Origin of the sequence: Shewanella indica, assembly GCF_033842865.1 — a bacterium.
In the GTDB taxonomy this organism is placed as follows: Bacteria; Pseudomonadota; Gammaproteobacteria; order Enterobacterales; family Shewanellaceae; genus Shewanella; species Shewanella indica.
Window position 1 is genome coordinate 746,599 of the sequence record NZ_JAWXXR010000001.1, and the last position, 55,881, is coordinate 802,479.

Annotated in this window: 61 protein-coding genes (2 of these 61 cut by a window edge); 20 read left to right on the forward strand and 41 right to left on the reverse strand. The window is 53.5% G+C overall.

The window, feature by feature from the left end; all coding sequences use genetic code 11:
- A protein-coding gene (locus SIL79_RS03450) for a DUF1249 domain-containing protein (RefSeq protein WP_039034488.1) crosses the window boundary here: on the reverse strand, positions 1-217 show its start. It extends 218 nt beyond the left edge of the window; the window shows 217 of its 435 coding nt (coding positions 1-217); it begins with the start codon at positions 215-217; its stop codon lies beyond the left edge, outside the window.
- A complete protein-coding gene (gene nudF, locus SIL79_RS03455) occupies positions 198-824 on the reverse strand; it encodes an ADP-ribose diphosphatase (RefSeq protein WP_039034487.1) in 627 nt (208 codons plus the stop codon). The genes SIL79_RS03450 and nudF overlap by 20 nt, the downstream gene beginning before the upstream one ends.
- Positions 825-1,060: 236 nt before the next feature.
- Here nudF and tolC point away from each other — a divergent pair, with 236 nt between their 5' ends.
- Positions 1,061-2,377, forward strand: a complete 1,317-nt coding sequence (gene tolC / locus SIL79_RS03460; protein WP_039034486.1) for an outer membrane channel protein TolC — start codon at positions 1,061-1,063, stop codon at positions 2,375-2,377.
- Between the two features lie 70 nt (positions 2,378-2,447).
- On the opposite strand, the gene SIL79_RS03465 is transcribed toward tolC, so the two are convergent.
- From SIL79_RS03465 to SIL79_RS03475, 3 genes are read right to left on the reverse strand one after another with little or no spacing between them, the layout of a single operon-like run.
- A complete protein-coding gene (locus tag SIL79_RS03465; RefSeq protein WP_039034485.1) occupies positions 2,448-3,185 on the reverse strand; it encodes a TIGR04219 family outer membrane beta-barrel protein in 738 nt (245 codons plus the stop codon).
- 3 nt (positions 3,186-3,188) lie between these two features.
- Positions 3,189-4,160, reverse strand: coding sequence for a DUF2333 family protein (locus SIL79_RS03470; protein ID WP_319618973.1), 972 nt, complete (start codon positions 4,158-4,160; stop codon positions 3,189-3,191).
- 12 nt (positions 4,161-4,172) lie between these two features.
- Entirely contained in the window at positions 4,173-4,637 is a 465-nt protein-coding gene (locus SIL79_RS03475; RefSeq protein WP_071476828.1) for a copper chaperone PCu(A)C, read from the reverse strand.
- 52 nt (positions 4,638-4,689) lie between these two features.
- On the opposite strand from SIL79_RS03475, the gene SIL79_RS03480 reads away from it, so the two are divergent.
- Positions 4,690-5,430 carry an enoyl-CoA hydratase gene (locus tag SIL79_RS03480; RefSeq protein WP_039034482.1) on the forward strand — a complete coding sequence of 247 codons (741 nt, stop codon included), beginning with the start codon at positions 4,690-4,692 and terminating at the stop codon, positions 5,428-5,430.
- Between the two features lie 62 nt (positions 5,431-5,492).
- Here SIL79_RS03480 and SIL79_RS03485 read toward each other — a convergent pair whose 3' ends face one another.
- The 6 genes from SIL79_RS03485 to SIL79_RS03510 all read right to left on the reverse strand — a co-directional run bounded on the left by SIL79_RS03485 (position 5,493) and on the right by SIL79_RS03510 (position 10,326).
- Positions 5,493-5,822, reverse strand: a complete 330-nt coding sequence (locus SIL79_RS03485; protein WP_025886876.1) for a hypothetical protein — start codon at positions 5,820-5,822, stop codon at positions 5,493-5,495.
- 41 nt (positions 5,823-5,863) lie between these two features.
- Positions 5,864-6,058 carry a PspC domain-containing protein gene (locus SIL79_RS03490; protein ID WP_025009353.1) on the reverse strand — a complete coding sequence of 65 codons (195 nt, stop codon included), beginning with the start codon at positions 6,056-6,058 and terminating at the stop codon, positions 5,864-5,866.
- 127 nt (positions 6,059-6,185) lie between these two features.
- A complete protein-coding gene (locus SIL79_RS03495; RefSeq protein ID WP_039034481.1) occupies positions 6,186-6,485 on the reverse strand; it encodes a hypothetical protein in 300 nt (99 codons plus the stop codon).
- A 242-nt stretch (positions 6,486-6,727) separates the two neighbouring features.
- On the reverse strand, positions 6,728-7,711 hold the full coding sequence (gene dusA / locus SIL79_RS03500; RefSeq protein ID WP_162206921.1) for a tRNA dihydrouridine(20/20a) synthase DusA: 984 nt from the start codon (positions 7,709-7,711) through the stop codon (positions 6,728-6,730).
- Between the two features lie 132 nt (positions 7,712-7,843).
- A complete protein-coding gene (locus tag SIL79_RS03505) occupies positions 7,844-8,488 on the reverse strand; it encodes a response regulator transcription factor (RefSeq protein WP_052248120.1) in 645 nt (214 codons plus the stop codon).
- A 26-nt stretch (positions 8,489-8,514) separates the two neighbouring features.
- Positions 8,515-10,326, reverse strand: coding sequence for a sensor histidine kinase (locus SIL79_RS03510; RefSeq protein WP_162206922.1), 1,812 nt, complete (start codon positions 10,324-10,326; stop codon positions 8,515-8,517).
- A 214-nt stretch (positions 10,327-10,540) separates the two neighbouring features.
- Here SIL79_RS03510 and dsrO point away from each other — a divergent pair, with 214 nt between their 5' ends.
- The 4 genes from dsrO to SIL79_RS03530 all read left to right on the forward strand — a co-directional run bounded on the left by dsrO (position 10,541) and on the right by SIL79_RS03530 (position 16,104).
- A complete protein-coding gene (gene dsrO / locus SIL79_RS03515; protein WP_025009348.1) occupies positions 10,541-11,284 on the forward strand; it encodes a sulfate reduction electron transfer complex DsrMKJOP subunit DsrO in 744 nt (247 codons plus the stop codon).
- Positions 11,274-12,347: an NrfD/PsrC family molybdoenzyme membrane anchor subunit gene (gene nrfD / locus SIL79_RS03520; RefSeq protein WP_162206923.1), complete on the forward strand. Its 1,074-nt coding sequence runs from the start codon at positions 11,274-11,276 to the stop codon at positions 12,345-12,347. The genes dsrO and nrfD overlap by 11 nt, the downstream gene beginning before the upstream one ends.
- Positions 12,347-15,457, forward strand: coding sequence for a tetrathionate reductase subunit A (locus SIL79_RS03525; protein ID WP_144361040.1), 3,111 nt, complete (start codon positions 12,347-12,349; stop codon positions 15,455-15,457). Before nrfD ends, SIL79_RS03525 begins: the two co-directional genes overlap by 1 nt.
- A 179-nt stretch (positions 15,458-15,636) precedes the next feature.
- The gene (locus SIL79_RS03530) at positions 15,637-16,104 is read left to right on the forward strand and encodes a chemotaxis protein CheX (RefSeq protein ID WP_144220566.1); all 468 of its coding nucleotides are present in this window, start codon (positions 15,637-15,639) and stop codon (positions 16,102-16,104) included.
- Between the two features lie 58 nt (positions 16,105-16,162).
- Here the strand turns inward: SIL79_RS03530 and alr are convergent, their stop codons facing one another.
- Both alr and dnaB read right to left on the reverse strand, forming a co-directional pair.
- Positions 16,163-17,239, reverse strand: a complete 1,077-nt coding sequence (gene alr, locus SIL79_RS03535) for an alanine racemase (protein ID WP_215773480.1) — start codon at positions 17,237-17,239, stop codon at positions 16,163-16,165.
- 68 nt (positions 17,240-17,307) lie between these two features.
- Complete coding sequence (gene dnaB, locus SIL79_RS03540) at positions 17,308-18,714, reverse strand: replicative DNA helicase (protein WP_039034474.1); 1,407 nt, start codon at positions 18,712-18,714, stop codon at positions 17,308-17,310.
- A 130-nt stretch (positions 18,715-18,844) separates the two neighbouring features.
- Here dnaB and SIL79_RS03545 point away from each other — a divergent pair, with 130 nt between their 5' ends.
- Positions 18,845-21,046 (forward strand): S46 family peptidase, encoded by a 2,202-nt coding sequence (locus SIL79_RS03545; RefSeq protein ID WP_319618974.1) that lies wholly within the window; start codon positions 18,845-18,847, stop codon positions 21,044-21,046.
- 296 nt (positions 21,047-21,342) lie between these two features.
- Here SIL79_RS03545 and rplI read toward each other — a convergent pair whose 3' ends face one another.
- The 4 genes from rplI to rpsF are packed head-to-tail and all read right to left on the reverse strand — an operon-like array spanning position 21,343 to position 22,780.
- Entirely contained in the window at positions 21,343-21,795 is a 453-nt protein-coding gene (rplI, locus tag SIL79_RS03550; RefSeq protein ID WP_025009345.1) for a 50S ribosomal protein L9, read from the reverse strand.
- A 30-nt stretch (positions 21,796-21,825) separates the two neighbouring features.
- Positions 21,826-22,053, reverse strand: coding sequence for a 30S ribosomal protein S18 (gene rpsR / locus SIL79_RS03555; RefSeq protein WP_025009344.1), 228 nt, complete (start codon positions 22,051-22,053; stop codon positions 21,826-21,828).
- A gap of 11 nt (positions 22,054-22,064) precedes the next feature.
- Complete coding sequence (gene priB, locus SIL79_RS03560) at positions 22,065-22,370, reverse strand: primosomal replication protein N (RefSeq protein WP_028779665.1); 306 nt, start codon at positions 22,368-22,370, stop codon at positions 22,065-22,067.
- Positions 22,371-22,378: 8 nt separating this feature from the next.
- Complete coding sequence (gene rpsF, locus SIL79_RS03565) at positions 22,379-22,780, reverse strand: 30S ribosomal protein S6 (RefSeq protein ID WP_025009342.1); 402 nt, start codon at positions 22,778-22,780, stop codon at positions 22,379-22,381.
- Positions 22,781-22,985: 205 nt separating this feature from the next.
- Here rpsF and SIL79_RS03570 point away from each other — a divergent pair, with 205 nt between their 5' ends.
- A complete protein-coding gene (locus SIL79_RS03570; RefSeq protein ID WP_039034472.1) occupies positions 22,986-23,729 on the forward strand; it encodes a DUF481 domain-containing protein in 744 nt (247 codons plus the stop codon).
- 26 nt (positions 23,730-23,755) lie between these two features.
- Here SIL79_RS03570 and SIL79_RS03575 read toward each other — a convergent pair whose 3' ends face one another.
- From SIL79_RS03575 to zapE, 9 genes are all read right to left on the reverse strand, one after another.
- On the reverse strand, positions 23,756-24,322 hold the full coding sequence (locus SIL79_RS03575) for a hypothetical protein (protein WP_319618976.1): 567 nt from the start codon (positions 24,320-24,322) through the stop codon (positions 23,756-23,758).
- Positions 24,323-24,331: 9 nt separating this feature from the next.
- Complete coding sequence (gene rlmB / locus SIL79_RS03580) at positions 24,332-25,069, reverse strand: 23S rRNA (guanosine(2251)-2'-O)-methyltransferase RlmB (protein WP_071476838.1); 738 nt, start codon at positions 25,067-25,069, stop codon at positions 24,332-24,334.
- Positions 25,070-27,484 carry a ribonuclease R gene (gene rnr, locus SIL79_RS03585; RefSeq protein ID WP_039034470.1) on the reverse strand — a complete coding sequence of 805 codons (2,415 nt, stop codon included), beginning with the start codon at positions 27,482-27,484 and terminating at the stop codon, positions 25,070-25,072.
- A 45-nt stretch (positions 27,485-27,529) separates the two neighbouring features.
- On the reverse strand, positions 27,530-28,150 hold the full coding sequence (locus tag SIL79_RS03590; protein WP_039034469.1) for a tetratricopeptide repeat protein: 621 nt from the start codon (positions 28,148-28,150) through the stop codon (positions 27,530-27,532).
- 113 nt (positions 28,151-28,263) lie between these two features.
- Complete coding sequence (locus SIL79_RS03595) at positions 28,264-29,559, reverse strand: adenylosuccinate synthase (RefSeq protein WP_319618977.1); 1,296 nt, start codon at positions 29,557-29,559, stop codon at positions 28,264-28,266.
- 65 nt (positions 29,560-29,624) lie between these two features.
- The gene (locus SIL79_RS03600; protein ID WP_039034467.1) at positions 29,625-29,813 is read right to left on the reverse strand and encodes a DUF2065 domain-containing protein; all 189 of its coding nucleotides are present in this window, start codon (positions 29,811-29,813) and stop codon (positions 29,625-29,627) included.
- Between the two features lie 112 nt (positions 29,814-29,925).
- Positions 29,926-30,318, reverse strand: coding sequence for a 30S ribosomal protein S9 (gene rpsI / locus SIL79_RS03605; protein ID WP_025009335.1), 393 nt, complete (start codon positions 30,316-30,318; stop codon positions 29,926-29,928).
- 14 nt (positions 30,319-30,332) lie between these two features.
- Entirely contained in the window at positions 30,333-30,761 is a 429-nt protein-coding gene (gene rplM / locus SIL79_RS03610) for a 50S ribosomal protein L13 (protein WP_025009334.1), read from the reverse strand.
- A gap of 298 nt (positions 30,762-31,059) precedes the next feature.
- The gene (gene zapE / locus SIL79_RS03615; RefSeq protein ID WP_101095635.1) at positions 31,060-32,154 is read right to left on the reverse strand and encodes a cell division protein ZapE; all 1,095 of its coding nucleotides are present in this window, start codon (positions 32,152-32,154) and stop codon (positions 31,060-31,062) included.
- Positions 32,155-32,369: 215 nt separating this feature from the next.
- Between zapE and SIL79_RS03620 the strand changes: the two genes are divergently transcribed.
- The 3 genes from SIL79_RS03620 to degS all read left to right on the forward strand — a co-directional run bounded on the left by SIL79_RS03620 (position 32,370) and on the right by degS (position 35,455).
- Positions 32,370-32,723 (forward strand): ZapG family protein, encoded by a 354-nt coding sequence (locus tag SIL79_RS03620; RefSeq protein ID WP_052248117.1) that lies wholly within the window; start codon positions 32,370-32,372, stop codon positions 32,721-32,723.
- Between the two features lie 144 nt (positions 32,724-32,867).
- Positions 32,868-34,223, forward strand: coding sequence for a Do family serine endopeptidase DegQ (gene degQ, locus SIL79_RS03625; protein WP_039034465.1), 1,356 nt, complete (start codon positions 32,868-32,870; stop codon positions 34,221-34,223).
- Positions 34,224-34,372: 149 nt separating this feature from the next.
- Positions 34,373-35,455: an outer membrane-stress sensor serine endopeptidase DegS gene (gene degS, locus SIL79_RS03630; protein WP_039034464.1), complete on the forward strand. Its 1,083-nt coding sequence runs from the start codon at positions 34,373-34,375 to the stop codon at positions 35,453-35,455.
- Between the two features lie 76 nt (positions 35,456-35,531).
- Here the strand turns inward: degS and rraB are convergent, their stop codons facing one another.
- The 6 genes from rraB to SIL79_RS03660 form a co-directional block, all read right to left on the reverse strand.
- Positions 35,532-35,921, reverse strand: a complete 390-nt coding sequence (rraB, locus tag SIL79_RS03635) for a ribonuclease E inhibitor RraB (protein WP_144361043.1) — start codon at positions 35,919-35,921, stop codon at positions 35,532-35,534.
- Positions 35,922-35,951: 30 nt separating this feature from the next.
- Entirely contained in the window at positions 35,952-36,695 is a 744-nt protein-coding gene (locus SIL79_RS03640; protein ID WP_039034463.1) for a 1-acylglycerol-3-phosphate O-acyltransferase, read from the reverse strand.
- A gap of 149 nt (positions 36,696-36,844) precedes the next feature.
- Positions 36,845-37,606: a metal ABC transporter permease gene (locus SIL79_RS03645; RefSeq protein ID WP_152608431.1), complete on the reverse strand. Its 762-nt coding sequence runs from the start codon at positions 37,604-37,606 to the stop codon at positions 36,845-36,847.
- A 2-nt stretch (positions 37,607-37,608) separates the two neighbouring features.
- On the reverse strand, positions 37,609-38,517 hold the full coding sequence (locus SIL79_RS03650) for a metal ABC transporter solute-binding protein, Zn/Mn family (RefSeq protein WP_039034462.1): 909 nt from the start codon (positions 38,515-38,517) through the stop codon (positions 37,609-37,611).
- Positions 38,501-39,700 (reverse strand): hypothetical protein, encoded by a 1,200-nt coding sequence (locus tag SIL79_RS03655; protein WP_039034461.1) that lies wholly within the window; start codon positions 39,698-39,700, stop codon positions 38,501-38,503. The genes SIL79_RS03650 and SIL79_RS03655 overlap by 17 nt, the downstream gene beginning before the upstream one ends.
- A gap of 81 nt (positions 39,701-39,781) precedes the next feature.
- Positions 39,782-40,072: a DUF2946 domain-containing protein gene (locus SIL79_RS03660; protein WP_226684205.1), complete on the reverse strand. Its 291-nt coding sequence runs from the start codon at positions 40,070-40,072 to the stop codon at positions 39,782-39,784.
- A gap of 245 nt (positions 40,073-40,317) precedes the next feature.
- Here SIL79_RS03660 and SIL79_RS03665 point away from each other — a divergent pair, with 245 nt between their 5' ends.
- Positions 40,318-40,443: a hypothetical protein gene (locus tag SIL79_RS03665; protein WP_039034459.1), complete on the forward strand. Its 126-nt coding sequence runs from the start codon at positions 40,318-40,320 to the stop codon at positions 40,441-40,443.
- A gap of 4 nt (positions 40,444-40,447) precedes the next feature.
- Here the strand turns inward: SIL79_RS03665 and SIL79_RS03670 are convergent, their stop codons facing one another.
- Positions 40,448-40,783, reverse strand: a complete 336-nt coding sequence (locus tag SIL79_RS03670; protein WP_039034458.1) for a hypothetical protein — start codon at positions 40,781-40,783, stop codon at positions 40,448-40,450.
- A 181-nt stretch (positions 40,784-40,964) separates the two neighbouring features.
- Between SIL79_RS03670 and SIL79_RS03675 the strand changes: the two genes are divergently transcribed.
- Positions 40,965-42,584: a mechanosensitive ion channel family protein gene (locus SIL79_RS03675; protein WP_039034457.1), complete on the forward strand. Its 1,620-nt coding sequence runs from the start codon at positions 40,965-40,967 to the stop codon at positions 42,582-42,584.
- 57 nt (positions 42,585-42,641) lie between these two features.
- Here the strand turns inward: SIL79_RS03675 and SIL79_RS03680 are convergent, their stop codons facing one another.
- Both SIL79_RS03680 and SIL79_RS03685 read right to left on the reverse strand, forming a co-directional pair.
- Positions 42,642-44,348 carry a formate--tetrahydrofolate ligase gene (locus tag SIL79_RS03680; protein WP_039034456.1) on the reverse strand — a complete coding sequence of 569 codons (1,707 nt, stop codon included), beginning with the start codon at positions 44,346-44,348 and terminating at the stop codon, positions 42,642-42,644.
- Between the two features lie 233 nt (positions 44,349-44,581).
- Positions 44,582-45,415: a MaoC/PaaZ C-terminal domain-containing protein gene (locus SIL79_RS03685; RefSeq protein ID WP_071476860.1), complete on the reverse strand. Its 834-nt coding sequence runs from the start codon at positions 45,413-45,415 to the stop codon at positions 44,582-44,584.
- 198 nt (positions 45,416-45,613) lie between these two features.
- Here SIL79_RS03685 and SIL79_RS03690 point away from each other — a divergent pair, with 198 nt between their 5' ends.
- On the forward strand, positions 45,614-46,408 hold the full coding sequence (locus tag SIL79_RS03690) for a methyltransferase (protein ID WP_234500920.1): 795 nt from the start codon (positions 45,614-45,616) through the stop codon (positions 46,406-46,408).
- On the opposite strand, the gene SIL79_RS03695 is transcribed toward SIL79_RS03690, so the two are convergent.
- Both SIL79_RS03695 and SIL79_RS03700 read right to left on the reverse strand, forming a co-directional pair.
- Entirely contained in the window at positions 46,369-47,004 is a 636-nt protein-coding gene (locus SIL79_RS03695) for a chemotaxis protein CheD (protein WP_101095642.1), read from the reverse strand. The genes SIL79_RS03690 and SIL79_RS03695 overlap by 40 nt on opposite strands.
- 45 nt (positions 47,005-47,049) lie before the next feature.
- Entirely contained in the window at positions 47,050-47,937 is an 888-nt protein-coding gene (locus tag SIL79_RS03700) for a TraB/GumN family protein (RefSeq protein WP_162206928.1), read from the reverse strand.
- A gap of 47 nt (positions 47,938-47,984) precedes the next feature.
- Between SIL79_RS03700 and SIL79_RS03705 the strand changes: the two genes are divergently transcribed.
- On the forward strand, positions 47,985-48,296 hold the full coding sequence (locus SIL79_RS03705; RefSeq protein ID WP_039034453.1) for a hypothetical protein: 312 nt from the start codon (positions 47,985-47,987) through the stop codon (positions 48,294-48,296).
- 118 nt (positions 48,297-48,414) lie between these two features.
- Positions 48,415-50,148, forward strand: coding sequence for a GGDEF domain-containing protein (locus SIL79_RS03710; protein WP_405130412.1), 1,734 nt, complete (start codon positions 48,415-48,417; stop codon positions 50,146-50,148).
- Here the strand turns inward: SIL79_RS03710 and SIL79_RS03715 are convergent.
- The gene (locus SIL79_RS03715; RefSeq protein WP_039034451.1) at positions 50,145-50,669 is read right to left on the reverse strand and encodes a DUF3016 domain-containing protein; all 525 of its coding nucleotides are present in this window, start codon (positions 50,667-50,669) and stop codon (positions 50,145-50,147) included. The genes SIL79_RS03710 and SIL79_RS03715 overlap by 4 nt on opposite strands.
- A 278-nt stretch (positions 50,670-50,947) precedes the next feature.
- On the opposite strand from SIL79_RS03715, the gene SIL79_RS03720 reads away from it, so the two are divergent.
- Positions 50,948-51,253 (forward strand): hypothetical protein, encoded by a 306-nt coding sequence (locus SIL79_RS03720; RefSeq protein WP_039034450.1) that lies wholly within the window; start codon positions 50,948-50,950, stop codon positions 51,251-51,253.
- 6 nt (positions 51,254-51,259) lie between these two features.
- Here the strand turns inward: SIL79_RS03720 and SIL79_RS03725 are convergent, their stop codons facing one another.
- Positions 51,260-51,769, reverse strand: coding sequence for a DUF4240 domain-containing protein (locus tag SIL79_RS03725; protein ID WP_039034449.1), 510 nt, complete (start codon positions 51,767-51,769; stop codon positions 51,260-51,262).
- Between the two features lie 119 nt (positions 51,770-51,888).
- Here SIL79_RS03725 and SIL79_RS03730 point away from each other — a divergent pair, with 119 nt between their 5' ends.
- From SIL79_RS03730 to SIL79_RS03740, 3 genes are all read left to right on the forward strand, one after another.
- A complete protein-coding gene (locus tag SIL79_RS03730) occupies positions 51,889-52,284 on the forward strand; it encodes a hypothetical protein (protein ID WP_039034448.1) in 396 nt (131 codons plus the stop codon).
- A 173-nt stretch (positions 52,285-52,457) separates the two neighbouring features.
- A complete protein-coding gene (locus SIL79_RS03735) occupies positions 52,458-52,730 on the forward strand; it encodes an HU family DNA-binding protein (RefSeq protein WP_039034447.1) in 273 nt (90 codons plus the stop codon).
- Positions 52,731-52,996: 266 nt separating this feature from the next.
- Positions 52,997-53,689, forward strand: a complete 693-nt coding sequence (locus SIL79_RS03740) for a TorF family putative porin (protein WP_162206930.1) — start codon at positions 52,997-52,999, stop codon at positions 53,687-53,689.
- 41 nt (positions 53,690-53,730) lie between these two features.
- On the opposite strand, the gene rimK is transcribed toward SIL79_RS03740, so the two are convergent.
- Positions 53,731-54,636 carry a 30S ribosomal protein S6--L-glutamate ligase gene (gene rimK / locus SIL79_RS03745; RefSeq protein ID WP_039034445.1) on the reverse strand — a complete coding sequence of 302 codons (906 nt, stop codon included), beginning with the start codon at positions 54,634-54,636 and terminating at the stop codon, positions 53,731-53,733.
- Between the two features lie 84 nt (positions 54,637-54,720).
- On the reverse strand, positions 54,721-55,881 hold the 3' portion of the coding sequence (locus SIL79_RS03750; protein ID WP_039034502.1) for a putative bifunctional diguanylate cyclase/phosphodiesterase. The gene runs 567 nt beyond the window's last position; 1,161 of the gene's 1,728 nt are visible here — the last part of the coding sequence; its start codon lies off the right edge, out of view — the gene reads right to left on this strand; its stop codon occupies positions 54,721-54,723.

Consider the following 55,881-nt stretch of genomic DNA (forward strand, 5'->3'; position numbering starts at 1 on the left):
TCCCCACATGACGGGAAATACTCACCAGCTGGGTATAGCGGGTATTTTCCAGCAGCTCGACATCCAGACAACCGAAATCCCCTTCTACCTGCCAGCTTTCGCCCACTTCCCCCTCATCCGGTAACCAGCGCTGAATATGGCCGTAGTTGCGACCACACAAGGCTAAAAAGCGGCTGACATCCGGCTGGTATTTCTTGTCACTGTCTCTCTTGTTCATTGGCCTGCAGTAAATTTTGATAATTGAGCTGCAACCATTGCAGCCCGAGTACAGTCGAAGCATTGTCGATTTCGCCACTCAGCACCTTGGCATAAGCATCAGTGCGGGAAAGCACATGCAGCCTAATGTCTTCATGCTCTTCGGCCAAGCCGTGCAGCCCGTTTGCGTTGGATGAGTCCACCTCAGCCCAATAGAAGTAGAAACGCTCACTACAACCTCCGGGGCTGGAAAGATAACTGCTTACGGCCGAAATTGCACTGGAGTTGAGTCCGGTTTCTTCCAAAAGTTCCCGTTTGGCGACCTCCTCGGCCACTTCGCCGGGGGCAATCATACCCGCCACCAACTCCAGCAACCAAGGAGATTCACTGGTTTCCAGCGCAGGAAACCGCACCTGCTCAATCAACACCACTTTGTCTTCTCGCGGATCATAGGGCAAAACCACTACAGCGTGACCGCGCTCAAATACCTCGCGAGTCACTTCATCGCTCCAGCCCCCGGCAAACAGCCGATGACGGAAACGGTATTCCTCCATCCGGAAAAATCCCCGGTATAACGTGCGCTGCCCCAGCACCTGAACATCCTCTTTGGTGAATTTTTCTACTGCCATTTTCACTCCGCTTTAGCTATAAAAGGTGCAATTTCAAACCACCCGGCACCATTTACCAATAAAATCTGTTACACTTCCGAATTGACTTGAAAACGGTTGATTTTTTAGTATCAAAACCATTAAGTTTTGCTGTATCGGGAAGCGTCGGGAAGCGCAAACCGCCTTTATCAAAGGCATTAACAGTCTAACGAAGTTGAAACCGCCCGTCACAGGGTGTTTGTCTATAAGGACAGCCAATGAAATTCAAGATCCGCACTTTATGCGCGGCGTTAACGCTCGCAGTTTCTGCCCCGGCCGTTCAAGCCGACGATTTACTTCAGATATATCAGCAGGCATTAACCAATGATCCAGTGGTGCTCCAGGCCAAGGCCAAAAGAGACCAGTTGTATGAAAAAATTGAAGAAAGTCGTGCACCTCTGCTGCCGACTATCAGTGCCAATGTCGGTTATGACAAAGCCTGGAACGATCCCTCTGATGACACCAGTGGCCTGACAGGTGCAATCAAGCTTAACCAGGTCATCTATAATCATTCTGCCTGGGTCGGTTTAAGCCTGGCGGAGAAAGCCGCATCACAGGCCGACGCCGTCTATGCCTCAGCCCTGCAAACGCTGATCACCCGGGTAACAACCGCTTACTTTGACGTGTTGGCCGCCAAGGACAATTACGAGTTCAAAGGCGCCGAGAAGCGTGCCATTGAGCGGCAATTGGAGCAAACCAAACAGCGCTTTGCTGTTGGTCTGACAGCCATTACCGATGTCCATGAAGCACAGGCTCAGTATGACCTGGCGACCGCAGCCGAAATCCTGGCCGAGAACGAGTTGATCAACAGCTATGAAGCCCTGCGTGAAATCACCGGCATAGATCACAAGAGCATCGACATTCTGGATACAGACCGTTTCTCTGCGGCCAGCCCAACTCCAGCCATGCCAAACGATTGGCTTAAAATGGCCGAGACCAACAGTGTCGACCTGCTGACCCAGCGTATCGGTAAAGATATCGCTCAGGAAACCATCAGCCTCTATAAGGCCGGCCATATGCCGTCTCTGAGCCTGAATGCCGGTTATACCAAGGGCCTGGAGCAGGAAATCGGCAGTCAGAACCAACCTGATTTCGATAACGGTACCGTAGGCGTTAACCTCAGTGTACCTATCTTTGAAGGTTTCAAGGTCAGCTCTCAGGTGAAACAAGCGCAATATGCCTATGTTGAAGCCAGTCAGAGATTGGAGCAGACCTACCGCCAGGTAGTCAAAAATGTTCGCAACAACTTCAACAATGTTGGTGCTTCTATCAGCTCCATCAAGGCCTATGAGCAGTCAGTGCTCTCTTCCGAAAGTGCATTGAAAGCCACTCAAGCCGGTTTTGAAGTAGGTACCCGTACCATAGTTGACGTGCTGAACCGTACCCGGGATCTGTATGATTCCAAACGCCAGCTGTCCAACGCCCGTTACGGCTATATCAAGTCGATATTGGCACTGAAGCAGGCCACAGGCACCCTGAATGAAGATGATGTCATCTCAATCAACAACGGCCTGACAACTCCTGCACAGCAATAAGCTGGAGCTCAGCCAATAAAAAACCGCCAGCTGGCGGTTTTTTATTGTCATTTATCAACGGATAACGGAATTAGAACACCAGTTCCACACCGGCAAAGAAGCCGTCAAACTGCATATTACTGCTCATGCCATTGAAGCCGTTTACGTCAAATTTAAAGTCGCGATAGCCGGCACGCACCCGAGTATCCAGCGCTACACCATCAAACTCCCAGCCCAGGCCTACTTGATAGTCATAAACACTGGACTCATTGATACCGGCCAACACATCGGCAAAGGCGTACAGGCCAAAGAAAGGCAGGCCCACCTCGGCATTGGCATAACCCATGACAACACCGCTGTCGATATCACGCTCTTCCGGATGCCCCTTGTCAGCCACCCGGAAAGAACCATCCATCAACTTATAGGCACCACCCACATCCAGAGCAACCAGGTCATTGTCCAATAACTCATAGTAGAGGATAAAGTCTGTGTTGCTCAGGTCGGCCGTAGCGTACACATCACCGCTGAAGGTGTGGCCGTTGAAACTGAAGTTAGCATTGCTCATCGCGCCATCTTCTTTCAGGCGGTTTTCGCGGATCTTCAGGTTGGGCAGCAGTGGCACAGGGTGCTCAACGCTGAACCAAAGGCTGTACTGGGCGGAAGAGTCATAGTTGAACTCCTGCTGCGGCTGGCCTTTCTCGGCAAAAGTACCGCTGGCATCTCCTTTCCAGTAATCGGCGCCTACCTTAAAGCCTACGACTGTTGCTGCCTGGGCGGAGGTCGCCATCAAAGAAGCCAGCAAGGCTGTCGCCAATAAAGTCTTTTTCATAAATTAACCCTGTGAAAGCAAGTTGGTTAAATCAATCACCGCGGCATTGGCGCGGGACACATAGTTGGCCATCACCAAGGAATGGTTGGCCACCAAACCGAATCCGGAACCGTTGAGGATCATTGGGCTCCAGACTGTTTGCTGAGTCGCTTCCAGTTCACGGATGATCTGTTTGAGACTCACTTCGGCATTCTTTTTCTTCAGTACGTCGGCAAAATCGACCTCTACCGCCTTCATGAAATTCAGCAAGGCCCAGGCAGAGCCTCTGGATTCATAGAAAACATCGTCTATTTGCCACCAGCTGGTCTTAATCTGCTGGCTCTCCAGGTTGGGGGTCGACTGACGCGCGGCACTGTCGCCGGCAAGATCGGTATTCAACCTCTCCTGACCCACACTGGCTGCCAGACGCTGCGACATGCTGCCCAAACGCTTCTGCACCTCTTTCAACCATTCATTGAGGTTATCGGCGCGAGCATAAAACTGAGCATCCGGGTTATTGGGATCCATCATCCGCGCCCGGTAAACCTTCAATAGCTTGATGGCATCACGATATTCGCTCTCGGCACTGGGCACCAGCCAACTGGTATGCTCGATATTCAGCTTGGAATGTGCTTCCAGCAGATCTTTATCGGCAGTGGACTGTGACTGAGAACGGCTGAATTCTTTACGCATGATCAAGGCAAGATCCCGCACCTGCTCAAGGGCGCCGAATTCAAACGCCGGCATGTTGTCCATCATCACAGAAGGCGGCATCATGTCGTTGGACAACCAACCTCCTTGCTTATCCAGCAAGGTCTCCATGGTATTTATCAGCGCGCTGGTGGTGGCATAACCTGTTATCTTTTCGCCTTTTTCCGATGTCATCACCTCAGGGGTCAATACATCGGGTTCAATACTCCACCAAACACTGATGCCGTATGCGATAACGAACACTATGGCCGCAGCACCGACACCTTTTTTCCATGTCATTTGCATCCCGGGTTCTCCTTAATGATGGTGATGATGCTCTTGCGCTGCAGGAGCATCATGGGGGGATTTTACTTCGAGTTCGATATTGAGGGTTTCACCATTGGCAAAACTCAGTGTCATAGGCACTTTTTGCCCCAACTGCAACGGCGCCTTGAGGCCCATGATCATAATGTGATCGCCGCTGCTTTGTAGCGTCAACTGGCCATGCTCAGGCAGCGGGAAAGCCGCCACATGGCGCATTTTAACCAAGCCGTCCTCTTCAATCAGGGTATGCAGCATGGTTTCACGGGCCACAGGGGTGCTGGCAGAAACCAGCTCAGTCGCCGCGCCATGGTTGCTGAGTGTCAGATACGCCGCCGTATTGGGAACAGAAGCGGGCATGGCCCGGATATATCCTTGTTCGAGCATTATGTTCGAGGCGAAGGCGCTGGCACTGATACCGGCCAGCAAGATAACTTTAAACAGTTGTTTGAATATCGCCATCTATGTCTTAAACTCCATGTAAAACCCATTTCGTCAGTAAAGGAAACAACGAATGAGCACGATTCAGGTTCAGGATGAGCAGGGTGTACGTATCATACGTTTTAACCGCCCGGATAAACGTAACGCCCTCGATCTCGATATGTATAAGCAGCTTACAGAATACCTGATCCAGGGGGAAGCGGACAACGAGATCCGCGCCTTTCTGCTGACAGGCAGTGAAAACTGCTTTACTTCAGGCAATGATGTGGCTGATTTTCTCAAGCAGCCGGATCTGGGGCCCAACCACCCTGCAGTGCGATTTCTCTTTTGCCTGCTGGAGCTGAAAAAGCCCTTGGTCGCCGCTGTCAGCGGAGCCGCTGTCGGAATCGGCACCACGCTATTGCTGCATTGTGACCTGGTCTATGCCGATAATACAGCCCAGTTCCGCTTGCCCTTTATCGACCTGGCACTGGTGCCTGAAGCCGGCTCCAGCCTGCTACTGCCTGAATTGGTCGGCTATCAAAAGGCCTCTGAGCTGCTGTTGCTGGGCGAGAGTTTCGATGCCGAAACGGCGCTGGATCTCAAACTCATCAACCGCATGTTGAGTCCGGCAGAGCTCTTCCCTTATGCGCTGGAAAAGGCCAAAGCCTTGGCTTCCAAGCCACCTCAGGCGCTGCAACTCACCAGACAACTTATGCGGCCACACAAGAGCCGGGTACAACACCAGATGCATCAGGAGTTGGAACTCTTCGGCCAGCGTCTGCAGAGCGATGAAGCCAAAGCGGTTTTCCGCCAGTTTCTCAACAAAGGTTAAATCATCGAAGCTGAATCCAATGTTGCTGCGGCTGGGCTGACACCAAGCCAGTCGCAGCAACACTACTCCTGCCATTGACTGGACTTGCCTATTCCCCATACTGCCAATGCCAAAACCAGCACCGGCCAAATCATTGCAAAGCCGCTGATAAACATCAGTAATGCCGCAGCAACACAAAGTACGCACACCACTGCCAACACACTGAAAGTCATTGCGGCCCACACCAATGCCAGCATCGCGGTTATCAGGGTCAACACCCAGCTCCAATTTTCGGCATCCAGCCATAAAAACGGGCTACCCCAGATCCCCACTGACATAAACTCGCGGCTGAGCAGAGAGACCATAAGGATCAGCGCGCCGACTATGCTCCACACCAGTAACTGAGACAGCAACCTATATCTTCTGTGCTTGTTTCGACTCCTGTTATACATACTCATTTCACCCACTTGGGCCACAGCAGTGCCAGGGCAAAGTAAGCCGTCAATCCAAGCAATGGGTGCATCAGAGTGATGACTGCGGCAACAATTCGGGTCCAGAATACCGACCAGCCAAAACGCTCGGCCATATCGCGGCATAGGCCACAGACGATGGAAGAATTTCCCTTGAGTGTACGTTCCAAATCAAACATAACTGACTCCGATTATCTCGTTAACTGTATCTGCCGGGCACCGCAGGCTAACAACGCCATCAGGGTGTAACCAAGCAACGGCAGAAACATCAGTAGTGCCAAAGTGCTATTTATCCACATAGGCACCTCAATCCTTGGCTTGGGTCAGAACACTGGTCTCCACGGGTAACTCGGTGATCTGACTCAGGGTTTCTTGAGTCATCTCGTCGCTCAGTTGGGCCACGCTACGCTCCAGTTCCTGTTGCAGAGAGGCCAGCATTTCGCGCTTGGCACTGAGCAACATGGTCTGAGCCTGCTGACTCAGGTTCTGTTCAACAGCACTGAAGATAGGTTGGGTAGGCAGTACATCGGCCTGGGCTGAAACACTGGCTGAAGCCATAACAACGCCAAGAAACAGAGATTGAATAGTCAGGTTGGAAGTTTTCATGCTTGTCATCCCTTTCTGGTTAAGCTGAACGGGTCAGCGGTCAAGATGACTAATTCAAAGGGCGTGCCAACTGGGAAAAGTTTCGATTAAGGATATGATATTAAATGAAATAAAAATAAAAATGGCCAATCATTAACACAGAATGACTGACCGTGACAGCACAAAAATACAGCAATTTCCTATCTGTTGGTAAAAAGCACTATCACCATAGCGATTTTCACCACTCGGGTATTACAGCAAAGTCAAACTCCGCTGTGCATCATTTCACGAGCCTTAAGCAGCACTTCTATGCCGGCACCCGGCTTGTGGGCATTCTCGCTCAGATGACGGCGCCAACTGCGAGAGCCGGGGATCCCCTGATACAGGCCTGTCATGTGTCTGCTGATATGATTCAAGCGGCCACCCGACTGCAAATGAGCTTCCACATAGGGCAACATGGCATCCACCACCTGATCGCGACTCATAACCTGGCTATCGAGGCCAAAGATCTTCTGATCCACCTCGGCCAACAGATAGGGATTTTGGTAGGCTTCTCGCCCCACCATCACCCCATCCAGCTGGGCCAGATGGGCATGCATCTCTTCAAAGCTCTTGATACCACCATTGATGCTGATATGCAGGCCGGGAAAATCCTGCTTCAATTGATACACCCTGGGATAATCCAATGGCGGGATCTCACGGTTTTCCTTGGGACTGAGCCCCTGCAACCAGGCCTTGCGGGCATGAATGATGAAAGTATCGCAGCCGGCGGCACTCACCTTGGTAATGAAGTCACAAAGAAATTCGTAGGAATCTTTGTCGTCTATGCCGATGCGGGTCTTGACCGTCACCGGAATATCCACCTTCTGGCGCATGGCATCGACGCAATGGGCCACCAGTTCTGGCTCTTCCATCAAACAAGCGCCAAAGCGGCCGTTCTGAACTCTATCCGAAGGGCACCCCACATTGAGGTTTACTTCGTCATACCCCCTTTGCTGGGCGATTTCGGCGCAGCGGGCCAGATCCTCAACATTGGAGCCGCCCAATTGCAATGCCAGCGGGTGCTCTTCCTGGTTATAAGCCAGATAATCGCCCTTGCCATGTAGTATCGCGCCTGTGGTCACCATCTCAGTGTAGAGCAGCGTCTGACTCGACATCAGCCGGGCAAAGTAACGATAATGGCGATCCGTCCAATCCAGCATGGGGGCAATGGAAAAACGGCGGTTGGCATCGATAGAGCTTGGCATTCACAGATCCGGTACGCAAAAATGGGCCGCTATTTTACCCTCTGTGGCCATAAAACGACAGCCGCAGATAAATCCCGCTCATAAACCCGAATCAAAGGTCATTCTTTTGCCGCCGAAGACTTTTGACCCGAGTTACTCAAACTCTGTCTCTATCCCGGCATAAATCAACAACATTTCAGCCAGCGAGCTCACCTGCATGCCCTTCATCAGGTTGGATCTGTGGATCTCCACTGTGCGCATGGCGATGCAGAGTTCGTCGGCTATCTGCTGGTTCTTATAGCCCTTGGCGATGAGATGCAATATCTCTTTCTCCCTCGGAGTCAGCGCCTGGTAGATGCCTTGCAGCTTTCGGCGCTTGGCGATTTCGGCAGAGTGACTCAGCGCCTTGGTGACCGCCTCGGCCAGGCGAGCACCATCGGCGGGTTTTTGAAAAAAGTCCACCGCGCCGGATTTAAGTGCATCCACCGCCAGCGGCACGTCGCCATGGCCGGTGAGAAAGATCACCGCCAGCGGGCTATTACGCTCGTTGAGCAGTTGCTGCAGCTGCGCCCCACTGAGCCCTGGCATACGCATATCGAGGATCAGGCAGCCGGGCAGATCCAACAGCTGCGCCTTGAGAAAATGCTCGGCATCTTCAAAGGCCTGCACCTCAAAACCATAGCCTTCCAGCATAAACCCCAACGAGCGCCGCACCGAATCATCGTCATCCACCAGATAGACTGACTGACGCTTGTCATCGGTCGGTGAACTGTTTTGAGCAGCAAATTGTCCCGGCATTTTTCTTTCTCCTTGGCAAAACGGGTTTAAGCCAGCAACACTGTGACCAGACAACCGCCCTCAGGCGGCTGCAGCAGGCTGATGCTGCCGCCATGGCTCTCGGCGATTTCCCGGCAGATCACCAACCCCAGCCCCAGGCCATCTGTCTTGGTACTGGTAAAGGCCTGCATCAGGCTCTTGCCATCCTGTTTAAGTCCAGGGCCATTGTCCTGCACTTCCAGCAAGAGCTTGCCGGGCTGAGATTGATAATCCAGCCGCAGCGCAATAAGGCGCTCGGCCTTAGGCTCTTCAGCCAAGGCTTCGATGGCATTTTTAAGCAGATTCAACAAGAGTTGCTGCATGGCGACCGTATCCAGTTGCATGGGTCTTTCTTCGCCGACAATCTGCCAATCGACGCGGATCGCTTGTTTCTCCAATTCATGCCCCAGCAGAATAAGCGTCTCGCTCAGCAAGGGGCTGAACGGCTGCAACTGTTTTTGCGGCGGGCGCTTTTTCAAAAGCCCCCTGAGCCTTTGAATGATACCGTGGGCGCGGCCCACTTCCGACTGTATCTGTTCCAGTGCCAGCGGCAACTTGTCAAGTTGCCCCTGTTGCAGCCTGACACTGGCGCCATGGCAATAGTTGCCTATGGCCGCCAAAGGTTGGTTCAACTCATGGGCCAGACTGGCCCCCAGTTCACCGGCCACCGCCGCCCGCTGGGCATGTTCCAGCAAACTGAGGTTTTCACTCAGTTGCCGCTGGGCCTTGGCCAGTTCCCGGCCGCGGCGGCTGAAACTGTATTCGAGCCAGAAGTGATAACCGTTGAGCAGCACCAGCAGCGCCAGCAAGCTCCAGCCCCAATGACTGTGAGCCTTGAGCCACTGCAGCGCCCTTTGCCACCAAGGCGCCTGCAATGGGTGCAGGTCCAGATCCTTGAGCAGCTTATCAATGGCCAGTTGACTGACCGCCGTGGTCCACCCCAGCGAGCCGGACATTTTGGCCGCCTCACTGTCTTCCGGCAGTGCCAATAGGGCCTGGGTCAACTGCTTGGCCAGCCCTTGACTGGCACGACTGGTCTTGGCCATAGACCAGTTGGGATAGAGGCGGGTCGACACCTCGCAGGCAAACCCTGCCGGTGCCTGATTGTCCAGCACCCGATAGTGCCCGGCATCGATAAGCCCCTCCGCCGCCATCTGCTCCAACTGGCAGACTGGCACCACGGCGGCGTCTATGCTGCCATCGCGCAGGCGATAGAGCAGATTATCCAGCGGGAATCCCAAAGATTGGATCTCGGCCACATAGCTTGGCAGGTCTATCTGCTTGAGCCGCGCTTCATACACCAAGGTCAGGTAGCCGCCGAAGGCCTGGGTCGAGACTATCCCCAGGCGCTTGTTCCTGAGATCTTGCAGATGTTGCAGGCTGGACTCGCTTCTTACCACCAGCGCCGAACCCACCTGCATCGGCTCACCGGCATTGAGGCGGCTCTTGAGGGTTGCCAGCCAGCTTAAGGAATACTGCCGCGCCAACAGCACAGATTGGCCCGGATTGGTGATCACAAAGTCCAGCTCCTGAGCGGCCACCGCCTGCGACAGCTGCTCCAGCGTCAAGGGGTGCAGGCGAAAGTAATATCCCGGGATCTGCTGCTCGAGCCAATTCATGGTGGGTTGCCAACGGTTAATGCTGTCGCTGTAGCCCCGGGTAGCCAACACACCTATATCCACCACGGCCTTATCGGTCAGCGCTCCGCTTGTCATAGCTGGGCCTGATACCGGCAAAGGCTCAGTCGCTGCCGCAGCTGACGACCAATGGCCGAGCAGTACAGCCGCAAACAGATAACACAGCAGATACAGGATTCTCATCTCTTGGTTTTAGCTCCGGTTAGGAAATGTTGCGGCCACAAGCGGCAGGGGCAACATCAGTCTGCCCGCCATTCTAGCCTCAATTTCTTGCGCTGGATCAATAGCAGCCCCGATATGTGGAAAACCACTATAGAGACCAGGGGCGCCAGTTGCCGAGAATACAGGCAACAGGAGCCCGGTGGGTTTCCAATCACCGCAAGACTCAGGAGTCTGTATGGACAAGAGTAAACGTCAACTACTGGGGCAAATCGCCGCCATCAGCGCCGGAGCTGCGTTTTTGCCCGTCGCCCAGGCATCGACTTCCAAGCCCCAGGCAACCAGTGGCAAACGCTATGGCATGCTGATCGATCTGCGCCGCTGCGTCGGTTGCCAGGCTTGTACTGTCGCCTGCACCATAGAAAATCAACCCCCACTGGGGCAGTTTCGTACCACAGTCAACCAGTATGAAGTGACCCAAGGGCAGGAAAGCGCCTTTATGATGCTGCCCAGGCTCTGCAATCACTGCGAAAACCCACCCTGCATCCCGGTTTGCCCCACAGGCGCCACATTCCAGCGCCAGGACGGCATAGTGGTAGTCGACAGCCACTGGTGTGTCGGCTGCGGTTACTGTGTCCAGGCCTGTCCCTACGATGCGCGCTTTATCAACCATGACACCAACACCGCCGACAAGTGCACCTTCTGCGCCCATCGGCTGGAAGCGGGCTTGCTACCGGCCTGCGTCGAAACCTGTGTCGGTGAGGCCAGGATCATCGGCGATCTCAACGATCCCGGCAGCCAAATCAGTCGCATGCTGGCCGAGCACAGAGACGAGATCAAGGTACTCAAGCCCTCGGCCGAAACCTCGCCCTGCGTATTCTATCTGGGGATGACAGCCGCATTTGAAGAAAGGATCCGCGGCGAAGCGCCGGTTCGCAGCCTGATGACCGCCACTGGAGAGGAGTTGCACCATGGACATTAAAGAGATCTTGACCCCGGATATCGCCATCACCTGGTTACCCTGGGCGGTGCAATACTTCTTTATGATGGGACTGGCCTATTCCGCAGTGTGGATTGCGGCGCTGACCATTATCCGCCCCGGCGCCAAGGATAAGCGCCTGCTGACACTCTGTGGCAGCCTGATCCTCAGCACAGCCATAGTGGCACCTGTGGCACTCTTGGCCGATCTGCACCAACCCGCCCGCGCCTGGCACTTCTATATGCAGCTCAGGCTGGATTCCTGGATGTGGTATGGCGCCTGGTTACTGCCGCTATTTATGGCAGCGGCGCTGGCCTTTGCCTACCTCTTGCTGCGCCCTTCCCTTCCGACTCAGCCCAAAGATGGCTGGAGCCGCCTGGGATACTGGTTACGCCTGGGGAACTGGCAAGGCGAGCCCTGGCTCAAGCCTCTAGCCTGGGTTGCCCTGCTCAGCGGCCTGAGTATCGCCCTCTACACCGGCATGGAAACCATGGCCATCAAGGCCAGACCGCTGTGGCACAGCTACTGGCTGCCGCCTCTGTTTGCCGCCAGCGCCCTGGCCGCCGGCAGCGGCATGCTAATTTGGCTCAACCGCCTGTTCAATGGTCATAAGCAGGAGACAGACAAACAGCTGCTGCTCTGGCTGCGTGGCTCCTTCGCCCTGTTTGCCCTGTTGCTTATCGGCTGGGCTATCAGTGGCGGCAACAGCGCCAATGAAGCCAGATTGCTGCTCGGCGACAGCCCCAGTTGGCAGCTGGCCGCTATCTGGGTGCTGGCAACCCTGGCCTTGTTGGCGCTGCTGCTGGCCTTCAGACATCTGCCCCGCTGGGCCTTGCTGTTTGGCAGCTTTGCCGCCATCCACCTGGCTTGGGGCTTTCGCTGGCTGGTGCTTATCCAGGCGCAGACGGATCCCAAGTATGGCGCCGGCACCTACTTCTATGAACTGCCCTGGGGCCCACAGGGGCTGCTGGGGATCCTGGGTACCTTTGGCCTATGGCTGGCCCTGATCACCCTGATTTCCGAACTGATACGTCAGTCTGCCACCGAACTGAAAGGAGCCGCATAATGGACAAGAGTAAACGCCGTTTTATCAAAGGGGCTGCCATCACAGGTGGTACCGGACTATTTGTTGCAGGCTACAGCCACACCCTAACCCAGCTGGGCAAGGGCCTGGTCAATGGCAGCTCGGGCAAAAATACCCAAGAAGCGATTCATGGCAACTCGCTGGCACCTGAACTCAAGGTCGACCTGAATAGCGGCCAACTGAGCGCCAATGACAACCAGCGTCTGGCCAATACCATGTGTTTCGGCTGCTGGACCAAATGCGGGGTGCGGGCCCGTATCGATAATGAAACCGACAGCATTATCCGTATCAACGGTAATCCTTATCATCCGCTGTCGGCCCGTGAACACCTGGACTTTGACACCCCGGTGCGCGATGCCCTGGTGGCCACCAGCGCCTGGCAAGAACAGGGGCTTGCCGGGCGTTCCACCGCCTGCGCCCGCGGCAACGCCATGCTGGAGTTATTGGACAGCCCCTATCGGGTAACACGCTGCCTGAAACGGGTCGGCCCCAGAGGTTCGGGCCAGTGGCAGAGCATAGCATTCGAGCAGTTGCTCAAGGAGGTTGTCGAAGGTGGCGATCTGTTTGGTGAAGGCCATGTGGATGGACTCAGGGCGATTCGCGATCTCAACACGCCTTTGGATCCCGCCAACCCTGAATATGGCCCCAAGGCCAATCAGCTATTGGTCAGCAACGCCTCGGATGAGGGGCGGGACACGCTGATAAAACGCTTTACCTTCAACAGCTTCGGCACCCGTAACTTTGCCAACCACGGCTCTTACTGTGGCTTCAGCTATCGGGCCGGTGCCGGCGCCTTGCTGGACGATCTGAAAAAGTACGCCCACTTGAAACCGGACTGGGATCATGCCGAGTTCTTGTTGTTCATCGGCACTTCACCGCAGCAATCCGGCAACCCCTTCAAGCGCCAAGCGCGGCAAATGGCCAATGCCAGGGTCAACAACCGCAACTTCAGCTATGTTGTGGTTTCGCCCATGCTGCCCAACACCTCCAATCTGGCGTCGGCGCCGGACAATGTCTGGTTGCCAATCCGCCCGGCCACAGACGCCTCGCTGGCGATGGCTATGCTGCGCTGGATCATCGACAATCAGCGCTACAGCGCCGAGTTTCTCAGCGCTCCCAATGTCAAGGCCGCCAAAGCCGCCGGTTTCCGCGGTTTCAGTAATGCCGGTTTCCTGGTGCATTCAGACCAGGCGCATCCGAGATACGGCCAGTATCTGCACGCCAGCGAATTGGGGTTGGCCTTCAGCGGCAAACCCTTCGGCGATGAAGACCCCTTGCTGGTGCTGGACGCCGTCAGCGGTGAACCCATGGCCGCCGAGGCCTGCACTAAGGCGCAGCTCGAAGTGGACCACAGACTCACAGGCCCAAATGGCCAGAGCCTGGCCTGCAAGAGCAGTTTCAGCCTGCTGGCCGAATCGGCCCGGCTCAAGACATTGGCGCAATACAGCGCCGAATGCGATGTGCCGGTCGATGAGATTGAAGCCCTGGCCAACAAATTCACCAGCCATGGCAGCAAGGCGGCGGTGATCAGCCACGGCGGCACCATGAGCAGTGATGGCTTCTATACCGCCTGGGCCATCATGATGCTCAACGCCATGATAGGCAATATCAACCAAAAGGGCGGCGCGCTGGCCAAGGGCGGTACTTTCCCCCCCTTCGGCAAAGGCCCACGCTACAACCTGGCCGAGTTTGACGGCATGGTGCAGCCCAAGGGAGTATTCCTGTCGCGCTCCCGTTTCCCCTATGAAAAAAGCTCGGAATACAAGCGCAAGCAGCAGGCCGGCGAGTCGCCCTACCCGGCAAAGGAGCCATGGTTCCCGATCTCGGCGCCCATGTTGAGCGAGCATCTAACTGCGGCGGTCAACGGTTACCCTTATTCGCTCAAGGCCTGGATCAACCATATGGGCAACCCTGTCTATGGTCAGGCCGGGCTCGGCGCCGCCATAGGCGATAAACTCAAAGATCCCAAGGTGCTGCCGCTGTTTATCAGTATCGATAGCTTTATCAACGAAACCACGGCGTTATCCGACTATATAGTGCCGGACACCCTCACCTATGAGTCCTGGGGCTGGACCTCGGCCTGGCAGGGCACCATGACCAAGATTGCCACCGGCCGCTGGCCGATAGTCAAACCCAGGGTGGAGCACACAGTGGATGGTGATCCCGTGTGCATGGAAAGCTTTCTTACCCGGATTGCCATGGCGCTGGCCTTGCCCGGCTTCGGTGAAAATGCGGTGCTGGCCCATGATGGCACACGCCACCCGCTGACTCGCGCCGCCGACTTTTCTCTCTACGGCGCCGCCAACGTCGCCTGGTTGGGAGAAAAAGTCCCCGCCATAGGCAAGGAAGATCTCTATTGGTCCGGGGTTGCCAGGATCATTCCCGAACTCAAGGCTCGTCTCGGTGAAGAGGAAGCATCAAGAGTGGCTTATCTCTATGCCCGCGGTGGCCGTTTCGAATCGATGAACAAGGCCAGGGACGCTGAGGGCAACCCCACCAAGGTCTGGCCCAAGCCTATGATGTTGTGGAACCCTCAGGTGGGTAGTCGCCGTCACTCCCAGAGCGGCGAGTTTCTCAGTGGCTGTCCGCGCAGTTATGGTCAACGCCTGGCCGATGGCACAGACCTCAGGCAAGCCTTCGACCGCCAGTCCTGGCCCATGTTGCTGTCGAGTTACAAGTCACACACCATGAGCTCTATGAGTATCGGCTCTGACAGGCTCAGACAGGTGCACCCCAATAATCCGGTGCGGATCAATAAAGACACGGCCCAAAGATTGGGGATAGCCACGGGGGATACCGTGAAAATCAGCACCCCCAACGGCAGTGTGCTGGCACTGGTGGAATGCGTCGCCGGCGTGCATCCCGAGTGTATCGCCATCGAACACGGCTTTGGTCACAAGGAGCTCGGCGCGCGGGCATTCAGCATAGATGACAAGCAGGTTGCCGCCAACCCGCTGATCCGTGCCGGGGTTAACCTCAACGATCTCGCCGTACTGGATCCCAGCCGCTCGGGTTCATACCCTCTGGTGGATTGGGCCAGCGGCGCCTCGGCCCGCCAAGGGCTGCCGGCCAAAATCGAAAAAGTCTCCTGAAGCTCGTTCTGTGCCCGGTTTTTATGCCGGGCACTGTTTTTCCGGGCAAGAAATCGCCACAGAGCCCAAGCCATTGTTCTAAGCTAATAAGAGTGTGATCCAGTGGGCGGGAGTCAAATCGCTTATGGATTAGCCTTACACTATTCGCATCCCTTGGCAGCAAGAGGAACAAATCCGGCATGAATGTCACTTTTATCAATCCCTTTCTTCAGTCACTCCTCAACGTAGTTTCCACCATGGCCAACATGCAGTTGACTCCGGGCAAGCCCAGACTCAAGACAGACAACCTGGCCAAGGGCGATGTGTCCGGGCTTATCGGTATGGTGGGCCCGCAGACTAAAGGATCACTGTCGATCACCTTTGAGCAAGGGCTGATCCTGGAGATAATGCAAAATATGCTGGGAGAAAACCCCGGCAATATCAATGAAGAAGTGACAGACCTGGTGGGGGAAATCACCAATATGGTGACCGGCGGCGCCAAGAACCTGCTGTCGGACAAGGGCTATGAGTTTGAAATGGCCACCCCTGTGGTGGTTTCCGGCATAGGTCACAAGATTTCCCATCAGGCTCAGGGCAAGAAGATCATCATGCCTTTTGTCGCTCCCAAGGGCTCGGCCTACATAGAGATCTGTTTCGAAGGACAGTAATAATAAAGGGCGCCGAGGCGCCCTTTATTATTTGCCAACTCAATGGCATGATTCAGACTCAATCGAGGCAGACAGCCACTCTGGGAGTCAACTTGGTCACCAGTTCATAGGCCACGGTTTCGATATGAGCCGCCACCTCTTCCACCGGTAACGCCGGCCCCCACAAGAGGGCATCATCACCAACTACATCCCGGGCATCCGGCCCCAGATCCACAGTTAGCATATCCATCGACACCCTGCCAACCACAGGCACCCGGCGACCATTAATCAGCACAGGCGTGCCCTCGGGGGCATTGCGGGGATAACCATCACCATAACCTATAGCCACCACCCCGAGGCGGGTATCCCTTGATGAACGCCAAAAGCTTCCATAGCCCACGCTCTCTCCGGCCTTGTGCTCGCGCACGGCTATCAACTGTGACACCAGACTCATAGCCGGTTGCAGGTCGTGATTGGCGCCTCTGTCACCGACCACAGGCGACACCCCATAGAGGGCGATACCCGGGCGGATCCAGTTTTGTTGGCTGCTGGGCCAATAGAGGGCACCGGCCGAGTTGGCCAGACTACGGTCGCCATCCAACCCGGCGGTGAGCTGGTTGAAATGCTCCAACTGCTCGCGGGTATAATCATTGTCCGGCTCATCGGCGCAGGCGAAATGGGTCATCAGATTGATGGGCTTGGCCACTTGTGGGCAATCCAGCAGCCGCTGATACACCTCGCTAAACTCGTCGCTGCGAAAACCCAATCTGTGCATGCCGCTGTCGACCTTGAGCCACACAGTTACCGGCTTATCCAGCTTGGCCTGCTCCAGCATCTGCAACTGCGACTCATGATGCACCACTGTGTCTATGTCATGCTTAACCAGTAGAGGCAACTCAGTACTGCGAAAAAAACCTTCGAGCAACAACAGCTTGGCCGTTACACCACCGGCCCTGAGCTCCAACGCTTCTTCGAGCCGCGCCAGACCGAAGCCGTCGGCACTACTCAGGCTCTTGGCCACGTTCAGTGAGCCGTGGCCATAGCCGTTGGCCTTGACGACAGCAATAACTTTGCTGGCGGGCGCGATCTCACGCAGCCTGGCCAGATTATGTTGCAGCGCCCGGCTGCTAATCTCTGCTCTGGGAAAGGGTTTCAAAGCTTACCTTCAATCTTGGATTGGATGGCGCGCTCTCTGGCCGCGCCGGGAAAACCGTCCGCAGAGGTTTAGTCCTCTTCAAATTGCGGACCGGCGTAATTGTCAAAGCGGGAGAACATCCCCTGGAAAGTCAGCCTGACCCGGCCTATGGGGCCGTTACGTTGCTTACCTATGATGATCTCTGCCGTGCCTTTATCGGGCGAATCGTCGTTATACACCTCGTCACGATAAATAAACATGATAAGGTCCGCATCCTGCTCGATAGAGCCGGATTCACGCAAGTCAGAGTTCACCGGGCGTTTATCGGCCCTTTGCTCCAATGAGCGGTTCAGCTGCGACAGGGCGATCACCGGGATCTCCAGCTCCTTGGCCAGGGCCTTGAGCGAGCGGGAGATTTCAGCAATTTCCAGGGTCCGGTTATCGGCCAATGCCGGCACCTGCATCAGCTGCAGGTAGTCGACCATGATCATGGACAGACCACCGTATTCCCGGGCGATACGCCTGGCCCTGCTGCGCACTTCGGTCGGTGTCAGGCCCGAGCTGTCATCGATATACATCTTGCCCTGCTCGAGCATGATCCCCATGGTGGATGACACCCGCGCCCAATCATCATCATCCAGCTGGCCGGTACGTATCTTGGTCTGGTCCACCCGGCCAAGCGACGCCAACATACGCATCATGATCTGTTCCGAGGGCATCTCGAGACTGAAGATAAGAACTGGCTTGTCTTCATTGAGCGCCGCATATTCACAAAGGTTCATCGCAAAGGTGGTCTTACCCATGGAAGGACGGGCCGCGACAATAACCAGGTCACCGGACTGGAAACCTGCGGTCATCTTATCCAGATCGGAGAAGCCGCTGGATACCCCGGTCACACCGTTGTGCGGGTTGTTGTAGAGCTGCTCAATCTTGTCGACCGTTTTTTCGAGGATGCTCTTAATCCCCTCCGGGCCCTCGTTGGCGTTGGCACGCTGCTCGGCTATCTTGAACACCTTGGTTTCGGCCAAGTCCAGCAAAGCACCTGAGTCCCGCCCCTCAGGATTATAACCTGCGTCGGCAATCTCATGTGCTACCCGGATCATCTCCCGCACCACAGCACGCTCGCGCACGATTTCGGCGTAGGAGAGAATGTTACCGGCGCTGGGGGTATTCTTGGCGATTTCCCCCAGATAGGTAAAACCACCGGCATCTTCCAGCTCGTCAGTCAGCTCCAGTTGTTCTGAAACCGTAATCAAATCTATGGGTTGGCCGTTTTCAACCAGCTTTTGCATGGCACTGAAAATCAGCCTGTGGGAACGGGAGTAAAAGTCTTCTCTGACCACGGCCTCGGACACCTTGTCCCAGGCCTCTGCATCCAGCATTAGTCCCCCGAGCACGGATTGCTCCGCCTCAATGGAGTGGGGGGGCAGCTTGAGCGCGTCAACCTGGACGTCTCTTCGCTTATCTTTGGCCTTAAAGGCACCTTGCTGTTGCATAAATCTCCAACTCTCCAACAATCAGGCAAAATGTGATATAAAACCCGGTTCAATCAGAACAGGAATTTTACACCTACAATCACCTGTTTTTCATATCCAAACGGACACTAACAATAAATAAGGAATGAACATGCGCAATGCATTGGCTGCAGCCTTGGCGCTGACCTCCGGCCTCGCCATAGCCGATGAAGGGCAGTGGCAACCTTACCAAATGCCCTCTATTGCCGACAAGCTCAGTGAGCGCGGCATCGCCATCCCGGCAGAGCAACTGGCCGATCTAGGAAAGTACCCCATGAACGCCGTGGTGGGCCTCGGCTATTGTACCGCCAGTTTCGTCTCACCCCAAGGATTGGTTGTCACCAACCATCACTGTGCCTATCGGGGTATCCAATACAACAGCACCAAAGAACACAACTATCTGGCCGACGGCTTTTTGGCCAAAGAACAACGCCTGGAGCCTTTGGCCGGTCCCAACGAGCGCCTCTATGTCACCGAGGCGGTCACAGATGTCACAGATAAGATAACGGCCAACCTGCCGAGCGAGCCACTGGCGCGTTATGAAGCCATCCAGGCCAACAGCAAGGCGCTGGTCAAAGAGTGTGAAGCCGACGACAACTACCGCTGCTCAGTACGTAGTTTCCACAATGGACTTGAATACTACCTGATCAAACAGCTGATTATTCGCGATGTGCGCCTGGTTTATGCGCCACCCGAGAGTGTTGGCGGTTTCGGTGGCGACATAGATAACTATGAATACCCTCGTCACAGCGGCGACTTTACCTTCCTCAGGGCTTATGTCGGCAAGGATGGCAAACCGGCAGCCTATGCCGAGGATAACGTGCCTTATCAGCCCAAGAGCTTCCTCAAGGTCAATGCCGATGGCGTTAAGGCCGGTGATGGCGTGTTTGTGGCCGGTTACCCGGGTTCAACCAGCCGCTACCGCCTGACCTCAGAGCTGAGATTCGCCAGCGACTGGCTCTATCCGACCCAAGCCGCCCGCTATCAGGCCAAAATCGACACCATTGAGGGCATGGGCGCTTCCGACAAGGATATCGCCATCAAGTATGCCGGGACTCTGGCCGGCATGGCCAACCGGATGAAAAAACTCAACGGCTTATTGGATGGCTTCCACGCCACTGACATCGCCGCCATCAAGCAGGTCGAGGAAAATGCCTTCCGCGACTGGCTGGCCAAAGATAAAGACGCACAGCCGCTGATGGCGCAACTAAGTGAGCTCGAACAACTGCTGGCCGAGCAACAGCACAAGTATCAGCAGAGCTACTATTTTGACAACGCTCAATCCAGTGCCTTGCTCAGCGCCGCCAAGCAGCTTTATCGCCTGGCCAAAGAAAACCAAAAACCCGATGCCGAGCGCGAAGCGGGTTATCAAGAGCGTGACATGAAGATGTTCGCCGCCCGTCTCAAGCGACTTGACTCCAGCTTCGATATCAGCGTCGACAAGACACTGTGGCAGATGGATATCGACGCCTACCTGGCGCAGGATAACCGGGTCGCCGTGATGGATCAGTTGCTGACACCCGAGCAAGGTATCAGCCTGGGCGACAAGCTCGAAGGCATGTATGCCCTGACCGAGCTGACCGACCCAGAAAAACGCCTCGACTGGATGCTGGCCAAGCCGGAAGCCTTCGAGAGCAGCAGCGATCCCTTCATTCGCATGGCAGTAGCCCTGTACGACACCAATATGGCGCAGGAAAAAGCCGACAAGGAACTGGCCGGTAAGCTGTCCATCGCCCGCCCCGCCTACATGAAGGCGATCATTGCCTATAACAAGGCCATGGGTAAGCCTGTCTATCCGGATGCCAACGGCACCTTAAGGATCAGCTATGGTATGGTCGATGGCTATCAGTCCCGTGATGCGCTCTACAAGCAACCCTTTACCAAGCTGGAAGGGATAGTCGCCAAGCACACAGGTGTCGAGCCCTACAATGCACCGCAGAAGCTGCTGGATGCCATCAAGCAGGGACGACTGGGCGAGCATAAGGTGCAGCACTTGTATCAGGATCCTCGCAGCTGGTTGTGCCGCCTGTTCTCCTGCCTGGATAACCCCGCCGAGTTCAACTCTGTACCGGTTAACTTTCTCTCCAGCGTAGATACCACAGGAGGCAATTCAGGCTCCCCCGTGTTTAACGGCAAGGGCGAGCTGGTTGGCCTCAACTTTGACTCCACCTATGAAGCCATCACCAAAGATTGGTACTTCAACCCCACCATCACCCGCGCCGTGCACGTGGATATCCGCTACATTCTGTGGATGATGGATGAAGTGGATCATGCCGACAACCTGCTCAAAGAGCTGGAACTGGTGCGCAACTGATAGCCACTAATCTGCAATACCCCTGAAAACACCCGCCCCGGCGGGTGTTTTCGTCTCTGTAGTCATCGGCAATCAAGTCAACAGAGGTTCTACCAAAGATAACAAATCTTCAATCAATGCCGCTGTAATAGCGACGTGAACAAGCGACTATATAGTAGTGAAGGTGTGCTGGTAATAGATGCTTGATTTGGGCATTCGCAGGCAAAGAAGAAAGGGGGGCCCCCGAGGCACTCAGCGACCAAACAGGCATAAAAAAACACCGCCCGAAGGCGGTGTTTTTCTGGTAAAAGCCGGGATTAAGCTTCAGCAACAACAGTTACTTTAACTACAGCTTTTACTTCAGTGTGCAGCTGAACTTCAACTTCGAAGTCGCCAGTAGTGCGCAGAGCGCCCAGTGGCAGACGTACTTCGGCTTTGGCCAGTTCAACGCCGGCAGCAGTTACTGCATCAGCGATGTCACGGGTACCGATAGAACCGAACAGCTTGCCTTCGTCACCGGCTTTAGAAGCGATAACAACCGCTTCCAGAGCAGAGATCTGCTCTGCACGAGCAGTGGCAGCGGCCAGGTCGGCAGCCAGTTTGGCTTCCAGCTCAGCACGACGAGCTTCGAAAACTTTTACGTTCTCAGCGTTGGCAACAACAGCTTTGCCTTTTGGCAGCAGGTAGTTACGAGCGTAACCGGCCTTAACTGATACCTGGTCACCCAGGTTGCCCAGGTTTGCGATTTTATCAAGCAGAATAACGTTCATTATCAATTCCTCTAGCTAGAACAGTGCCGATTACTGATGCAGATCAGTGTATGGCAGCAGTGACAGATAACGAGCACGCTTGATAGCGCGAGCCAGTTGACGCTGATACTTGGCAGAAGTACCAGTGATACGGCTTGGAACAATCTTACCGCTTTCTGTGATGTAGTTTTTCAGAGTAGCGATATCTTTGTAATCGATCTCCGTAACACCTTCAGCAGTGAAACGGCAGAACTTACGACGACGGAAATAACGTGCCATTTGACAGTCTCCTAATTTTTCAATTCGACATTTTCGGCGTGTAACACCAGTCGGCTTTGGCCATTGCGACTCTGTTGTAGAGCCAGAAAACCACTGACTTGGATATCCACACCCGCTTTCAGCTTGTCTGCTACGCTCTTGAAGCGTTCACCACTCAATATCACTTGAAGTTGGCAGTAGACGTTTCTGGGCAAATCGGCCTCGAAACGCTGCGACCTGTGTTCCAGTTGAAGTACCGTGTGAGGTATTCCAGCCGGGCTATCAAAGTGTCTGGACCGAATGACGGTACCGGACAACACCAAGTGATTGGTGGTCACAGAAAAACTTACTCAGCGCTTGCTTCAGCGTTTTCTTGGGTTTCTTCAGCAGCTTTTTCGCTAACGGCGCTGCGACGTGAATCGCGCTCGTCTTTAGCTTTGGCCATTGGAGATGCTTCAGTGATGGCAGCTTTAGTGCGCATCACCAGGCTACGCAGAACGGCGTCGTTGAAACGGAAAGCAGTTTCCAGCTCTTCAACAGACTCTGCAGTAGTCTCAACGTTCATCAGAACATAGTGAGCCTTGTGCAGATCCTGGATTGGGTAAGCCAGTTGGCGACGACCCCAGTCTTCCAAACGATGGATTTGACCGCCAGCTTCGGTGATAACACCTGTGTAGCGCTCAATCATACCTGGTACTTGTTCACTCTGATCAGGGTGAACCATAAATACGATTTCGTAATGACGCATTTAGTGCTCCTTACGGTTATCTAGCCTCGTGGTTGGCTCAGTCAGACCAAATGGAGGCAAGGAACGAAAATTAATGTGACTGAATTAGGCGCGAAATAGTACATAAAGGCCGCGGTAAACTCAAGCAATAACTTTGCCTCGGCCCCATCAGCAGGTATTATGTGACGCTAAATTTATGGCAGTGACAGCAAAAGACACAAGAATAATGACAAGATCCTCTGTATTGGCGTTATTGTTTGCGCTACCGACTTCGGCGTGGGCCTTGGTGCCTCCGGATTATCGCGAGCCTCCGAGCGACTTCACCGCAGAAATTGAGGCCGGCTTTCAGCTCAACACTGGTAACACAGACTCAAGCAGTTTCAATGGTCGCACCAAGTTGGTTTACGACACGGAAAACGCCAAACAGGAAGGAACCCTCAAGGCCTATTTCGCCTCTGACTCTGAAAAAACCACTGCCGAGAAGTACAATCTGCAACTGCAGTCCAACTACAAACTCAACGGCGGCTATATCTTCGGCCGCGGCGAATTTATCTGGGACAAGTTCGGTTCTTACACAGAAATTTATACCGCGTCCAGTGGTTATGGTTTCGATGCCATCAGTACCCGTCGTACCAAGTTGAGCTTCGAAGTCGGCCCGGGTTACCGATACAACATGCCCAAGGAAACCGATGCCGCTCCGGACCCTGTGGCCGAAAAGGATGTGATCCTGCGAACCGCGGCTAAGTTCGAGCAGAAAATCCACGAATACACTAGTTTCACTGCCGACCTGACCGCCGAGGTGGGCGAAAACAACAACACCCTGGCGCTGGACATGGGCTATAAAAATACCCTGTTTCAGGACTGGGCCTTCAAAATAGGCTTTAACGTCAAATATACAGAAGTGGTGCCGGAAGGCAGTAGACAGACAGATACCATCACCACCTTCAACCTGCTCTATACCTTTCAGTAACTCCCTCGCTTGAAGAGCTCTTTCAACTAAAGAGCTCCAAGAAAACACTCCAGGATTAACGCTGAACGCTTGTCACCGCGCTCAAGCGCCTGCAGATAGCGATAGATGGCGGTTTCATGCCGCTCCAATAGACGAAAGGCAGCGCCGTACTCAGAGTTGATCTCGGCATCATCCGCCCACTTGGCATATTTTTGCTGGTAAGGTTCAACCCAGAGGCTTAGCGCCGCAAGCAGCTCATGCCAGGGAAGCTTAAGCCAACTGTCCACTTCTTTCTGCGCTTGCATGCGCACTTGCTCCAACAATGCCTCGTCCAGACTAGTCAGTTCAGGCAGCAGTTTCAGCAAAGCCTTGGCAGTATATTGCTCCACCTTGAACAGTAGAGAAAACACGGCTTGGCTTTCAGTTAAGTGGATTTCTGTTAACTGGCTTGCTGTTAACTGGCTCTCAGTTGCCTGACAATGATAATCCCGGCCGAGGCGCTCGAAGAACGCCATGCCATAGATTTCACCCAGATAGCCTTGTTGCAGTTGTCTGGGATACGGGCCGGTACGGCCGTGCAGCTCACCGCCCGTATCCCAAAGAGAGCTAGTCACGCTCGGCAGTTAGAGGCGCTGACGAACGGCTTCGAACAGACAGATGCCGGTCGCCACCGACACGTTCAGACTGGAAACACTGCCCGCCATAGGAATAGAGATCAGGGTGTCGCAGCTTTCACGGCTCAGGCGTCTCAGTCCCTTGCCTTCGGCGCCCATAGCAATGGCCAGAGCTCCCTTGAGGTCTGCCTGAAACAGGGTGCTGTCGGCCTCGCCTGCAGTGCCGGCAATCCACACACCCCGTTCCTGCAAACGCTTCATGGTACGCGCCAGGTTGGTCACTTGAAACAGCGGCACTGTCTCGGCCGCGCCGCAAGCCACCTTGCTGACGGTCGGCGTCAGTCCCACGGAGTTGTCTTTAGGCACTATGACGCCGTGAACCCCGGCGGCATCGGCATTTCGCAGACAGGCCCCCAGATTGTGGGGATCTGTGACGCCATCCAGGATCAGCAAAAATGGCGAGTCTGTCTTGTCCAGCAGGGCTTCCAGATCGTTTTCGGTCAAGACCTTGGCCGGACGTACCCGGATGATGATCCCTTGATGCTGAGAGCTTTCGGCCTTGTCATCCAGTGTTTTGCGGGATGCCTGCTGGGGGCGAATGCCCCACTGAGCCGCCATCTCCAACAAGGGCTTGATCCTGTCATCCTGACGACCACTGAGCAGCCACATTTCCAATACCCGCTCCGGAGCGTGTTTCAGCAAAGACTCGACCGCGTGAATGCCAAACACCAGTTCCTGTTTTTTCATTTACTTCTTTCTCTTGACTCGTTTGGCTGCCTTGGGCTTTTTCGCCCCGGCGTTGCCGGCAGCCTTGGTTGATTTGCTCTTGGCGGATGCGCCTGTGGACTTAGACTTGGCGCTCCCTTTACCTGCCGGTTTCTGTGCCTTGGCCGAGCGGCGGGCTCCTTCAATATTGACCCTTTCCCGAGCGGTCAGCGGCTTACTCTTGCTGCGGCCTTTGCGGCGCTGGCTGCGGCCCTCTTCGTCCACCATCAGCAAGTCTATCTGTCTGTCGTCCAGATTGACCGAGGCGACTTTAACTGTCACAGGATCGCCAATCTGGTAGATCTGCCCTGAGTGCTCACCTATCAGGCGCTGGCGCATGGGATCATACTGGAAGTAGTCGCTGCCCAGGGTAGAGATATGCACCAAGCCGTCGATAAACAGCGCATTAAGGCGCACAAACAGCCCGAAGCTGGTGACGGAAGCCACCACCGCATCGAAGGTGTCACCCACATGGTCCTGCATAAACTCACACTTGAGCCAGTCGGAGACGTCACGGGTGGCTTCATCGGCGCGGCGCTCAGTGTTGGAACACTCTTCGCCAAGCTGATCCAGCTCATCGAGCTGATAGTGATAGCCACCGTCCGGGGTCCACTTGTCGCTCGCTTCGCCACGCTCTTTGGCGAGCAGGTAACGGATCACCCTGTGCAACACCAAGTCAGGATAACGGCGAATCGGCGAAGTAAAGTGAGCATACTCCTCCAGCGCCAGACCAAAGTGGCCTTCATTGTCCGGTGTGTAAGTCGCCTGGCGCATGGAGCGCAGCAACATCACCTGAATAAGTTCGGCATCGGCGCGACCCTGTACTTTTTCCATCAGCGCCTGGTAGTCACTGGGTTCGGGTTCGAGACCGCCGCCCATGGAGAGCCCCCGCTCAGCCAGAAACTCCTTGAACTGAGTCAGCTTCTGCTCGGATGGCGCTTCATGCACCCGATAAAGGACTTCACCCTTGTGCTTTTTAACAAACTTGGCCGCCGCCACGTTGGCGAGGATCATACACTCTTCAATGATCTTGTGCGCCTGATTACGGGCTCTGGGCACTATCTTGTCTATCTTGCGCTGCTCATTGAAGATGAACTGGGTTTCCAGCGTCTCAAAGGCGATGGCGCCACGGTTGGCCCGCTGGCTATCGAGCGCCAGATACAATTCCTGCAACACCTTGAGATGCGGCAATAAAGGCTTATGCTCTTCCAGGCCTTCTTCGCCTTCCAGCATGGCCGCCACCTGGGTATAGGTGAAGCGGGCGTGGGAATGCATCACCGCCGGATAGAACTTGTAGCCGGATAACTTACCCGCCGCCGATACTGTCATCTCGGCCACCATACAGAGGCGGTCGACTCCCGGATTCAGGGAGCACAGGCCGTTGGAGAGCTTTTCCGGCAACATGGGGATCACCTGTGACGGGAAGTACACAGAGTTGCCTCGGGCACGGGCTTCTTGATCCAGTGCCGATTGAGTACGTACATAATAGCTGACATCGGCAATGGCCACCCACAGGCGCCAACCGCCGCCGCGCTTGCACTCGGCATAGACGGCATCGTCAAAGTCGCGGGCATCTTCACCGTCTATGGTGACCAAGGGCAGTTGTCGCAGGTCAACCCGACCTAACTTATCTTGTTCCTGCACTTCATCGGGGATCTTGTTCAGTTTCTTCTCGATGGCGGCAGACCAGGTATGGGGCAGATCATAGTTGCGTAGGGCAATCTCTATCTCCATTCCCGGAGCCATCTCTTTACCCAGCACCTCGACCACCTTACCGGCGGCTTTGACATAGCGCCCCGGCCTGCGAGTAAGCTCTACCACCACCACATCACCCTGACGGGCACCGTTGCGATCGGCGTTGTCTATCAATATTTCCTGGGTAATACGCTTATCATTGGCGATAACAAAGGCCATGCCGCAATCGACATGGAAACGCCCCACCAAGGCGGCGGTTCGCTCGGCGACCAGGCGCACTATGCGGGCTTCGCGGCGTCCCTTGCGATCAACCCCGGCCTTCTGCGCCAACACCTTGTCGCCATGGAAGTACCTGAGCATATCGCCATGGTTGATAAACAGGTCATCGCCGCCTTCGTCGGGACGGAAGAAGCCATAGCCATCTCTGTGGCCCAGCACTGTGCCCTGGATCAAGTCCATCCGCTCCGGCAGGCCATAACACTGGCCGCGGGTAAATACCAGCTGACCATCGCGCTCCATGGCACGCAGCCGACGCCGCAGCGCCTCGAGTTGTTCTTCGTCAGAGATGTTGAGGGCCGTGGCGATCCGCTCACGATTCAGGGGAGAGGTCTGCGAGCGCAGATATTCCAATATAAATTCCCGGCTGGGAATGGGGTTGTCGTACTTATCTTGTTCTCGCTCAAAATGAGGATCTTTTATCATTCAATTTCCAATTTCTTCGTTGTCGCATCCAATGCGACAAGCTAATTAACGGCTTTGCAGATGTTCATTTTTGGCCTTCTCCACCTGACTGGCGGGCATTTTAGCCGCTAACAGCTGCAATAATCTTTTGGCGTCTTGCTGGGTCTGTTCATCGCTGAACACCTGGTTGTAGAGCCAGTGATACCCCAAGACATAATCCCTTGGGCTGCCATACCCCTTGGCAAACAGCTCGACCAGCATCATCCTGGCCGGCAAGTCACCGTTGGCGGCAGCGGGTAACAGGTACTGTACCGAACGTTCTTTGTCCTGAAGTACAAACTTGCCATCTTTATAATACTCGGCAATGCGCACCATGGCTTCGGCACTGCCCTGCTCGGCGGCATCCCTGAGCAGCGATATTCCTCTGGGTGGATTGGCCTTGACGCAGATGCCGAAATTAAGCATTTCACCCCAGAGGTACTGGTACAACGGCTGCTTGAGCACTTCGGCGCGCGCCTCAATATCCTGCACCAGCTGACAGTCATCGGCTTTGACCCGGGTCAGGTATTGCTTGCTGCGAATAAGCTCCAGCAGTTCTTCCTGGCTGTAGATATCCACGGCCTTGGTTTCTACGGCCAACACATTGGCACTGGTTACTAACAAGAGTAATAGGGCTATACGCAACATAAGCTGTCCTGATGACAAATAGACTGTCTTTTCATCGGCAGTATAACCCAATTCTTAAGGGCAAACAGTGTAAGCCCCATAAACGAAAAAGGCCGCTTAGGCGGCCTTTTTACTTAACTGAATGGATTCACCAGAATCATGGTCTCATTCCGGTCTGGCCCGGTTGAGATGATATCGACAGGTGTTTCCAGCAGTTCTTCAATCCGCTTGATATAATTGATTGCTGCCTGTGGCAGTTGCTCCAGTGAAGTGGCACCAAAGGTGGTTTCACTCCAGCCTGGCATGGTTTCATACACAGGAGTAACGTGCTCATAGCCTTCTGCTGCCAGCGGAGTCACATTGGACACAGTACCGTCTGGATGCTGATAGCCTACGCAGAGCTTCACTTCTTTCAAGCCGTCCAAAACGTCGAGCTTGGTCAGGCAGAAACCACTGATGCTGTTGATCTGAACCGCGCGGCGCATAGCCACTATGTCCAACCAACCCGGACGACGCTTACGACCGGTTGTCGCACCAAATTCCTGGCCCTTGGTTCCCAAGTGATCGCCGATTTCACATTCCAGTTCAGTCGGGAATGGGCCGGCACCCACACGGGTGGTATAAGCCTTGATGATGCCGCAGACATAGTCCAGATGACGAGGGCCGAATCCAGAACCAGTTGCCACACCACCCGCGGTAGTGTTGGAAGAGGTTACAAATGGATAAGTACCGTGGTCAATATCCAGCAATGTGCCCTGAGCGCCTTCAAACAGTATGTTGTCGCCATTCTTGCGGGCTTGATCCAGCAATTCGGTGACATCCACACACAGACCTTTCAAATAGTCTGCCAGAGCCAACGCTTCATCCAGAGTCTGCTGGTAATCAACGGCTTCGCACTTATAGTACTCTGTCAGCATAAAGTTGTGATAGGCCATCACTTCTTTCAGCTTCTCGGCAAATAGCTGCGGATTGAAGAGATCCCCTACGCGCAGACCGCGACGGGAAATTTTATCTTCATAAGCCGGGCCTATGCCGCGTCCTGTAGTACCGATAGCCTTATTGCCACGCGCTTTTTCGCGAGCGATATCCAGCGCACAGTGGAAAGGAAGGATCAGAGGACAAGCTTCAGAGATAAGTAGGCGTTCCTCTACCGGAATACCTTTATATTTCAGCATGCCGATCTCTTTCATCAGAGCATCGGGCGCCAAAACCACGCCGTTGCCGATAATGCACTTGACGTTATCGCGCAGAATGCCTGAGGGGATCAGATGAAGAACGGTTTTTTCACCATCGATAACCAGAGTATGACCAGCGTTGTGGCCACCTTGGTAACGGACTACGAATTTTGCCTGTTCGGTCAGAAGGTCGACAATCTTACCTTTTCCCTCGTCACCCCATTGAGTGCCGAGAACAACTACATTTTTGCCCATTGTTTGCTGCAAGGTTGCGGTTAAAGCAGGATTCTAACAGATATTGGCATGGAAGGGGCAAGTATTTATGAAAAAATAATCAATATGACGATTCCTGCAACAACCAGGACGCCGCCCAGGCGTTGCATGATGGCGGTCGGTTGGGAAGCCACTTCCAGCAGATAACGACGCCAGCGGTTGGGGAACAATAAGGGTCCAAGGCCTTCAAGTATCAATACCAAACCCAAGGCTATCAACAACAATTGCCAACTCATGATTTTCTCCCTTTATGCCACAAGTGCCCAAAGTATACAGGGCTGTCAGAGATAAATCTCAACCATAAAAAAACCCAGCATACGCTGGGTTTTTGGTATCTCGAAAGCGATATTAACGCTTGGAGAACTGTGGCTTACGACGTGCTTTACGCAGACCCACTTTCTTACGTTCAACCTTACGAGCATCGCGGGTTACATAACCAGCAGAACGTAAAGTAGGACGCAGAGCTTCGTCCAGCTCCATCAGAGCACGGGTGATACCGTGACGGATAGCGCCAGCTTGGCCAGTGATACCACCGCCCTTAACAGTTACATAGATGTCCAGTTTTTCAGTCATTTCAACCAGCTCAAGTGGTTGACGAACAACCATACGAGCGGTTTCACGACCAAAGTAAACATCCAGAGGACGTTGGTTAACAACGATGTTGCCACTACCTGCTTTAGCGAATACGCGAGCAGTTGAAGTTTTGCGACGGCCAGTGCCGTAGTACTGAGTTGCAGCCATTTGCTTAATCCCGTTTAGATATCAAGAACTTGAGGTTGTTGTGCAGCGTGGTTGTGCTCTGCGCCAGCGTAAACTTTCAGCTTACGGAACATGGCACGACCCAGGGGGCCTTTTGGCAACATACCCTTGACTGCTTTCTCGATGATCATTTCTGGCTTGTGAGCTTGCAGCTTCTCGAAGCTGATTTGCTTGATGCCACCTGGGAAGCCTGAGTGCGAGTAGTACGTCTTGCCTGCAGCCTTGTTACCGGTCACAGTTACTTTCTCGGCGTTGATCACGATGATGTAATCACCGGTATCTACGTGAGGAGTGTACTCAGCCTTGTGCTTGCCACGCAGACGCAGAGCGATTTCAGTGGCGATACGACCCAGGGTCTTACCTTCGGCATCAACAACGTACCAGTCACGAGCTACAGTTTCTGGCTTAGCAGTAAAAGTCTTCATTATTACAAAAACCCAAAGTTAAATTCTGTCACATGCTACCTGCGGATGCAGATAACACAAAAATGCCTTTCTCTGCCCCTTCGAGCAAAGAAACTGGCTTTTAAATCCGCCCAATCGGCGGAGTAACGTGGGCAGGTGGCGGATTATAGTCAAAGCTGAACTAAAAATCACCTGCTTTTTAATATCTCGCCTTAAAAGACGATCTTTTTCAAGCTGTTAGCACTTTGCCGCCATCCAAGGCTTATTGAGTATGGCTATTTGATTGAATTTCCCGCATCTAAGCGGATTTTCCCTTTAGCTATGGCAGATGTTCCAGCGCCAGATAATCCCGGGACTGCATCTCAATCAGGCGGGAGCGGCAACGGCGGAACTCGAAACTCAATTGCCCATCAGTGTAAATCTGCTCGAGCGGCACCTCGGCTGAGATGATAAGTTTCACATGCCGTTCATAGAACTCATCCACCAACGCCAGGAAACGACGGGCGATATCATCCCCTGTCTGTTGGGCGCCCATCTGTTCCAGGCCGCTGAGCAGCACAGTATGAAACAGTTGCGCCAGTTCCATATAGTCCCGCTGACTGCGCGGTCCATCGCACAGGGCTCTAAAGTCAGCCAGCAAAACACCTTGGGCTTGTTTGCGGATCACTATGCTGCGTCCATCGATTTCCAGCGGCGTTTCAGAGACTTCCGACTCGGGCGCCAGTTGGGTGAAATAACGTTGCAGGTTGGATTCGGCCGTTTCATCGAGTGGATGATGGTAGATCTCAGCCTGCTCCAGAGTTCGCAGTCTGTAGTCGATTCCTGAATCGACATTCAGCACCTGGCAGTTGGCCTTGATCTCGGCGATAGCCGGTAAAAATCTGGCCCGCTGCAAACCGTTTTTATAAAGATCATCCGGTACTATGTTGGAGGTGGCCACCAAGACCACGCCCTCCTTGAACAGGGCTTCGAACAGAGTGCCCAGTAACATGGCATCCGTGATGTCCGAAACAAAGAACTCATCGAAACAGATCACTCTATATTTCGCTGCCATCTGTTTGGCTATCACCAATAGAGGATCCCTGGTTCCCTTGAGCGCGTCCAGCTCCTGATGAATTCTGTGCATAAAGCGATGAAAATGCGCCCTTAGTTTCTGCTCACCCGGCAGGGCATCAAAAAAGGTGTCCATGAGGTAGGTCTTGCCGCGCCCAACACCGCCCCAGAGGTAAAGCCCCTGAACCTTGCTGTTTTTTTCCCGGCTGAACCAATTGCGCCATCCGGACTTTTGCGGCCTTTGCAGCTCATCATAAACACGCTGCAATGCCTTTACCGCTTGCTCCTGCGCCGGGTCATGGCTGAAATCTTCACGGGTGAGATCTTGTTGGTAATGCTGCCAAGGGGTTAACTGCGACACTTGAATTCTTCTCTTTTAACCTTATTTGATGGGTACTAGGGAAGATGCGAACAAGTCCCACAAGGACTTGTTCGCATCTTCCCTAGCCCAACTCAAGCAACAGAGTCGGGGCGGCAAATGGTATCATGAGACCCACTCTCGGGGTATATTTTGCCTATTATCCCTATGGGATCGGGCAAAAACTTAAGACACAAAGACAAACTTAAGGAGTCGATATGGAATGGCCACTGGTGTTTGCGGCTTTCATTCTGGGGTTAATACTGGGTTATATCGGCAAGACCTTGGTCAGCCGCGGACTCAGCAAGAGTAGTAAAAGTGTGGCTATTGAACGCAGCAAGATGGAGTTGAGCCAACACAAACAGGAAGTCAGTGATCATCTGGCTGAACAGAGAGCACTGCTGGGACAACTGACAGAGCAAATCAATCGCCTTAATCAGCACTGGAATCAGGGCAGCCAAAGATTAGCCAAAGAGGAGCAGCTGGCCCCTTTGCCATTTATGCAAACCAGTATCAGTGACCTTGATGACAAGAGTGACGCCGTACTCTCGCCGGAAAGCATTAAAAATTAATCTTTATTAATGAAGGATGAACTTTTTAAACAAGATTAAAGTCGGATTAATTACCGAACGCTCGTAAAAGAGCCTTTAAGATTCAGCCACCTTGGTGGCAAACAGTACATGGTTATTTGATCCCGTATTAGGAGCAATGCATAGATGAAGACCAAGTTATCTCTTGTTTCCGCCGCCCTGCTTGGAGCCACACTGACACTGGCTCCTGTGGTTTCCCAGGCCGCTCTACCTCAAGCTGTTGCCGGCCAAACCATGCCGAGCCTGGCCCCCATGTTGGAGCAAACTACTCCAGCAGTTGTCTCTGTCGCCGTTTCCGGCACTCAGGTTTCCCGCCAACGGGTACCGGATATCTTCCGCTACTTCTTTGGCCCCAATGCCCCTCAGGAGCAAGTACAGGAGCGCCCCTTCCGCGGCCTGGGCTCCGGTGTCATCATAGATGCCGATAAGGGCTACATAGTCACCAACAACCATGTGATTGATGGCGCCGATGATATTCAAATAGGTCTACACGACGGCCGTGAAATAAAGGCCAAGTTGATAGGTAAAGATAAAGACGCCGATATCGCTCTGCTGCAGATTGAAGCCGACAACCTCACGGCAATCAAGTCCGCCGACTCGGATGACTTAAGAGTCGGTGACTTTGCCGTAGCCATAGGTAACCCCTTCGGTCTTGGGCAAACCGTCACCTCAGGTATCGTCAGTGCTCTGGGGCGCACCGGCCTTGGCATAGAGATGCTGGAAAACTTTATTCAAACCGATGCCGCCATCAACAGCGGTAACTCAGGCGGCGCCTTGGTTAACCTGCGCGGCGAGCTTATCGGTATCAATACCGCTATTGTGGCTCCCGGCGGCGGTAACGTAGGTATCGGTTTCGCGATACCGGCCAACATGGTTCACAGCCTGGTGGATCAGATAATCGAACACGGCGAAGTGCGCCGCGGCGTGCTGGGGGTTATGGGTCGTGATCTGGATAATGAACTGGCTCAAGGCTTCGGTCTCGAGACCCAGCACGGTGGCTTTGTCAGCGAAGTAATGGAAGGCAGCGCCGCCGACAAGGCAGGCATCAAGGCCGGCGATATTATCGTCAGCATCAATGGGCGCAAGATCAAGAGCTTCCAAGAACTGCGGGCCAAGATTGGCACCATGGGTGCCGGTAGTAAAATAGAGCTTGGCCTGATACGTGATGGTGATGACAAGACAGTCAAAGTTACCCTGGGCGAAGCCAGCCAGGTGAAAGAAACTGCGGCCGGTGCTGTTCATCCGATGTTGGCCGGTGCCACACTGGAGAACAGCAAGAAAGGTATCGAAATCACCGATATCGCCCAGAACTCTCCAGCGGCCATGAGTGGCTTACAAAAAGGTGACCTGATTATTGGGGTTAACCGCACCAAGACCACCACCCTAAAAGCGCTGAAAGAGGAGCTTAAAGAGCAGCAAGGCGCGGTGGCGCTGAAGATAGTCAGGGGCAATAGCAACCTGTATCTGATCCTCAGAGGTTAACAGCCATCCTGAAAAAGCGGGGTGCTCCCCGCTTTTTTTATTTCCGGCGCCCAATTCAGGGCAAAATTAACTTCCCGAGCCTTGACTATTGTTCGCAATAGCAAGAAACATGCTAATCTAACGAGCCTTTTTTAATATTCAGCAATGTCATCACAATGAAAGAAACCCTGATCTATATCTGCAAAGCAGTGGTCTTTGGCCTGGTAATGGCGGCAGTCTTTCTGCTGGTCAGCCGTTTTATGGGCGAAGGCAATCTTGGTGGCAACCTGTTGCAGTTCAGGGGAAACAGTGGTGCAGAGCTGTCCTTTGCCAAAGCGGTACGCCGCGCCGCGCCTGCAGTGGTGAACATCTACAGCCTGAGCATCAACCAAAGCCGCCCCCTTAACGGCGGTTCGCTGCAGGGCTTGGGCTCAGGCGTTATCATGCGCAAAGAAGGCTACATTCTCACCAACTATCATGTAGTCAAGAAGGCCGATGAGATTGTAGTGGCATTACAGGACGGCCGAAAATTCGGTGCCGAAGTGGTCGGTCAGGATCCGGAAACCGACCTGGCCGTGCTGGAGATCCAAGGCGAAAATCTGCCCGTGGTGCCGCTTAACCTCAACAGTCCTCCTCAGGTGGGCGATGTGGTGCTGGCCATAGGTAACCCCTATAACCTGGGACAAACCATCACTCAGGGGATCATCAGTGCCACCGGCCGTAATGGCCTGAGTACAGGCTACCTGGACTTTCTGCAAACCGACGCCGCCATCAACGCCGGTAACTCGGGCGGCGCCTTGATTGATACCCATGGGGGGCTCATAGGCATTAATACTGCCGCCTTCCAGATAGGTGGTGAAGGGGGGGGCCATGGCATCAACTTCGCCATTCCCATCAAGCTGGCCTACGCCGTCATGGGCAAACTGATCAAGGATGGCCGGGTTATTCGCGGTGCCTTGGGGATCTCGGGTGAAGACGTCAGCCCGGTTGTGGCCCAAATACTCAACTTGCCGGATCTTCGCGGCGTAGTTGTGACCGGCATAGAACCTAATGGCCCGGCAGCGCTGGCTGGCTTGAGACCCAGAGATGTAATCACTCAGTATCAGGGTGAAGACGTTACCCGCATCTATATGCTGATGGACAGGATTGCCGAGACCCCCCCCGGTACCAAGGTCACCCTGCAGGTGATCCGCGCCGGTAAACAGATAGAACTTCCGGTTGTCATTGGCGAAAAGCCGGTAGACTACAACTGAAAATCAATCTGCCGGTAAAGGTGGCAGAAACAAAAACACCGGGTCAAGAACCCGGTGTTTTTATTGGTAACAGGACTTAGTCCTGCTCTTCGTCGCCTTCATCTTCCAGCTCGTCACCTATGTAATAGGTGCCCCAGCCGTCATAGTCGACCTTGTGCTTGACCGCAAGCTGCAGCAATTGCTCACAGGCCTTATCCAGAAGCTCGGCTTCCAGTTGATGATAGGCTATAGCGTCAAAGCAGAAAATCAGACTACCGTCATCCAGTTCCACCTCTTCAGCATCGTTAACCTCAAAGCCCAATTTAAAGGCATCGACTGCGGCTTTTTCCAGACGGTCAAAGTTAGTGGACGAAAAATGGTGCTCTATGGTGTATTCAGCATCGGCCTCAGAACCGTCATCCAGCAAGGACTGAATAATGTCACGGTTTTCCTGCTTCTGTGCCTGCAACAGACGTTCAATGGACATGCTTGTCTCCGAAAAATAGGTCAGAGGGTATTATACGATATCCGCGGGCACAGTTTTACCCATAAGTGCTGCCGCCTCGGCATTCAGTTGTTTGAGCTTACTGGCCATGGTGGCATGGATCTTATCGGACAACTCTTTGACATTAGCCTTACTCAAGCCTTGGGTTGCCACCGGCTCCATCATCTCAATAATCACCACACCATTGTTCCAGCGGTTGAGCTTAATATGGCATTGATTGGAAGCCAGCACAGGCACCATAGGCACTCCGGCGGCTATAGCGGTATGAAATGCTCCAGCCTTAAAGGGCAACAGGCCGCGACCGCGACTACGGGTACCCTCAGGAAAGATCCACACAGAAAGGCATTTCTCTTTGATCTTGCGCGCCGTTTCGGCCATGGTTTCAAAGGCGCGGGCACGGTTCTTGCGATCGATGAGAATATTACCCGAAAGCCAATAAAGCTGACCAAATAGCGGCATCCACAACAGACTTTTCTTCCCCAGGCTGACAGTGCCCTTGGGAACCGCAGCAGTATGGGTAAACATATCGAAATTATTTTGGTGATTCGCCAGGAAGATACAGGGCTCACCCGGTTTGGTTTTGCCTGCTCGCACTATAACTTTAACACCCAATATGGGCGCTACCGCCGAAAAAAGTCGGGCAAACAGGTGTACATTATCTCTGTGTCTCGGGCGTAAAATGCAAAAAATGCCACCAAAAACAAAGGCCAGCAACAAGAGCACTGCCAGCAGCAGAGAACGGACTATCAACAGCATAAATTTACTCCGCTTATGCAACGGCGGACAGTATAGCTACAGGCCTGCTGCGGCTCAATCTTTTGTTTACATCTGTGCGCTGATTTTTAACAGCAAAAAAAATGCGGCCGCCGGGCCGCATTTTGAGGCTTGTTCTCAGTTTCCTGAACTCAGTGACGATCGCTGAAACTTAACAGTATACGAAACAGCAGAGCGCTCAGTGCCAGAGTTGCCACTATAGCGGCCCCACTAGGCAGGTCATAACTCGCCGAGGCCCACAGACCGGCGACATAACCCAATACTCCGACCAGATAGGCCCAGCCAAGTGCGAAACGGCCGCTGTATTTATTCAACGCCAGTGCCGGCAGAATCAAGGTGCTGAACACCAGATAGACACCCACCAGCTCCACAGACAGGGTTATCACCAGGGCAAACAGGGGATAAAACACGGCGCCATTGAGCAAAGACGGGCGCCACAGCAATAGCCCCAACACCAGAGCATAAACCAGAGCCGGCAAGATCAGTTGTGGCCAGTTGACCCAAAGGATCTGCCCCGACATCAGTTGCTTGAGCAGCTCGGCACCATGGGGGTCGTTGGAGAGCAACAACATGGCAGCCACTGCAGCCAACACATAGAAGCAGCCGATCATGGCCTCCAGTTCAGAGGCCATTTTACGTGACAACCAGGCTATGATTCCGGCCCCGGCCAGGGCAAACAATGCCGGCATCCATACATGAGAATAAGGGATCTCCTCCAAATCATGATTAAGATGCGCCACTATCGCCCCCAGTGCCGCGACTTGGGCAATCGCCAGATCGATAAAGATGATCCCGCGCTTCAACACCTGGCGCCCCAATACCACATGGGTTGAGAGCACCAGCAGGCCGGCCGCAAAGGCCGGCAGAAGTATGCTGAACAGTCCGCTGTCCATAATCAATTCACACTCTTGAGCAGCGAGATGGCGCTGTCATACAGACTGAAAAGATCCTGGCTCTGGGCGTTACCACCGACCGACATGGGCAATACCAATACCGGCAGCTTGGCTCTTTCACCCAACCAGTTGGCGCCACGTTCATCCTGATAGGATGCCACTACCACGGCACTGACATCCCCTTGCCCTGCCCGTTCAAGCAGCGAAGCCAAATGTGAACTACTGGGAGGCAACCCGGGCTTGGGCTCAAGATCCGCGACCTGAGAAACTCCCAACCAGTTGAACAGATAGCGGAAACTGGTGTGATAGGCGATAACCTTCTTGCCCTTGAGTGATGCCGCTTCGGCTTCCCAGTTGGGAATAGCCTGCTGCCAACGCTCGCTGAATGCCTTGAGCGCAGCCTCATAGTCGGCTTTTCCTTGAGGATCCAGGGCCACCAGCTTGGCGCTCAGCGCCTTGGCGATATCCAGCATCCGATAAGGGTCAAAGTGCAGATGCGGATTCCCCTTGGCGTGCACATCCCCCATACTGCGGTCGACCGAATCCAGCTTATCCAGGGTCTCAACCTGATCGGCTGCAAAAAACAGCCCCTGATCCGTAGAGCGCACCTTGGCGTTGGAAGATTTCATCTGCAGCATAGGCAACCAACCGATTTCCAGATCCGCACCGGCGCAGACCGCCAGATCAGCCTGGCGCATCTTGGCGATTAAACTGGGCCGCGCCTGCACCTGGTGAGGATCCTGCAAGGCGGTTGTGGCCGAATAGATGTCCGCATCCGGCGCCAAGCTCTTGGCCAACGCGGCATATTCAGGTTCACAGGCAAAAATATTCAGGCTGGCCTGAGCCTGCCAACTGGCCACCAGAGTCAAAGCGGCCGTGGCCAGGCCGACAAATTTAGAATTGATGCGCACCGTGGGCCCCCAGAGTCATAACGTATTGCAGAGTGATAACATTGTCGTCTTCGATACCGTCGAAACTAGTGCCACGCTGATTGGTGTACTGCAGTCTTACGGTAGAGAAGTGGCTGTGATGCCAAGCCAAGCTGACCTCGGTTTCTTTCAGCTTCTGACCGTGGAAATGATCGTCATGGGCGTGCTGGGTATCCAGCTCACCGTAACGGATCCCGGTAGACCAGCTGGGGCTCCATTGGTAGACACCGCTCAGATACCAGCCCTGATGGTAATCTTTCGGCTCCGCATGAACGTGTTCATCCTCATGATGCTCATGCTCGGCCTCGGCAACGAAATCCGCCACCCGGAAATACTCACCACTCACAGTCAGATGCTGATACTTGTAGTTGCCGTTGGGCGCCCACTTGTAAACAAAGTCGGCAATATAGGTATTTTCCCCCGTATAAGCAGCACCATGACTGTGACCTTCGTGGTCGTGATCATGCACCTCTTCCTCACCCGCGTGCTCTTCAAAAGGGGTCAGGCGGCCATTTTCATTGCGCAGATATGACAACCCCAGCTGCCATGAGCTGTCTGCCCCTATATCACCGCCTATCTTGGTGTAAGCGGTGTAGACACCCACATCCTCGAACTCGCGTTCACCGTGTTCATCCTCGGCACGCATCTTGTCACCTTTGAAGGCCTCCAGCCCCATGACCCAGTAAAGATCAGTCGGCGCCACATAGTTCAAGCGGATACCATCATCGAAGTAGTGATTGCCCAAGAATGCACGGTAAGCCGCCGGTCGGTCGGTAAAGGCGTCTGTGTGGGGATGCTGGTTATTGAGATAGCCCACGTCAGACAGGAAACGACCGGCACGCACCGCAAACCCTGCCGGCATCGCCAAAGTTTGAATAAAAGCCTCTTCCAGCTCCACTTCGGTATCACCATCATGGTTTTCTATGATGGTGGTGACTTTTCCATAGAACATATCGTCAATATTGGCGCTGAGCGCCAGTTCGGTTTCCCCCAGACCAAAACCTTCCTGACGCTCGGCCAAGGGACGATCCGCCGTTTGATAATAGCCATCCAAAACCGCACTGATCGCCGGATTGGTCAGCGTAGGGTCCTGGGCCATTGCACAGGTGGAAGCCAAGCCACAGGCCAAGGCCAGAGGCGAAATACGAGTTGAAAAAACAGTCATTTTAGCTCCTGAAATACAGCAGTCATCGCACCGCAATTCCATGCGGTCGATAGCAAAATTTAAATAGAGGTTTCTTTAAATTCAGGCTGTGACAGGGGGAGCACGACTGTTGAACAGGCGAACGTGGGGCGCCTGCCAGGAAGGAGCCGTAAGATTGACTCTGATATAGGATTGTTTGACAGCATCCAGATGCAGCCCAGTGCCGGGCATGACCTTATTCAGCTGATGCTGATGAAAACAGAGAGTACAGTGGGTCTTATGACCCTCTTGGAGATGGGAGATGCTGTGGGCCGAAGCAGCCACAGACAAGAGCACCAATATGGCAGCAAGCCATATGGCAATAGTGCTTCTTGTGCGAACAGCGATATCCAAACCTAACATCCCCCAGATAGATCCGGCGCTAGTGTAAGCCAGCCTGCCCCGAGGTTGCAACAAGGTTAACAGGGCGAAGCTGAAACTAAAAGTTACAAGATATGTAACGGCGCAGAGGTTTCGGCGCAAATCACAGGCCGGGCGGAGATTAAGTTCTGCTTAAGCTCTGCCGGTTAAGGTTTACCCTATACTCTTTGTGCTCGCACGGACCCGTCCATGAGAGCAGCCTAACCAAAGGAAAAGCTATGTTGGCATTTCTCAAAAATAACCTGGGGATTATCCTGTTTGCCATTCTGTTTTGCGGCGCTATTTTGGGCGGCATCTATTACGTAGAAACCTCCCTGGCCAATCAGGTACAGGTGATAGAATAAGCCGTTAGCGGTACTTCTGCCGCTGCGCCGAATCATCCTCTTCAACTTTAACCGGCGCTTCAACCGTGTGCAGATGATCCATCAGGTGGCTGATCAGCAAGACGATCAGCCCAAGGATTGCGACAGGTATCCCGAAGTGTCTGGTCTCTGGTACCAACCAGGCACAAATAGCCGCAGCCCCCCCCAGATAAAAACCCGCCAGTTTCAATTTCAATAACCAAGGCGTCTTTCCAAGCCAGGCCTCGCAATGAGGACACTGGATCTGCGCAGAAAAGCCGCTGCCCCGCTGCTGGGCTATCTGAGAAACATTAAAGGTTTTATTGCAATTGGAGCATAACACTCGGGCGTTCTCCGGCGAGTTCAACAAAGGGGCGCTATTCTAGCAAAGCTGGCGTCCGCCTTATATCTCCCATGTGCGAAAAACCACAAATCCATGCGCTTTTTAGGCACCATGGAAATTTTCGTGTCATATTTATTAACTCCAACACCTCAGAAAAACAGATAAAAATCGGACTAAAAACATGGTTAGATCTCTCTTGCTCCTGTTGTGTTTAACTCTTTCCTGGCAATCCTTTGCATCTGAACCTGAACGGCTCGCCACCGAGCAGTTCACTTTGATACAGCAAACTATAAGACAAAATATCCAACAGCTTCGCACTGCCAAGGGCGAACTCAAGGCAGTGACTGAGTTTAGGATCAAGGCACTGACTCTGGCACAGCGAAATAAACTCAAAGAGAGCATAGATGCCATTGGCGACAAGAATGCAGCCCCTCAGGCCCTGATGAACGTTCTGCCGCACCTGCAAACGCAGCGGCAACTCCTGCAGCAGATGGTGCAATATCTCGACAAGGAGATAGTGTCGCTGCAGGGCAAGCTCGGCAAAGGGGAAGATCAACAGCTGATGCTTGAGATCTCCCGCCGCAGCCTGGAAAAGGATGAAATTCAAAAAGGCTTGCTGGAACTGCTCAATTGGTCAGAACAACTGGGGCAGGATGTCAGCCAGGCGAAAGAATCACTCAAGCAACGTCTTATCGTCAGAGCCGGGTTGCTGGAGAGCCTGGTGAGCTATAACCAGCAGCAGTTGGCCGTGCAAATGGCCGAAAATGCGCTGGCGGGCAAAGATGTCAGCAGCGAGCAGAGCAAGACCTTGACCCTGCTGAAAGAGCGACTGGAAAACAACAGCAGCAGCCTGAGCGCAGTGATAAGCATGCTGGATAAGTTGGATGTGGATACCAGCGATCTGAAAAAGACCCTGTTTGCCATCTCGGGGGATATCACCCAGGATGTACTCAATATCGATGTTGTCTCCAGCCTGGCGGGACAATGGTTTGAAATCGCCAAGGCGCAGTTGGTTGAAGGCGGGCCGGATATACTGTTCAAGATATTTATCTTTTTGTTTATCTTGCTACTTACCGTCTTGCTGGCCAAACTGACCAAGCGAATCGTTGCCAAGGCGGTCAGTAACTCCAAGCTCAAGTTCAGCAAGCTGCTGCAAGACTTCTTCACCTCGCTTTCGGGCAAGGTCATCTTCACTTTGGGCTTGTTGATCGCCTTGTCACAGCTGGGATTCGAACTCGGGCCTCTACTGGCTGGTTTCGGTATTGCCGGGGTGATTATCGGTTTTGCGCTGCAAGATACCCTATCCAACTTCGCCTCAGGAATGATGATCCTCATCTATCGCCCCTTCGATGTGGGAGATCTGATCCATGCCGCCGGAGTCACAGGCCGAGTCAGCCATATGAGCCTGGTTTCAACGACCATCAAGACCCTGGACAACCAACGACTGATTGTTCCCAACAACAAAATTTGGGGCGATACCATTAACAATATCACCGCCGAGCATCACAGACGGGTAGATATGACCTTCGGCATCAGTTACAGCGACAATATCGAACAGGCCGAAGCCGTGCTGGAGCAACTGGTACAAGAGCATCCCAAGGTACTGAAACACCCTGAGCCCACGGTTAAACTGCACCTATTGGGTGAATCCTCGGTGGACTTTGTGGTGCGCCCCTGGGTCAGGCCGGAAGACTATTGGGAAGTTTACTGGGACATCACCCGGGCGGTGAAGATGCGCTTCGACGAGGAAGGGATCAGCATTCCATTCCCGCAGCGGGACGTACACTTCTATCGCGGTTAAATCGGCGCGGCAGTCTCCAATACAACAAAGGGCGCATCTGCGCCCTTTGTTGTCGAATTAAAGCCCTATCACTTCACCCTGCTCATTAATATCGATATGCAGATAGCCGGGGTTCAAACCCAGCCCAGGCATTGTCATCACCTTGCCCACCAAAGCGGTGACAAAACCGGCTCCGGCATTGAGCCTAAGCTCAGTAATAGGCAAAGTAAAACCGCTGGGCGCCCCCTTGAGTTTGGGATCGTGACTGATAGACATAGGCGTCTTAGCCATACACACAGGCAACTTGTCTGCGCCAAGGCGCTGGATCTCGGCCAGTTGCTCACGGGCCTTGGCCGACAACTCAACCCCGGCAGCGCCATAACCAAGCTCGGCCAGAGTTGCTAGACTGGCCTCGAGTCCAAGCGAAGGGTCATAGAGAGGCTTGAAGCCATCGCCCTTGCCTATGGCTGCCAATACCGACTCGGCCAGAGCCTTGGCGCCATCAGCACCGAGGGCAAAAGCCTCACTGAGTTCACAAGCATCGGCACCCTCGGCGAGGCAGGCCTGTCTCAACCACTCAAGCTCCTGCTCGGTATCTTCGGGAAAACGGTTGATAGCCACCACCACAGGTGTGCCGTAACGGCGCACATTGGCCAGGTGCCAGGCCAGATTGACAAAGCCCTGCTCCAGAGCCTGCTGGTTAGGCCGGCTTACTGCCTCGCCCTTGAGTCCTGCGTTACTCTTAAGTGCTCTCAAGGTCGCCACCAAGACGGTGCAATCAGGCTGACGTCCGGAAACAGGTGCCTTAATATTACAAAACTTTTCAAAGCCCATATCCGAGCCAAAGCCGCCTTCAGTGACCACATAATCGCTGAGTTTCAGCGCCATCTCATCGGCAATAATAGAGGAGTTGCCGTGGGCGATATTGGCAAAGGGTCCGGTGTGGATAAGACAAGGGGCACCGTTGAGAGTCTGCATCAGTGTCGGCTCCAACGCCTGACGCAAAATAGCGCACATGGCACCGGCAACCCCGAGCCGCTCGGCGGTAATCGCCTGTCCAGCGGTGTCGAGCGCCAGCAACACCTGACCAACACGGCGGCGCATATCGGCAAGATCGCGACTCAGGGCCAAAATCGCCATCAGCTCCGAGGCGGCGGTGATATCAAAGCCAGACTCATGCTCCGGGCCATTGTTATTTCCCAGCCCTATCTGAATCTGCCGTAGGCTACGATCATTGTGATCCATCACCCTGTGCCAAAAGAGCTTTTCCGGATCGATATTGAGCGCATCCAAGCCACTGCGACGGCTGAATTCTGCCGCCCCGAGGCGCTGCTCATGATGCAACCTGGCATCCAGCGCAGCGGCGGCCAGGTTATGGGCGCTGGTAATCGCGTGAATGTCCCCGGTAAGATGCAGATTCAGTTCTTCCATCGGCACTATCTGGGCATAACCACCGCCGGCAGCCCCCCCTTTGACGCCAAAGACAGGCCCCATACTGGGCTGGCGCAAACAGGCGCAGACCTTGTGCTCGAGCGCATGCAGGGCCTGGGTCAAACCTATGCTGGTCACCGTCTTGCCTTCACCGTGTGACGTAGGCGTTATCGCAGTCACCAGAATCAGCTTACCGGGTAGATAGTCATAGACCCGTTCGAGCAACGACAGCGGGATTTTTGCCTTGTGGTCGCCGTAACAGCTGAACTCACCGGGACGCAAACCCAGCTCAGTAGCGATATGCTCAATGGGACGCCTCGGCGTCATTCTAGAGATCTCTATGTCCTTCAACATTCAGTAAAACTCCCACAAGGGCCAAAGCAAATAGATCAAAGGACCCGCATACTAGGCCATTCCGGCTTCAAGCTAAAGTCGAAGCGCTCTTTATTCAGCAATACCTTAATCTGAGTCAAGAAATCTCTGGCCGGAATTGGCCGAAAAACAGTTTCCGAACGGAAGGAAAATAGCGAGCGCAGGAATAATAGAGCCAAACAGGGGGCCAAGGTGGAAAACCAGGCCCCGACAGCTCAGAGCAGGGAGAGCTCACCACAAAGGTGTGGCCTACGCCCCTTCTGATCCCTGAGTTCAAACTTATAGCCCTGCTCCATGGCCTCGGCGCAGAAGCAGACACTGGCCGGCATAAACAGCGGCAACTTGAACGCCACGTCAATGACACAGGGTTTATTGCCCAGCTCAGGCATCAACTGAGCTACGCAGCGGGCCTTGGACCACATGCCGTGAGCCAGCACCCGGTCGAAACCAAAACGCTTGGAAAGCAGGGGATGCAGATGGATCAGGTTATAGTCACCCGAGGCTCTGGCATAACGCCGCCCCAAATCGTCACCCAACTCCCAGACACTGGGGTTTTCCCACAAAATATCCCCGGCTTTGGGTGGCCTTGCCCTGCGCCCCGGCTTATCTATGCGATACAGATAAGTCGATAGGGATTCCCACACCAGCTCTCCGGCCACAGTCACCCTGGAGATAAGGTCAAACTCCAGGCCGGAATCTGTCTCTCGGCTATCAGTAAGGCGACAGTCGATATCGAAACGCTCATCCACAGTAACACTGCGAAACTGACTGATACGATTACGCAGGTGGATCATTCCCAGCAGAGGAAAAGTGATAGCGTCATGGGTAAAGATCACCGCATGCAACCTGAAGGCCATCACGTACAGATAGGTAGGCGGCAGAGTTTTGCCATCAAACTCGAAGCCACACACCTGAGCGTAGTCGGCCACCTTGCCGGGCTCCAAAGCCACGCCGGGAGTATTAACGCTGATACGAGGTAAAGGCTGGTTGTCCCAGCCAGGCTTTCGCCCGAAAAAAATCTTGCGATACAGCGAAAACAACGAAGGCATTGTTCGCAGTTCGACACTGAATTCCATAACCAAAAAGCCCACCTTGAGTATTCCAAGCCGAGCATTATACCTCATCCCTGCCGTTTTCGGAGCTATCTATGATTTTGCGATCTGTCCGCCATAAGCGCTTGGCTCTGATGCCAAGGGCTGCGGCTTGTGAGACACTATATGCCTTCAAGTCATTCAGAACCCTCCAAAGTGCAAGATCAGAACTTTGACAAGCTGGCGCAAAAGTTCGCCAACAATATTTATGGAACCCCTAAAGGACAGATCAGAGCCGCGGTGCTCTGGCGCGATCTGCAGGAACAGTTACCCTACTTTGCCGGCCGTAAACTCAGAGTACTGGATGCCGGTGGCGGTTTCGGTTTTTTCAGTCAGAAACTGGCGGCTATGGGGCATGAGGTGGTGCTGTGCGATATCTCATCGGCCATGCTGGAACAAGCCCGGGAACAGATAGCCGCCTCGGCCGCCCCCTTGGATATTCAACTGCTGCACTGCGCTATTCAGGAGCTGAACGTAACGGAACTGTGCCAGTTCGACCTCATTCTCTGCCATGCGGTTGCCGAATGGTTGCATGATGCCAAAGGTACGCTGGCGGGCTTGCTGTCACTCTTGAAAGATGACGGCCTGTTTTCACTGATGTTTTTCAATAAGGAAGCGATGCGCTTTCACGCCCTGGTGTCAGGTAATCTCGACTATGTGGCTGCCGATCTGCAAACCCGTAAAAAAGTCCGCCTCAGCCCGAAACATCCGCTGCAAATAGCTGACGTACAAGCTTGGTTTAAGGAGTGGCAACTGGAGTTGAGGTGTGAATCCGGGGTCAGAGTCATCCATGACTATCTTAAAAAGAGCTTGCCGGATAATTTCGACTTCCAGCAACTACTTGAGATGGAGCTGAAATACTCACGCCAGCAACCCTATCTGTCTCTGGGCCGTTACGTGCATTTCATTGCTCACAAGGCATCCGGGCCGAATAACTCGATCGAGGGTTGATCTTTGCTATCCACTATCTGATCCAGATAACGGTTCTCTTCCGGCACCAGCTGCGCCAGACGTTCGGGATCCATGTGCTTGAGCAAGACCTTGCCGCTGTTGGGGTGAAACATCACCTTGCGCGGCCAAGGGCCGCCCAAATCCTCCGCCTGCACAGGGATCTGCTCAAGTTTGAGATAACGCAGTACAAAATCTATGTTGGACTGGCCGACATTCAGCACACTGTTTTGGCCCATTCTGGCACCGCCAAAAATCTTGGCCTGTAATCTATGTCGCTGACCGCCGACACAGAGTATGGCGTTGACCAACTGCTCCATGGCCCAGTTGCCGTAACGACAGCTGTAACTGGTCAGTTGCTGCCAATCTTCGTGAAGTTTGCGCTCGGGTAACAGAAAGTGATTCAAGCCACCTATGCCGAGTACGGGATCCCAGATACAAGCCGCCACGCAGGAACCCAAACGGGTAAAAATGTACTCATCGGCACCTGTAATATAAAAATCGCCGGGATCGACCCTGGCAACCACCTTGCCAAAACGTTGATCCCACTGACGAACTGTTCCTTCAAACCCCTTGTACGCATCGCTAATGCCTTGCATCTCAACTCCCTGTGTTCAAGCACAGCAAGTATAGACCTCAGCGCCTCAGTTTGCCTCGCCGGGCGGTATATCACAGCTTTGCTGCCAGCAGTTACGACTGTCGACTCCGGCTTTATGCAGATACTCGAGTAGGCTCCTTTTGCCGGCCAGATGCCCGGCACCGACGGCCACAAATAGTGGCGCCTGATTGGAACCCATCAGACTCAACAGACGCTCGGCCATGCCTTGGTTACGCTGCCACAGCAGTTTTTCCAGCAATACGTTTTCTCCTTCGGTGGACAGCTGATGCAGCATCAATTCGGCCAAAGCTTTTTCATTCCCGCTGCGCCAGGCCGTGATCAGCGCCTGGATCTCCCTATCTTCACCGCGAATGCTCTCCCTAACCATATTCCACTGGTACTTCAGCGCCAGCGAGTCCAGCAGTGCCAACTGCATTTCTGTACTTTCCAGCTCTAACACAGGTTTGCCACCTACCCCATCCAACAGATACTGCTCAACACCCAGGCTGGGTTGATAACCCAGCTCCACGAAGCGTTGCATACTGATCTGTACCGACTGCAACCAGGGGGACATCATAGCCAATTGCCGACATAAAGGTTTACCGCCACAGTATCCCTGCAGCAGCGTCTGAGTTTCCTCATCCGGTGTTGCAGCCTTCAAGCCATACTGCTGCAGCAATTGCTGCGCCGCAGGATCGCGAATATCAGCTTCCAGTACCAGAGCACCGGCATTGTGATAGGCCTGCTCTATCTGGTTTGGCAGTGGATAAAAATCAGCCTTGCCGACATGCACTGAGCCCATGAGAAAAGCCGTCTTACCGGCAAACTCCAACTGGTAGAAGGGTGGTGTATCACCATCTTTTGCTTGGGCCCAACCACTTAAAAGTAAGCCACATCCGAAGAAGAACCACAGCAGTCGACTTGTTGCGCGCATCCCTGTTCCTTATAATTTCAGCCAAAGTTCATCAGTTAGAGGCTGTTATGCCATACACCAAGGTCATTGAGCAACTGAAAGCCAATCTGCAGACCGCTTACCGCCAGGCTGTCGATGCCGATAATCGTCTGGATCAGCTGCAACAAGCCGGTCATGGAAAGTTTTCTGCCGTATTCACTCAAGAGCAAGGCTTTACCACATGCAGTAACCGCTTCCTCCCCTATGTACAGGAGTTGGCACAGGCGGTAGCGGATCTTGAAGCCGAAACGGCACCCACCCCGGAACAGCTGGAAGCCCTACTGCCGAAACTGGCAGTCTTGTTGCAAACGCTGCAACAATTTAAACAGCAGAGTAAATAGCAAGAGTTCAAACTGCAAAATCACTCCGATAAGCCGGGTCAAGCCCGGCTTTGTCATCTTAGTGTCACTTGCAACACCTAGACTCTATCCGATTTGGGGCCTTGTAAGGTATTGCAGTTTGATGGCCATAGACAGAATAGCTGAACTCGGAAGTGTGTTGGATAACGAGGATGTCACCGCACTGTTTCAGCCGATTATCAACATAGACAGCAACAGTATTCATGGTTTTGAAGCCTTAAGCCGCGGCCCCATAGGCAGCAGCGTTCACTCTCCATTTCATCTGTTCAGTGCTGCCGAACGCCTGGGGCGCCTCTCCGAGCTGGAAACCTTGTGTCGCCGGGTATCCATAGCCCAATTTCAGCAAAAACAACTGCCTGGCAAGCTTTTTATCAATATCTCACCCAAGGCGCTGCTGGATCCAACCCATCCCAAGGGGCAAACACTCAAGCTCTTGCAACAGTTCGGCATAGCGCCATCCAATGTGGTCATAGAGCTGTCGGAACAATACCCTGCCGATGACATAGATCAGCTCAAAGCCTGCCTTAATCACTATCGCAATCAGGGGTTTTTGACCGCTCTCGACGACTTGGGTGCCGGTTATTCTGGCCTGCGTCTATGGTCAGAACTCTCCCCCGACTATGTCAAAATTGATCGCCACTTTATTCACCAAATAGACAAGTTTCCGGTAAAACAGGAGTTTGTCCGCTCCATCATAGAGCTTTGCCAAAGCCTGACCTGTAAAGTCATCGCCGAGGGTATAGAGACTGAAGCCGAGCTGACGATACTGCGCCAGCTCGGGATCACTTATTGTCAGGGCTTCTTACTCGGCAGACCCGAGGCGCAGCCGGATAGACAACTGCAAACCCGCTATCTCACCATTCGTCAGCAGGAGCAACCTAGATACAACGAGGCGGCGGAGAGCCTGTGCCATCAGGCACAAACCTGCCCCTCCGAGACTGAGCTCAAGCAGTTGAGCGAACGCTTTCTCTCCCAGCCGGAGCTTCAGTGCATTGTGGTGCTGGAGCATAAACGTCCCTTGGGACTGGTCTATCGCCATCGGCTGATGGAGCTATTTTCCCGTCCCTATGGCCGCGCCTTGCATGAACACCAGGCGGTGACTGAACTCATGGACAGAGACGTGCTTCTGGTCGATGCGGCCACACCTCTGTCATTGGTAAGCCAAAAACTTACCGCCAAGCCTGGCTCCGAAATAGCGCAGGAATTCATTATCCTGCGTCAAGGTGAGTTTATCGGTCTTGGTCACACCCGCGAGCTGCTGCAGCGCATTACTGAACATAGAATACAGATGGCGCGCCACGCCAACCCGTTAACTGAATTGCCCGGGAATGTACCCATTCAGGAAGAGCTGCAACGGCTGCGCAAACTACGACAGCATTTCTATCTGGCCTATTTTGATCTATGCCATTTCAAGCCTTATAACGACATCTATGGCTTCAGTCGTGGTGATGAAGTGATAAGGGCCGTAGCCGACCTGCTCAGACAATATGGTAAAGCGCAGTTTATCGGCCACGTGGGTGGCGATGATTTTGTGATGATAGGCACAGAGCCAAAACTACTCGGGGTTTGCCAGCAGATATTGGCCGAGTTTGAGCAGAGTAAAAGGCAATTCTTCAGTGATGAACATTGGCAAAGACAGCGCTTATTTGCCAAGGACAGACAAGAGCAGGAATGCTTTCAACCGCTATTGCGCCTCAGCGTCGGAATACTGCCACCGCCATTGAGTCTGGACGCCAACGAACATGAATTATCCCGCCTGTGTGCGCTGGCGAAAAAGCAGGCCAAGCACACCCCCCAAGGGCTGTGCTTGCTGGATATGCCGAAAACGGCTTAGAGTTTTGGCTTGAGTGTTTTCTGGAACCAGTCTTTCAGCATTCTTTCTTCATAGCGGAAGCTGTCGCTGTTGATTCTGTCCACATGGTCGAGAAACTGCATATCGGTCAGCTTTTCATCGCCGGCAATGACTACCTGATCGCCTTCCAACAAGCGATAACTGAAGCTTATTTTTGGTGGATAAACGTTCTTGACTACACGTATATCGTTGGCAGTAGCACCAAAGGTAGGCCGCACATCACCGGCCAAATCCACGTCTGTGACCGTCAGCTCCAGCTTTTGGTTGTCTTTTAGAGAAGATGAAACGTCTTTATCCAGAGTCTTGGTCAAGGTATCGAACAGACGTTTTTCATAACGGGATTGCAGCTCGCTGGCAGACTTGATATCCCGAAAATCCTTAGGTGACTGCCACTCAATTTTGACCTTACCCGACTCGGTAACCGGGTTTTCATCGACCTTGTCGGCCGCCAGCACCGAGCCAGAGGCCAGGGCACTTACAAGTAACAGATGTCTGATTTTCATCTCAGCCTCCTTTGGGAGCGATTGTCAGTATGCTTTTGCTTCAAACTCAGAGTATAAAATTTAACCTGAATCCGGGCTTAACGCAAAACTAATATGCGAATAGTGTCGTGCTATAAGTAGCTATTTTAATGTGATATTTTTCGTAATACATCATCCAGGAAGATTAACTTGAGTATCAATTTGTAGCCGCAGCAACAAACTTTCAAACAATGCGGCTTGAGTCAGCCCCGCTGAAGTAATCTAATAGACCGAAAAACCGAGCCATTACAGGAGCACCAGTGAAACTCTCACCGCCTTTGCTAATTACCTTGGGACTCTTTACCGCTCTGGGAATTGTTCTCATTGCCATCAATCAGGATGCTAAACCCAAGGGGCCGGAAACCTGGAGTGCCTTCATTTATACCCATGGTTTCGATTCGGGGCGTTATCTCAAAGAGGACGATTTTGGCGACTATGCCAGCTGTAAAGCGTTCGCCATCGAGAAGTCCCAGGCCGCAGAAGGGGCTCCTTGGGAGTGCGGCAGCTACTGCCGCTTTGACTCCCGCCGCCAGGGCTTTCAGTGCGAGCAGATGCGTAACGACTAAGTCTGCTTAGAAGGGGAAACGGGCGCTGAGCTTGGGGTACTGTTTACGCAGTGCCTTGGGCTGGTCGTTGAAACGCTTGCCCTTGGGCTGACTCAGCCCCGAAGGCACAAACGGTAACTCTTTGCCGGTACGGGTCTCGTATAGCTGGCCGGCCAGCAGATCTATCTCCTCAACAAAAGGATAGGCGTAACCATTCAATTGCGGCCAAACTTCCAGCTCTCCCAGCGAATCCGCTGCATTGCAGGCCGCCTGATAACGCTCCTTTCCCAGAGTCACCAGGAAGTTCCGGAACTCGGCGAAACCATAATCTGAATCAACTCCGGCAATGATGTAAGCTGCGCCCCAAAGATCCCAGCTGTAACTCAACCTGAGCAGCCTGGCAAAGTGCTTATCAAACTCTGCCAGCTCATCATCGCCCAGGCTTTGCAGTTTTTCGGTCAAACGCGCCTGGAGTTCCTGTTGTTCCTGATCGGGATAGTCGCGGCTGACCAGCTCCCAGAACTGCTCTTCTGTCATTGAGTGTTATCCTGCCAAAAATGTCGGCGCTCATTTTACCGGAAAATGCGATTAAAATCCGGCTGGACTCACCCCAGGGCTTTCCATAGACTTAGGCCCATTTCTCACAGGAGTCATTTATGTCCATTTCAAGACCAATACCATTGGTACTGCTTTGCATCCTCTATCTGGTACTGGCCGGGGTAGCACTGTGGCGCACCATCAGCACAGGTGCAGTAGATCTGTTTACCTTGGGAGTCATCCCAGTATTGGTAGGCATAATGTTACGTACAAGTTGGTCGCTGTGGGCACTGCGTATCTATCTCTTTATCCAGACTCTGGGACTACTGGCATTGGCCGCTACTGCATTGATGGCACTGCAGATAACGCCTGAAGATGTCAAACTTGAGCTGGCTGGACGCAATATCCCCTTGCTGCCGCTGGCGGCTGTGTTGTTGGCCTTGCTGGCATTCCAGTATTGGGTAGCTTTTTCCACCAACACAAAACGCTTCTTGCAACAGGAAAAATCTGACTAGATCGCACTGAATTTAAGGAAATCAGCGACCGGCTCACAATTTTGTATAATTTTGGTTAAAAAATAGCGAATAAAGCCCAAGAAGCCCGCTGAAAGGCCTTTTCAAGCCAAAAACCTTATGGCATGTTAGATGGGCAATAATAATTCAATCGACGGAAAGAAGAGACGCTCCAGATGAACAAAACTGAACTAATCGCAAAAATGGCAGAACATGCAAACCTGTCCAAGGCAGAAGCTGCCCGCGCCCTCAAGTCGTTCGAAGTAGCAGTGACTGATGCCATGAAAGAAGGATCTAAAATCTCCATCGTAGGCTTTGGTTCTTTCGAAACCTCAACCCGCGCGGCCCGCACAGGTCGTAATCCGCAAACCGGCAAAGAGATCCAGATCCCTGCAGCCACTATTCCCAAGTTTAAAGCCGGTAAGGCACTGCGTGACAGCGTCAACTAAACTGCTTTTCACGGATGAAAGCGCCTCATATTGAGGCGTTTTTTTATTGTCTGTAGTTCCCAACATTCCACTGCACAAAAAAAGGGCAAAACGCCCTAACTAAAGGCAACAATCTGTTAACTGAGTTTCAGAATAAAAGCTAACTTTCTGTATTTCATATTCATTTAAACTTGGCACAAGATTCGCTCATCCCACAAAGACAATAACGAGTGTCTGCGCCGGTCAAGCTTGCCCGGTTCCGGAACCCAACCATCGAGGGGATGAGAATGAAACACACCAAGTTTTCAATGTCAGTTATTGCAGGTCTGTTGTTGCTGGCCGGCGAAGTCCAGGCGACTGTATCAGGGAATATCGGCGTCGCCTCCAACTATCTGTGGCGCGGGGTTACCCAAACAAATGACTCTGTCGCCGTTCAAGGCGGTATAGACTACAGCCACGACTCTGGCTTTTACCTGGGCACCTGGGCCTCTAATGTCGACTTTGGTGATGACACCAGTTACGAGCTCGATTTTTACGGCGGTTACTCCGGCAGCATAGGCGAAGACTTTGGCTATGACATCGGCTATCTCTACTATGGTTATCCTGATGCCAAGGGTGATATCGACTTTGGCGAACTGGCGTTGAACCTCAGTTGGAAGTGGTTTGAGCTGGGTTATGCCAAGGTGGTCAATGCCGGTGATGATGTAGCCAAAGCGCCGCTGGATAACAAGGATTTGAGCTATATCCACGCGGGTTTCAGCTATCCCATCACGGAAACCGTGACGCTGACGGCACACTATGGTTATTCAGACGGCGATGTGGTGCAGAGCTGGTTCCAGGTTTCCAACTACGCCGACTACCATTTGGCCATCAGCAAGGACACAGGCATAGGCTCTGTCTCCTTTATGGTAGCCGATACGGATCTGCCGGACGACGATGCCAAGATAGTGCTCAGCTATGTCTATGAGTTCGAATTCTAAGGAAGGTGCGAACTCCTATATGGGGAAAGCCCGAGGCGCAATTAGGCGATGACAGTTCGATTGTGTTTACGGGCAGCAACCATTTTTTCGATATGCTCCACTATCGGCTCTGCCACCTTGATGCCTGTAGTCAGTTCTATGCCTTCAATACCCGGAGCCGAATTGACTTCAAGCACCAAAGCGCCGCGCTCAGAGCGAAGAATATCCACCCCGGCCACAGCCAGCCCCATCGCCTTGACTGCATCTATGGCGCTCTTGCGCTCCTGGGGGGTAATCTTGATTTTCTCGGCGCTGCCACCCAAATGCAGATTGGAGCGAAAATCTCCTTCCGGCCCCTGGCGTTTCATGGCCGCAACCACCTTGTCGCCCACCACGAAGCAGCGGATATCACTGCCGTTGGCTTCTTTGATATATTCCTGTACCAGAATGTTGGCCTTAAGCCCCAGAAAGGCTTCAATAACGCTCTCGGCGGCCTTCTTGGTTTCGGCCAGCACCACGCCTATTCCTTGGGTGCCTTCCAAAAGTTTAATCACCAGCGGCGCACCACCCACCATGGCGATAAGATCCGGAATATCGTCCGGCTTGCTGGCAAAGCCGGTGACCGGCATACCTACCCCTTTGCGAGAGAGCAACTGCAGTGCCCGCAGCTTATCCCTTGAGCGGGCAATGGAGATAGAATCATTGGCGGCGTACACCCCCATCATCTCGAACTGGCGCACCAGGGCACAGCCATAAAAAGTCACACTGGCATGGATCCTCGGGATAATGGCATCAAAACCGCTGAGTTCTTCACCTTCAAGATGAATACTGGGTTGCACCGAGTTGATGTTCATATAACAGTTGAGTGGATTGATCACCAAGGCCTGATGACCGCGTCCCTCACAGGCTTCCACCAGCCTGCGGGTAGAATAAAGCTCGGGAAATTGAGAGAGGATACCGATTTTCATGTTTGGAAGACCCGGTAAAGAGAGTTATGGCCCAGCAAAAAGAGCAGGCATCTTTGACCATACTTTGCCAATAGGCAAGCAAAATCAAACATTCCCCTCGGCCAGCAAAGGTAAAATATGCTGCACTTCAAAATCCGTGGGCCGAATCGGCCGACAGTAAAGATATCCCTGCAGCAGATTGCAGCCTCGTTCACGACAAAACTGTGCCTGCGCCTCTGTCTCTATACCCTCAGCCACAGACACCACGTTAAAACCGTTGGCAAAATTAATCAAGGCAGACAACAGACGTTTACCACGTTCATCCTGCTCGACCGAAGCCACAAAACTCTTGTCGATTTTAAGTACATTGATAGGAAAATATTTGATGTGCTCGAGAGATGAAAAGCCGGTGCCAAAGTCATCCAAAGACAACACTACCCCCAAGGCAGCAATCCGCTCCAACACCTTGGCCAGCTCCAGCGGTTCTTCAATCAGGGCATTTTCGGTGAGTTCCAGCTCCAGTTGCGACGCCGGCAACCCGGTTTGCTGCAATACCCTGACTATGGTCTGATACAGGGTTTCGCGAATAATCTGCGACGGTGACAGGTTTACCGCCACTGATAACCGCTTGCCTACAGGAGCCAACATCGTCAGCCACTCAACGGTTTGCGCGCATGCCTGTACCAACACCCACTCACCTATCTCATCCACCAGGCCTATCTCTTCTGCTATAGGCAGAAAACTGTCAGGCGACAGCAGACCATCCTCAGGATGTTGCCAGCGCAGCAGCGCCTCCACTCCCAAAAGCTCGCCGGAAATTGCATCGAATTTCCCCTGATAAAAGACCCTGAATTCATCCCGCTCCAGCGCAGTTCTCAGCCCCATTTCGATACGGTTACGAAACCTCACCTCCCTGGCCAACTCTTCAGAATAAAACTGGATCTGATTGCGGCCAATTTTTTTGGCGCGATACATGGCTATATCGGCACACTTGAGCAGCTCAGAACTATCACAGACAGAATCACTGTACACTGCAATGCCAATGCTGGCGCCGATCAGCACCTCATGCTCTCCAAGCGGGAAAGGCTCTTCAAAGGCCTGCTGTAGCCTATTGGCCACCGCCATCGGAAAGTAACGATTCTCGGACTCTGTCACCAACACCACAAATTCATCGCCGCCTAGACGGGCAATCAGATCTCCTTCCCTGAGCGCCGCGCTTAGACGGTTGGCCACTTCCACCAATAGGATATCCCCCACCTGGTGCCC

What these genes read in the sequence shown, in the direction of transcription:
- degQ (WP_039034465.1), top strand. Translation starts at nt 32,868, where the DNA reads ATGAAGACCAAGTTATCTCTTGTTTCCGCCGCCCTGCTTGGAGCCACA.
- SIL79_RS03735 (WP_039034447.1), top strand. Translation starts at nt 52,458, where the DNA reads ATGAACAAAACTGAACTAATCGCAAAAATGGCAGAACATGCAAACCTG.
- SIL79_RS03570 (WP_039034472.1), top strand. Translation starts at nt 22,986, where the DNA reads ATGACAAGATCCTCTGTATTGGCGTTATTGTTTGCGCTACCGACTTCG.
- SIL79_RS03740 (WP_162206930.1), top strand. Translation starts at nt 52,997, where the DNA reads ATGAAACACACCAAGTTTTCAATGTCAGTTATTGCAGGTCTGTTGTTG.
- SIL79_RS03465 (WP_039034485.1), bottom strand. Translation starts at nt 3,185, where the DNA reads ATGAAAAAGACTTTATTGGCGACAGCCTTGCTGGCTTCTTTGATGGCG.
- SIL79_RS03675 (WP_039034457.1), top strand. Translation starts at nt 40,965, where the DNA reads ATGGTTAGATCTCTCTTGCTCCTGTTGTGTTTAACTCTTTCCTGGCAA.
- rlmB (WP_071476838.1), bottom strand. Translation starts at nt 25,069, where the DNA reads ATGAAAAAACAGGAACTGGTGTTTGGCATTCACGCGGTCGAGTCTTTG.
- dnaB (WP_039034474.1), bottom strand. Translation starts at nt 18,714, where the DNA reads ATGCAACAGCAAGGTGCCTTTAAGGCCAAAGATAAGCGAAGAGACGTC.
- SIL79_RS03685 (WP_071476860.1), bottom strand. Translation starts at nt 45,415, where the DNA reads ATGCCTTCGTTGTTTTCGCTGTATCGCAAGATTTTTTTCGGGCGAAAG.
- SIL79_RS03480 (WP_039034482.1), top strand. Translation starts at nt 4,690, where the DNA reads ATGAGCACGATTCAGGTTCAGGATGAGCAGGGTGTACGTATCATACGT.
- rpsR (WP_025009344.1), bottom strand. Translation starts at nt 22,053, where the DNA reads ATGGCACGTTATTTCCGTCGTCGTAAGTTCTGCCGTTTCACTGCTGAA.
- rplI (WP_025009345.1), bottom strand. Translation starts at nt 21,795, where the DNA reads ATGAACGTTATTCTGCTTGATAAAATCGCAAACCTGGGCAACCTGGGT.
- rnr (WP_039034470.1), bottom strand. Translation starts at nt 27,484, where the DNA reads ATGATAAAAGATCCTCATTTTGAGCGAGAACAAGATAAGTACGACAAC.
- SIL79_RS03490 (WP_025009353.1), bottom strand. Translation starts at nt 6,058, where the DNA reads ATGTTTGATTTGGAACGTACACTCAAGGGAAATTCTTCCATCGTCTGT.
- SIL79_RS03640 (WP_039034463.1), bottom strand. Translation starts at nt 36,695, where the DNA reads ATGCTGTTGATAGTCCGTTCTCTGCTGCTGGCAGTGCTCTTGTTGCTG.
- SIL79_RS03715 (WP_039034451.1), bottom strand. Translation starts at nt 50,669, where the DNA reads ATGAAAATCAGACATCTGTTACTTGTAAGTGCCCTGGCCTCTGGCTCG.
- SIL79_RS03680 (WP_039034456.1), bottom strand. Translation starts at nt 44,348, where the DNA reads ATGTTGAAGGACATAGAGATCTCTAGAATGACGCCGAGGCGTCCCATT.
- SIL79_RS03725 (WP_039034449.1), bottom strand. Translation starts at nt 51,769, where the DNA reads ATGACAGAAGAGCAGTTCTGGGAGCTGGTCAGCCGCGACTATCCCGAT.
- nrfD (WP_162206923.1), top strand. Translation starts at nt 11,274, where the DNA reads ATGGACATTAAAGAGATCTTGACCCCGGATATCGCCATCACCTGGTTA.
- SIL79_RS03475 (WP_071476828.1), bottom strand. Translation starts at nt 4,637, where the DNA reads ATGGCGATATTCAAACAACTGTTTAAAGTTATCTTGCTGGCCGGTATC.
- rimK (WP_039034445.1), bottom strand. Translation starts at nt 54,636, where the DNA reads ATGAAAATCGGTATCCTCTCTCAATTTCCCGAGCTTTATTCTACCCGC.
- SIL79_RS03545 (WP_319618974.1), top strand. Translation starts at nt 18,845, where the DNA reads ATGCGCAATGCATTGGCTGCAGCCTTGGCGCTGACCTCCGGCCTCGCC.
- SIL79_RS03510 (WP_162206922.1), bottom strand. Translation starts at nt 10,326, where the DNA reads ATGAGAATCCTGTATCTGCTGTGTTATCTGTTTGCGGCTGTACTGCTC.
- SIL79_RS03655 (WP_039034461.1), bottom strand. Translation starts at nt 39,700, where the DNA reads ATGACTGTTTTTTCAACTCGTATTTCGCCTCTGGCCTTGGCCTGTGGC.
- SIL79_RS03700 (WP_162206928.1), bottom strand. Translation starts at nt 47,937, where the DNA reads ATGCGCGCAACAAGTCGACTGCTGTGGTTCTTCTTCGGATGTGGCTTA.
- dusA (WP_162206921.1), bottom strand. Translation starts at nt 7,711, where the DNA reads ATGCCAAGCTCTATCGATGCCAACCGCCGTTTTTCCATTGCCCCCATG.
- SIL79_RS03695 (WP_101095642.1), bottom strand. Translation starts at nt 47,004, where the DNA reads ATGCAAGGCATTAGCGATGCGTACAAGGGGTTTGAAGGAACAGTTCGT.
- SIL79_RS03620 (WP_052248117.1), top strand. Translation starts at nt 32,370, where the DNA reads ATGGAATGGCCACTGGTGTTTGCGGCTTTCATTCTGGGGTTAATACTG.
- SIL79_RS03505 (WP_052248120.1), bottom strand. Translation starts at nt 8,488, where the DNA reads ATGCCGGGACAATTTGCTGCTCAAAACAGTTCACCGACCGATGACAAG.
- dsrO (WP_025009348.1), top strand. Translation starts at nt 10,541, where the DNA reads ATGGACAAGAGTAAACGTCAACTACTGGGGCAAATCGCCGCCATCAGC.
- SIL79_RS03730 (WP_039034448.1), top strand. Translation starts at nt 51,889, where the DNA reads ATGTCCATTTCAAGACCAATACCATTGGTACTGCTTTGCATCCTCTAT.
- SIL79_RS03530 (WP_144220566.1), top strand. Translation starts at nt 15,637, where the DNA reads ATGAATGTCACTTTTATCAATCCCTTTCTTCAGTCACTCCTCAACGTA.
- nudF (WP_039034487.1), bottom strand. Translation starts at nt 824, where the DNA reads ATGGCAGTAGAAAAATTCACCAAAGAGGATGTTCAGGTGCTGGGGCAG.
- rplM (WP_025009334.1), bottom strand. Translation starts at nt 30,761, where the DNA reads ATGAAGACTTTTACTGCTAAGCCAGAAACTGTAGCTCGTGACTGGTAC.
- SIL79_RS03590 (WP_039034469.1), bottom strand. Translation starts at nt 28,150, where the DNA reads ATGTTGCGTATAGCCCTATTACTCTTGTTAGTAACCAGTGCCAATGTG.
- SIL79_RS03470 (WP_319618973.1), bottom strand. Translation starts at nt 4,160, where the DNA reads ATGCAAATGACATGGAAAAAAGGTGTCGGTGCTGCGGCCATAGTGTTC.
- tolC (WP_039034486.1), top strand. Translation starts at nt 1,061, where the DNA reads ATGAAATTCAAGATCCGCACTTTATGCGCGGCGTTAACGCTCGCAGTT.
- SIL79_RS03525 (WP_144361040.1), top strand. Translation starts at nt 12,347, where the DNA reads ATGGACAAGAGTAAACGCCGTTTTATCAAAGGGGCTGCCATCACAGGT.
- rpsI (WP_025009335.1), bottom strand. Translation starts at nt 30,318, where the DNA reads ATGGCTGCAACTCAGTACTACGGCACTGGCCGTCGCAAAACTTCAACT.
- SIL79_RS03705 (WP_039034453.1), top strand. Translation starts at nt 47,985, where the DNA reads ATGCCATACACCAAGGTCATTGAGCAACTGAAAGCCAATCTGCAGACC.
- SIL79_RS03595 (WP_319618977.1), bottom strand. Translation starts at nt 29,559, where the DNA reads ATGGGCAAAAATGTAGTTGTTCTCGGCACTCAATGGGGTGACGAGGGA.
- SIL79_RS03495 (WP_039034481.1), bottom strand. Translation starts at nt 6,485, where the DNA reads ATGAAAACTTCCAACCTGACTATTCAATCTCTGTTTCTTGGCGTTGTT.
- SIL79_RS03665 (WP_039034459.1), top strand. Translation starts at nt 40,318, where the DNA reads ATGTTGGCATTTCTCAAAAATAACCTGGGGATTATCCTGTTTGCCATT.
- rraB (WP_144361043.1), bottom strand. Translation starts at nt 35,921, where the DNA reads ATGTCCATTGAACGTCTGTTGCAGGCACAGAAGCAGGAAAACCGTGAC.
- SIL79_RS03645 (WP_152608431.1), bottom strand. Translation starts at nt 37,606, where the DNA reads ATGGACAGCGGACTGTTCAGCATACTTCTGCCGGCCTTTGCGGCCGGC.
- rpsF (WP_025009342.1), bottom strand. Translation starts at nt 22,780, where the DNA reads ATGCGTCATTACGAAATCGTATTTATGGTTCACCCTGATCAGAGTGAA.
- SIL79_RS03600 (WP_039034467.1), bottom strand. Translation starts at nt 29,813, where the DNA reads ATGAGTTGGCAATTGTTGTTGATAGCCTTGGGTTTGGTATTGATACTT.